General features: G+C 60.8%; 51 protein-coding genes and 2 tRNA genes (1 of these 53 only partly in view). 20 read left to right on the forward strand and 33 right to left on the reverse strand.

The features are described 5' to 3' along the window. Positions 1-590 carry the start of an IS21 family transposase gene (gene istA, locus ACWBU6_RS17945; RefSeq protein WP_452644063.1) on the reverse strand. Its footprint begins 922 nt before the window's first position, so 590 of the gene's 1512 nt are visible here — the first part of the coding sequence; its start codon is at positions 588-590; the stop codon falls past the left edge of the window. Positions 591-677: 87 nt separating this feature from the next. Here istA and ACWBU6_RS17950 point away from each other — a divergent pair, with 87 nt between their 5' ends. Then, positions 678-1490 (forward strand): HlyD family secretion protein, encoded by an 813-nt coding sequence (locus tag ACWBU6_RS17950; protein WP_452644768.1) that lies wholly within the window; start codon positions 678-680, stop codon positions 1488-1490. A 12-nt stretch (positions 1491-1502) separates the two neighbouring features. Next, positions 1503-3623 carry a peptidase domain-containing ABC transporter gene (locus ACWBU6_RS17955; protein WP_452644769.1) on the forward strand — a complete coding sequence of 707 codons (2121 nt, stop codon included), beginning with the start codon at positions 1503-1505 and terminating at the stop codon, positions 3621-3623. Between the two features lie 246 nt (positions 3624-3869). On the opposite strand, the gene ACWBU6_RS17960 is transcribed toward ACWBU6_RS17955, so the two are convergent. Further along, on the reverse strand, positions 3870-4808 hold the full coding sequence (locus ACWBU6_RS17960) for a fatty acid desaturase family protein (protein WP_452644770.1): 939 nt from the start codon (positions 4806-4808) through the stop codon (positions 3870-3872). Positions 4809-4925: 117 nt separating this feature from the next. Here ACWBU6_RS17960 and ACWBU6_RS17965 point away from each other — a divergent pair, with 117 nt between their 5' ends. The 4 genes from ACWBU6_RS17965 to ACWBU6_RS17980 all read left to right on the forward strand — a co-directional run bounded on the left by ACWBU6_RS17965 (position 4926) and on the right by ACWBU6_RS17980 (position 10315). Continuing rightward, complete coding sequence (locus tag ACWBU6_RS17965) at positions 4926-5828, forward strand: GlxA family transcriptional regulator (RefSeq protein ID WP_452644771.1); 903 nt, start codon at positions 4926-4928, stop codon at positions 5826-5828. 97 nt (positions 5829-5925) lie between these two features. Continuing rightward, entirely contained in the window at positions 5926-7890 is a 1965-nt protein-coding gene (locus ACWBU6_RS17970) for a TonB-dependent receptor plug domain-containing protein (protein WP_452644772.1), read from the forward strand. Further along, positions 7890-8429, forward strand: a complete 540-nt coding sequence (locus ACWBU6_RS17975; RefSeq protein WP_452644773.1) for a YfiR family protein — start codon at positions 7890-7892, stop codon at positions 8427-8429. The genes ACWBU6_RS17970 and ACWBU6_RS17975 overlap by 1 nt, the downstream gene beginning before the upstream one ends. Continuing rightward, positions 8426-10315, forward strand: coding sequence for a putative bifunctional diguanylate cyclase/phosphodiesterase (locus ACWBU6_RS17980; protein ID WP_452644774.1), 1890 nt, complete (start codon positions 8426-8428; stop codon positions 10313-10315). Before ACWBU6_RS17975 ends, ACWBU6_RS17980 begins: the two co-directional genes overlap by 4 nt. Positions 10316-10401: 86 nt before the next feature. On the opposite strand, the gene ACWBU6_RS17985 is transcribed toward ACWBU6_RS17980, so the two are convergent. The 10 genes from ACWBU6_RS17985 to ACWBU6_RS18030 all read right to left on the reverse strand — a co-directional run bounded on the left by ACWBU6_RS17985 (position 10402) and on the right by ACWBU6_RS18030 (position 21669). Beyond that, positions 10402-12036, reverse strand: a complete 1635-nt coding sequence (locus ACWBU6_RS17985; RefSeq protein ID WP_452644775.1) for a peptide chain release factor 3 — start codon at positions 12034-12036, stop codon at positions 10402-10404. 56 nt (positions 12037-12092) lie between these two features. Beyond that, positions 12093-12683: a hypothetical protein gene (locus ACWBU6_RS17990; RefSeq protein ID WP_452644776.1), complete on the reverse strand. Its 591-nt coding sequence runs from the start codon at positions 12681-12683 to the stop codon at positions 12093-12095. 10 nt (positions 12684-12693) lie between these two features. Continuing rightward, complete coding sequence (locus ACWBU6_RS17995) at positions 12694-16326, reverse strand: pilus assembly protein (RefSeq protein ID WP_452644777.1); 3633 nt, start codon at positions 16324-16326, stop codon at positions 12694-12696. A 15-nt stretch (positions 16327-16341) separates the two neighbouring features. Further along, positions 16342-16977: a pilus assembly PilX family protein gene (locus ACWBU6_RS18000; RefSeq protein WP_452644778.1), complete on the reverse strand. Its 636-nt coding sequence runs from the start codon at positions 16975-16977 to the stop codon at positions 16342-16344. A 3-nt stretch (positions 16978-16980) separates the two neighbouring features. Continuing rightward, complete coding sequence (locus ACWBU6_RS18005; protein WP_452644779.1) at positions 16981-18087, reverse strand: PilW family protein; 1107 nt, start codon at positions 18085-18087, stop codon at positions 16981-16983. Between the two features lie 18 nt (positions 18088-18105). Further along, entirely contained in the window at positions 18106-18495 is a 390-nt protein-coding gene (locus tag ACWBU6_RS18010) for a type IV pilus modification PilV family protein (protein WP_452644780.1), read from the reverse strand. Between the two features lie 10 nt (positions 18496-18505). Continuing rightward, positions 18506-19102: a GspH/FimT family pseudopilin gene (locus tag ACWBU6_RS18015; RefSeq protein WP_452644781.1), complete on the reverse strand. Its 597-nt coding sequence runs from the start codon at positions 19100-19102 to the stop codon at positions 18506-18508. Further along, entirely contained in the window at positions 19096-19554 is a 459-nt protein-coding gene (locus ACWBU6_RS18020) for a type IV pilin protein (protein ID WP_452644782.1), read from the reverse strand. The genes ACWBU6_RS18015 and ACWBU6_RS18020 overlap by 7 nt, the downstream gene beginning before the upstream one ends. 97 nt (positions 19555-19651) lie before the next feature. Beyond that, complete coding sequence (locus tag ACWBU6_RS18025) at positions 19652-20992, reverse strand: sensor histidine kinase (protein ID WP_452644783.1); 1341 nt, start codon at positions 20990-20992, stop codon at positions 19652-19654. Positions 20993-20997: 5 nt separating this feature from the next. Next, on the reverse strand, positions 20998-21669 hold the full coding sequence (locus tag ACWBU6_RS18030) for a response regulator transcription factor (RefSeq protein ID WP_452644784.1): 672 nt from the start codon (positions 21667-21669) through the stop codon (positions 20998-21000). A gap of 486 nt (positions 21670-22155) precedes the next feature. Here ACWBU6_RS18030 and ACWBU6_RS18035 point away from each other — a divergent pair, with 486 nt between their 5' ends. Continuing rightward, positions 22156-22965 carry a Crp/Fnr family transcriptional regulator gene (locus tag ACWBU6_RS18035; RefSeq protein WP_452644785.1) on the forward strand — a complete coding sequence of 270 codons (810 nt, stop codon included), beginning with the start codon at positions 22156-22158 and terminating at the stop codon, positions 22963-22965. Here the strand turns inward: ACWBU6_RS18035 and ACWBU6_RS18040 are convergent. The 12 genes from ACWBU6_RS18040 to ACWBU6_RS18095 all read right to left on the reverse strand — a co-directional run bounded on the left by ACWBU6_RS18040 (position 22862) and on the right by ACWBU6_RS18095 (position 33501). Then, positions 22862-24400, reverse strand: a complete 1539-nt coding sequence (locus tag ACWBU6_RS18040) for a CHASE3 domain-containing protein (protein ID WP_452644786.1) — start codon at positions 24398-24400, stop codon at positions 22862-22864. The genes ACWBU6_RS18035 and ACWBU6_RS18040 overlap by 104 nt on opposite strands. Before the next feature lie 81 nt (positions 24401-24481). Further along, positions 24482-25114 (reverse strand): response regulator, encoded by a 633-nt coding sequence (locus ACWBU6_RS18045; RefSeq protein ID WP_028101218.1) that lies wholly within the window; start codon positions 25112-25114, stop codon positions 24482-24484. A 154-nt stretch (positions 25115-25268) separates the two neighbouring features. Further along, positions 25269-25667: a MerR family transcriptional regulator gene (locus ACWBU6_RS18050; RefSeq protein ID WP_452644787.1), complete on the reverse strand. Its 399-nt coding sequence runs from the start codon at positions 25665-25667 to the stop codon at positions 25269-25271. A gap of 17 nt (positions 25668-25684) precedes the next feature. Beyond that, entirely contained in the window at positions 25685-26032 is a 348-nt protein-coding gene (locus ACWBU6_RS18055) for an integration host factor subunit alpha (protein ID WP_452649579.1), read from the reverse strand. Between the two features lie 137 nt (positions 26033-26169). Further along, positions 26170-28596, reverse strand: coding sequence for a phenylalanine--tRNA ligase subunit beta (pheT, locus tag ACWBU6_RS18060; RefSeq protein WP_452644788.1), 2427 nt, complete (start codon positions 28594-28596; stop codon positions 26170-26172). 122 nt (positions 28597-28718) lie between these two features. Next, positions 28719-29735, reverse strand: coding sequence for a phenylalanine--tRNA ligase subunit alpha (gene pheS, locus ACWBU6_RS18065; RefSeq protein WP_028101214.1), 1017 nt, complete (start codon positions 29733-29735; stop codon positions 28719-28721). 99 nt (positions 29736-29834) lie between these two features. After that, on the reverse strand, positions 29835-30194 hold the full coding sequence (gene rplT / locus ACWBU6_RS18070) for a 50S ribosomal protein L20 (protein WP_028101213.1): 360 nt from the start codon (positions 30192-30194) through the stop codon (positions 29835-29837). Positions 30195-30221: 27 nt separating this feature from the next. Continuing rightward, the gene (gene rpmI, locus ACWBU6_RS18075) at positions 30222-30419 is read right to left on the reverse strand and encodes a 50S ribosomal protein L35 (protein WP_056135342.1); all 198 of its coding nucleotides are present in this window, start codon (positions 30417-30419) and stop codon (positions 30222-30224) included. 232 nt (positions 30420-30651) lie between these two features. Continuing rightward, on the reverse strand, positions 30652-31188 hold the full coding sequence (infC, locus tag ACWBU6_RS18080) for a translation initiation factor IF-3 (protein ID WP_130312028.1): 537 nt from the start codon (positions 31186-31188) through the stop codon (positions 30652-30654). Positions 31189-31224: 36 nt separating this feature from the next. Then, a complete protein-coding gene (thrS, locus tag ACWBU6_RS18085) occupies positions 31225-33132 on the reverse strand; it encodes a threonine--tRNA ligase (RefSeq protein WP_452644789.1) in 1908 nt (635 codons plus the stop codon). A gap of 181 nt (positions 33133-33313) precedes the next feature. Further along, positions 33314-33390 (reverse strand) — tRNA-Val (locus tag ACWBU6_RS18090). A gap of 34 nt (positions 33391-33424) precedes the next feature. Continuing rightward, a tRNA-Val gene (locus ACWBU6_RS18095) sits at positions 33425-33501 on the reverse strand. An 80-nt stretch (positions 33502-33581) separates the two neighbouring features. Between ACWBU6_RS18095 and ACWBU6_RS18100 the strand changes: the two genes are divergently transcribed. Then, the gene (locus tag ACWBU6_RS18100) at positions 33582-34493 is read left to right on the forward strand and encodes a cation diffusion facilitator family transporter (protein ID WP_452644790.1); all 912 of its coding nucleotides are present in this window, start codon (positions 33582-33584) and stop codon (positions 34491-34493) included. 327 nt (positions 34494-34820) lie between these two features. On the opposite strand, the gene ACWBU6_RS18105 is transcribed toward ACWBU6_RS18100, so the two are convergent. The 3 genes from ACWBU6_RS18105 to ACWBU6_RS18115 are packed head-to-tail and all read right to left on the reverse strand — an operon-like array spanning position 34821 to position 38316. Further along, positions 34821-37070 carry a RelA/SpoT family protein gene (locus ACWBU6_RS18105; RefSeq protein WP_452644791.1) on the reverse strand — a complete coding sequence of 750 codons (2250 nt, stop codon included), beginning with the start codon at positions 37068-37070 and terminating at the stop codon, positions 34821-34823. Positions 37071-37080: 10 nt separating this feature from the next. After that, positions 37081-37431 (reverse strand): RidA family protein, encoded by a 351-nt coding sequence (locus ACWBU6_RS18110; RefSeq protein ID WP_452644792.1) that lies wholly within the window; start codon positions 37429-37431, stop codon positions 37081-37083. Positions 37432-37440: 9 nt separating this feature from the next. Beyond that, entirely contained in the window at positions 37441-38316 is an 876-nt protein-coding gene (locus ACWBU6_RS18115) for an alpha/beta fold hydrolase (RefSeq protein ID WP_452644793.1), read from the reverse strand. A gap of 72 nt (positions 38317-38388) precedes the next feature. Between ACWBU6_RS18115 and ACWBU6_RS18120 the strand changes: the two genes are divergently transcribed. Then, entirely contained in the window at positions 38389-39183 is a 795-nt protein-coding gene (locus ACWBU6_RS18120; protein WP_452644794.1) for a 3-hydroxybutyrate dehydrogenase, read from the forward strand. Here the strand turns inward: ACWBU6_RS18120 and ACWBU6_RS18125 are convergent, their stop codons facing one another. Next, entirely contained in the window at positions 39184-39720 is a 537-nt protein-coding gene (locus tag ACWBU6_RS18125) for a gamma carbonic anhydrase family protein (RefSeq protein WP_452644795.1), read from the reverse strand. A gap of 134 nt (positions 39721-39854) precedes the next feature. Between ACWBU6_RS18125 and ACWBU6_RS18130 the strand changes: the two genes are divergently transcribed. The 7 genes from ACWBU6_RS18130 (at position 39855) to ACWBU6_RS18160 (ending at position 47727) form a co-directional block, all read left to right on the forward strand. Continuing rightward, positions 39855-41171 carry a dicarboxylate/amino acid:cation symporter gene (locus ACWBU6_RS18130; protein WP_452644796.1) on the forward strand — a complete coding sequence of 439 codons (1317 nt, stop codon included), beginning with the start codon at positions 39855-39857 and terminating at the stop codon, positions 41169-41171. A gap of 164 nt (positions 41172-41335) precedes the next feature. Then, entirely contained in the window at positions 41336-41728 is a 393-nt protein-coding gene (locus ACWBU6_RS18135; RefSeq protein ID WP_452644797.1) for a type IV pilin protein, read from the forward strand. A 4-nt stretch (positions 41729-41732) separates the two neighbouring features. Next, entirely contained in the window at positions 41733-42182 is a 450-nt protein-coding gene (locus ACWBU6_RS18140) for a GspH/FimT family pseudopilin (RefSeq protein ID WP_452644798.1), read from the forward strand. Then, positions 42176-42748: a type IV pilus modification PilV family protein gene (locus ACWBU6_RS18145; protein ID WP_452644799.1), complete on the forward strand. Its 573-nt coding sequence runs from the start codon at positions 42176-42178 to the stop codon at positions 42746-42748. Before ACWBU6_RS18140 ends, ACWBU6_RS18145 begins: the two co-directional genes overlap by 7 nt. Positions 42749-42759: 11 nt before the next feature. After that, a complete protein-coding gene (locus tag ACWBU6_RS18150; protein WP_452644800.1) occupies positions 42760-43782 on the forward strand; it encodes a PilW family protein in 1023 nt (340 codons plus the stop codon). Continuing rightward, entirely contained in the window at positions 43782-44357 is a 576-nt protein-coding gene (locus ACWBU6_RS18155) for a hypothetical protein (protein WP_452644801.1), read from the forward strand. The genes ACWBU6_RS18150 and ACWBU6_RS18155 overlap by 1 nt, the downstream gene beginning before the upstream one ends. Positions 44358-44388: 31 nt before the next feature. Next, on the forward strand, positions 44389-47727 hold the full coding sequence (locus ACWBU6_RS18160) for a pilus assembly protein (RefSeq protein ID WP_452644802.1): 3339 nt from the start codon (positions 44389-44391) through the stop codon (positions 47725-47727). Positions 47728-47789: 62 nt separating this feature from the next. Here the strand turns inward: ACWBU6_RS18160 and ACWBU6_RS18165 are convergent, their stop codons facing one another. The 3 genes from ACWBU6_RS18165 to ACWBU6_RS18175 all read right to left on the reverse strand — a co-directional run bounded on the left by ACWBU6_RS18165 (position 47790) and on the right by ACWBU6_RS18175 (position 50541). Next, entirely contained in the window at positions 47790-48977 is a 1188-nt protein-coding gene (locus tag ACWBU6_RS18165; protein WP_452644803.1) for an IS4 family transposase, read from the reverse strand. Between the two features lie 208 nt (positions 48978-49185). Further along, a complete protein-coding gene (locus tag ACWBU6_RS18170) occupies positions 49186-49830 on the reverse strand; it encodes a CoA transferase subunit B (protein ID WP_452644804.1) in 645 nt (214 codons plus the stop codon). 12 nt (positions 49831-49842) lie between these two features. After that, on the reverse strand, positions 49843-50541 hold the full coding sequence (locus ACWBU6_RS18175; protein ID WP_452644805.1) for a CoA transferase subunit A: 699 nt from the start codon (positions 50539-50541) through the stop codon (positions 49843-49845). An 82-nt stretch (positions 50542-50623) separates the two neighbouring features. Between ACWBU6_RS18175 and ACWBU6_RS18180 the strand changes: the two genes are divergently transcribed. Then, on the forward strand, positions 50624-51169 hold the full coding sequence (locus ACWBU6_RS18180; protein WP_452644806.1) for a LuxR C-terminal-related transcriptional regulator: 546 nt from the start codon (positions 50624-50626) through the stop codon (positions 51167-51169). A gap of 55 nt (positions 51170-51224) precedes the next feature. On the opposite strand, the gene ACWBU6_RS18185 is transcribed toward ACWBU6_RS18180, so the two are convergent. After that, the gene (locus ACWBU6_RS18185; protein ID WP_090436401.1) at positions 51225-52001 is read right to left on the reverse strand and encodes an SDR family oxidoreductase; all 777 of its coding nucleotides are present in this window, start codon (positions 51999-52001) and stop codon (positions 51225-51227) included. Between the two features lie 211 nt (positions 52002-52212). Between ACWBU6_RS18185 and ACWBU6_RS18190 the strand changes: the two genes are divergently transcribed. The 3 genes from ACWBU6_RS18190 to ACWBU6_RS18200 all read left to right on the forward strand — a co-directional run bounded on the left by ACWBU6_RS18190 (position 52213) and on the right by ACWBU6_RS18200 (position 55915). Then, complete coding sequence (locus ACWBU6_RS18190; protein WP_452649580.1) at positions 52213-53829, forward strand: electron transfer flavoprotein-ubiquinone oxidoreductase; 1617 nt, start codon at positions 52213-52215, stop codon at positions 53827-53829. A 173-nt stretch (positions 53830-54002) separates the two neighbouring features. Next, complete coding sequence (locus tag ACWBU6_RS18195; protein WP_452644807.1) at positions 54003-54881, forward strand: flagellin N-terminal helical domain-containing protein; 879 nt, start codon at positions 54003-54005, stop codon at positions 54879-54881. A 74-nt stretch (positions 54882-54955) separates the two neighbouring features. Next, positions 54956-55915, forward strand: a complete 960-nt coding sequence (locus ACWBU6_RS18200) for a hypothetical protein (protein WP_452644808.1) — start codon at positions 54956-54958, stop codon at positions 55913-55915. On the opposite strand, the gene ACWBU6_RS18205 is transcribed toward ACWBU6_RS18200, so the two are convergent. Next, positions 55845-56813: a LysR family transcriptional regulator gene (locus ACWBU6_RS18205; protein ID WP_452644809.1), complete on the reverse strand. Its 969-nt coding sequence runs from the start codon at positions 56811-56813 to the stop codon at positions 55845-55847. The two genes, ACWBU6_RS18200 and ACWBU6_RS18205, sit on opposite strands and share 71 nt — an antisense overlap. Positions 56814-56845: the final 32 nt, after the last annotated feature.

Consider the following 56845-nt stretch of genomic DNA (forward strand, 5'->3'; position numbering starts at 1 on the left):
TTCATGTTGTCGTAGATGCCGCGCCGGGCCACGCCGCCCAGCGCTGTGAACGAGCGGGTGTGGGCGTCGAAGAGCATCTCGTGTCCCTGACTGGGGTAGGCCACCAGCCAGAAGGCGCGGCTGGCGCACAGCTTCATGTGCGACACCTGCAGACGCCGGTAGATGCCGCCGACCACCATGCCTTCCTCGCTCCAGTCGAACTGAAACGCTTCGCCCAGCTCGAAGCTGAGCGGGACGAAAGCCTCTGCCGCCTTGCCTTCGCGGCCACGCCATTCCCGGATGAAGTCGGTAACCCGGCTGTAACTGCCGACGTAGCCTTCGGCCCTGAGTTGGGCGAACAGCGCTTTCCCGGTACGCCGGTTCTGCTTGTTGCGGTGGGTGTCAGCTTTGAGCGCCTGCTCCAGTGTGGCGTGGAACTCGCTCAGCTTGGTGGGTGCCGATTCTCGCCGATAGCGCGGCGGTGGCGCGTCTTCCGGCTTGCGTAGCCATTTGCGCAGCGTGTTGCGGGACAGGCCCGTGCGCTTCGCGATCTCGTGCAGCGACAGCTTGTCGCGCAGGTACATCCGTCGAACTTTACCTAACATTTCCATGGTGATCACCTTATTATCTCCTGCCCAAAAAATAGGCGGGAGTAGTAGAACACCTGGGTCAATTTTCAGTCGGCATCAGCCCTCAAAGTGGGTCAATTTTCGGTCGGCGGCAACAAGCTAGACCACGAACTCTCTTTGCAGCGCGACAAAGTCAATCTCGCGCGTGATGTATCTGTTCGCGTTGCAGAACTTGCCAAGACCGGCAATATGTCGAAGATCGTTGCTGCCGACAAGGAGGCTGACTTGCTCGAACAGCAGGGCCGGCTTTCCTCACTCGAAGTGCAGCGCCAAGGCATGCTACGCGAAATGACTTCTCTTCATTATTCGCAAACCGACGGTGCTATTCAAAAGACCCGTGAAGTCTCCACAATCCAGCGCGAGATCGAAGACTTGAAACAGCAACTCGCTGAGAACGAAGCAAAGCGGCAAATCATCGTGCGGGCCCAGCTTGACGGCCGTGTAGCTGCATTGCTCGTGGAACGAGGCCAATCTGTCGTACCAAACCAGCGCATTGCAAGCATTCTGCCGAAGGATGGCAAGCTCGAAGCGGAGCTCTATATGCCGTCACGGAACATCGGGATGGTGACGCCAAATACCCGCGTCGTTGTGCGCTACGACTCTTTCCCATACCAGAAATTTGGCCAGTTCACGGGCCTAGTTCGCGATGTTTCGGAGACATCGATCAGCGCCTCCGACGTACCCCAAGCAAGTGTCGGCCAGGCAGGCTTGGAGAACTACTTCCGCGTCCGCGTCACGCTCGACGAACAGGAAGTTACCTTGCGTGACAAGCGCTATACGTTGAAGCCGGGGATGCAGCTCTCCGCAAGTGTTCTGCTTGAAGAGCGGACTATTTTCGAATGGATGTTCGAACCACTCTTCGGCATGGCCGCTCGTAACTAATTCAGCACAAACATGGTTTCCCTCAGCCTCAAACGCAAGGTTCCGGTCTATCTGCAAAACGAAGCGACGGAATGCGGGCTTTGCAGTATTGCGATGGTCGCCGACTACCTTGGGTATCGCACAGACCTGGCAAACCTGCGCCTACAATTCTCGATCTCCCGCAAAGGCGCGACCCTGGTAAGTCTGATTCGCATCGCGAAAGCTCTAAAGCTCGAACCCCGCGCAGTCAAGCTAGCCCTGCCTGCCGTTTCCAAGCTCTCCCTGCCCTGCGTAATTCATTGGGACATGGATCACTTCGTCGTCCTTACAGCGGTATCCCAACGAGAAGTCGTGGTCCACGACCCGGCTGTCGGTCGCCGCGAAATGACGATGGAGGAGTTCGGTAAGTATTTCACCGGCGTAGCGCTGGAGCTCAAAACAGCGAACGACTTCACGCCATCGGATCACCGAACCAAATTCACTATTCGCGGTTTGATGGGGACGATTACCGGTCTGAGGCGCGGACTGATGCAGGTATTGCTGCTCGCATTGGCACTGGAATGCATAGTGATCGCCCTTCCCTTTTTCCTCCAGTGGACCGTGGACCACGCTTTACCATCTGCGGACAAGGATCTGCTAACGACCCTGGCCTTGGGGTTTGGCTTGCTGGTGCTTATCCAAGGAACCATTCGCGCCGTGCGTAACTGGTTTCTGATCTCGCTGAGCACAGATCTGAATTTCCAATGGTACGGAAACGTTTTTGGCCACCTGATCAAGCTACCGCTCGAGTACTTCGAGAAACGGCACATCGGAAGTATCACCTCCAGCTTTGGTTCGATCAGCACAATTCAGCGCGCGCTGACATCCACGTTTATCCAGGCCATCGTTGATGGCGTTATGGTGCTCGGCACCTTAATGATGATGGTGATGTACAGCGGTCAGTTGGCGGCAATCGCATTCATCTCGGTCCTGCTTTACGGCACCCTACGATGGGGGCAGTTCAACCAGCTTCGCTCTGCCGCCGCAGAACAAATGGTTTTCGTCGCCAAGCAGACGACGCACTTCTACGAGACCCTGTCTGGCATCCAAAGCGTGCGCCTATTTGGCACAGGCGACCAGCGCCGTGCTAGCTGGACGAATCTTGTGGCCGAGCAGTTCAACGCGGAGCTTCGTATAAATCGCATCGGTGTGACTTACGAGTCTGCGCAGGTGGTTCTGTTCGGTATTGAGCGAGTGGTCGTGATTTGGCTGGCGGCCCGTGCGGTCATCGACAATTCGTTCTCTGTCGGTATGCTATTTGCGTTTATCGCTTACAAGGAACAGTTCTCCACGAGGATCTCGGCCTTGATTGACCGCCTCGTGGATTTCCGCATGCTGGGCCTGCACGGAGAACGTATTGCCGACATTGTACTTACTCCAACCGAAGATGAGGGCGAAGCGCCTCTCACTGAGATTAAGGTGAGCGATGCTCCGCCAACGATTGAGCTTCGCAACATCTCATTCCGATATGCGCCAACGGAGCCTTTCGTGTTCCAGAACGTCAACCTGACGATCGACGCAGGTGATTGCATCGCGATTACCGGCCCTTCGGGATGCGGAAAGACGACGTTGGTCAAGATCATACTCGGCTTGCTGGAACCTAGTTCCGGCGAAATTCTGGTGAATGGTGTGCCAATTAAGCGAATGGGCTTGGCAGGCTATCGCCAGATGATCGGCACCGTCATGCAGGAGGACCGCTTATTCTCGGGCTCTATTGCGGAGAACATCTGCTTCTTTGACAACGAGCCAGACATGGAGCGCATCAAACATTCTGCCGCACTTGCCGCGATCGACAAAGAAATCGAAGCGATGCCGATGGCTTACTACACAATCACCGGCTCCAGGGGCATCGGCATCAGTGGAGGACAACAGCAAAGGATCCTTTTGGCGCGAGCCCTCTACCGCAATCCACGCCTGTTGGTACTTGATGAAGCGACTAGTGAGCTTGATGTAGGCAATGAACGTACCGTCAATACCACCGTGCAGGAAATGGGCCTGACTCGAATCATTGTAGCGCACCGCCCAGACACCATCGCTATGGCAAATCGGATCGTAGTATTAGACCAGCACGGCGTGCATTCGACCGAAACCAACTTGCGCAGTGCAGTCGGATAGTCATTTCACAACGGAGAAGCTTGTCCAATGCCTACCGATGCATGGCTGAAAGCCACTGGAGCTCAGATCCGCTCGCTTGATCACAATATGCGCTTGTCGTTGCGCCAGATCAGAATTCAAGTGTAGGGCAAATGTCTGAGTCTAGAGTCCAAAACTTATTTGTGGCATCTTGCAATCGATCCGTCTGCCGCTCAATCAGTAGGCGCTGACTACCCCATGATCGAGAACCATCTAACCGGCTGATCTTCACCGCATATTGTCCAAGGCGCCAGGGGCGCCGCTAGTGCGGCGCACCGCGGCGTTTCCATTTGTGGCCATGCAACGGCGTATCACGGCCCAATACGATGGCGCGAGGCATTCGCTGCCTTCAAAGTAGCCCCGCTCACGCAGCAGCCTATGCAGCGCAGGCAGTTTGTAGCCTGGCACAGTCGCGGCCATGTGGTGCTCGACGTGATAATTGACGAAGTTGGGTGCAACCAGCAGGCGCGCGAGCGGGCCGGCAAGTGTCGTCGCCGTGTTGCGGCGCGGGTCGCGGTCCATGTAGTCGGGGACACCACCGTGCTCCCCCATCACGCGCAAGCGCAGAAGCAGAGGAAACACGAACAACTGTCCCAGCCACCAGCAGGCATAAACCTCGGGTACACCCAGCACCCACAAGGTGGCGAAGATCATTCCGTGCATGACAAACACGGGATACAAGTCTCCACGATCGGTAGGCTGGAACTGGTAGATGATCCCCTTCACGCCGTTCACTCCCGCGATGTCGCGTAGGAGTTTGCGCAAAAGGCTGGCCCGTGTTGCGGGATAGCCTGCGACGAAAACGAGATCGGGGTCGGCGCCAGTGCCAGCCGCACGGTGGTGCTCCAGGTGGCCGCGCCGGTAGGCCGCATAGGGCACATTTGGCAAGGCCCCAAAGACCCATTTCCCCATCCACTGATTCACGCTGCGCGAGGTGAAGAAGTTCTGGTGCGCGGCATCGTGCGTCAATATCGCGAATCCAAGCGCTCGGCCGGCGAGCAGCACGCTGGCCAGTACCCAGGCAACCGGGTGATGCCACATTGCGGGCAACGCAAAGCCGGCTGCCACCATCAAGACGTTGGCGATGACGACCCCAGTGGCGCGCCAATTATCTGCCGTGGTGAAAGCCCGGAGTTCCTGCTTGTCGATGTAGGAGAGGATATTCATGTGGCCATCCTAGCGCCGCGTGTCGCGCACTGTGATACATTATTCGCCATGCAGCATACCTTTTCAGCCACACCTACGAGCATCTATATCGACCACAATTGCTGGGCGGGGGGCGTGATGCTGATCCGCGAATTGCTTGCTGTGGCAGGCACTTTGAATGCCCGCGAACCTGACTTGCAGGCTGCGGCGATGTTCGACGTTGCGCTGGTTGGGCCGACGTTGCAGCCCGTGCGTTCCTTTACGGGGCCTGCGCTGCTGCCGGAACGTAGTTTGCGCAACGCGCGCCCGGCCGACGTATTGGTGCTGCCGTCTTTTTATGGCGACGCGCCTGCACACCCTGCCCTGTTGCGCTGGATCGTCAGGCATTACGAGGCTGGCGGTTGCATCCTGGCGTCAGCCACCGGTGTGCGTATTCTGGTGGAAACCGGACTTCTCGACGGACGCGATGCAACCTGCAACCTGGCCGACCGGCGCGCGATCGCGGCTACACGTCCTTCGGTGCGCCTGTCGCTGCACTCGCCCCTCGTCGTCGACGGCAGCTTGATCACGGCGGCCGGCATTACGCCCACCATCGATGCCTGCGCCCATTTGGTGAAGCGCTTCCACGGCGAGAAGGCTGCTTTGAAATTCGCCCGCTATGCAAATTCGGCGCGCCAGCTGGCTGACGTGGGCGTCGCCGGCGGGCACCAGGAGCATGGCGATGTCCGCATCCAGGCAGCGCAACGCTATATTGAACAGCATAGCTGCGCCGGCATCACGCCCGACGACGTGGCGCGCCACATCGCCATGAGCCAGCGCAACCTGGCGCGGCGCTTCAGCGCGGCGCTCGGTGTCACGCCGGTGCAGTACATTCTGCAATGCCGCATCGAGCAGGCCAAACGCATGTTGGCAAAACCGAACGTGAGTTTGCGGCGCGTTGCAGTTGAAACCGGTTTCAGCGATGAAGCTGTTTTCCGGCGTGCATTCAAGCAGGTGGCCGGCCAGGCGCCAGGCGCTTGGCGCACCTTGCTCAACAGCTAATGGTTGTTGTTTAAAAGTGCTGGCCCAGCCCGCAGGGCTGTACATTCCCGCAGGGCAATGCCACCATGTGAACACACGATAAAAACAAACCATCGGGATGAGAATCACAGCACTGCAAGGCCTCCGCTGCGGGCCGCTGGCAGTCTTGCTGCTCGCGGCGGCGAACGCTTGCGCGCAAGATGCCGACTTGACTACTTTGCCGCTTGAGCAATTGATGTCGATGGAGGTCTATAGCGCCTCGCGTTTCAAGCAACAGGCGACACAAGCTCCTTCGAATGTAACCGTCCTTACCTCGGCCGACATCCGCGCCTACGGTTGGCGCACGCTGGCCGACGCCTTGCGCAGCATTCGCGGCCTGTACACCAGCAATGACCGCAGCTACAGCTATCTTGGCGCGCGCGGCTTCCTGCGTTCGGGCGACCTGAATACGCGTTTCCTGCTGCAGATTGATGGTACGCGCATCAATGACCCAGTGTTCGACCAGGCGCAGCTCGGGGGCGAATTCCCGCTCGACCTCGACCTGGTGGATCGCATCGAATTTGTGCCGGGCCCGGGATCGTCGATTTATGGCGCCAATGCCTTTTTCGGCGTGATCAATGTGATCACACGCCGCGCATCGGAACTGGAAGGAACGCGCGGCACACTGGAAGCGGGCCAGGCCGGCACCCGCGGTGGCAGCGCAAGCTATGGCTGGCGCGATGGCGACGCCGAATTGCTGCTTTCGGCAAGCCGTGGCCTAAGTGATGGCCGCGACCTCTATTTCCCCGAGTTCGAGGACACTGCACAGGGCCTGGACTGGGAGCGCACTACCCGCCTGTTCGCACGCGGCCAGATCGGCGCGTTGTCGATGGCGCTGTTGCATGGCGCGCGCACCAAGGGCATGGCGACCGCTTCGTACGGGCAGCCGTTCAACGTTCCTGGCGGCCAGACGCTGGATCGCCTGCGCCTGGCAGAACTGGGCTACCGCAGCCAGTTATTGCCGCTGCACGGCGAACTGACGGGGCGCGTATACCACGGCGACTATCATTACCGGGGGCTCTTCGTGAACCAGGAGCCGTTCGGCTCGATCAACCTGGACCAGACCCGTGCCCGCTGGTGGGGAGCCGACGTCAACCTGTTCTTGCAGCTGACGGCGAAGCAAAAGGTGGTCATTGGAGCCGAATACCAGTACAACAGCAAACTGACGCTGCAGAACTACGATATCGACCCGCGCGTGGTCTACCTCGACGACGTAGCTTATGGCAAGCGCCTGGGCATCTACGCACAGGACGAGATCACGCTGGCCGAAGGCGTGCTGCTGAACGCCGGCCTGCGTTACGATCGGGAATCCAGCACTGGCGGGGTATTCAGCCCGCGCCTGGCGCTGATTGCCGAGGTGGCGCGGGAGACGACGCTGAAAGCCATTTACGGCAGCGCCTTCCGCGCTCCGAACAGCTATGAGCTGTTTTACGGTATTGATGGACAAGGCGGCCAGTTGGCCAATCCGAACCTTGGCCGCGAGAGGATTCGCAGCCACGAGCTGTCGCTGGTGCGCCAGCTCGGCCCGAACGCGCGTTTCACGCTGACCGGCTATGCGAACGAGGCTTCAGGCCTGATCACCGAAGTCGATGACGAGGAACTGGGACTGCCGATCTTCCGCAATATCGGCCGCAACCGCGCACGCGGACTTGAGATGGAGTATGAGCGCTCCTGGGGCAACGGTGCCAAATTGCGTGCCAGCTTGGCCCGGCAACGGGTTGCCAGCGCTGCCGGCGAAGTCAATTCACCGCGCTGGCTGGCAAAACTGAATGCGACCAGGCAGCTCTCCGGCGTTTGGCACGCGGGCATCGAAGGCCAGTATGTCAGCGCGCGCAGTCTGATTGGCGGTGGTGAAGCCAGTGGCTTCGTGCTGGCCAACCTGAACATCTTCTCGGTGGGCCTGACGCGCCACATCGACGCATCGCTCGGCGTACAAAACCTGTTCAACCGCCGCTATGCCGATCCCGTGTCGCTTGGATTCCTCCAGCGCTCGATGGAACAGGATGGACGCCGCGTGTACTTCAAACTGAAAGCGGCTTACTGATGATGCGCCGCCTTTTCGCCCTCCTGCTCCTGCTGCTGGTAGTGGCTGGGCAGGCACGCGCCCAACTCCCGCCTGGCGCGGACGAGGCGGAGCTGAAGGCGGCCATCCTGTACAATTTCGCGCTTTTTACCGAATGGCCGGCTGACACCCTGCCAGCCAGCGCGCCGCTGCGACTGTGCGTTTTCCAGGGCAACGCTCTACTGGCGGCACTGACCGGATTACAGGAAAAGCAGGTCAACGGACATCGCGTTCTGGTGCGCACGCTGCCGGCGGCGCCGGGCGGCGCACAGCTAGCGGCCTGCCACCTGCTGGTGCTGGACGCGCAGGACCGTGAGCGGTGGGCCCTGCTCAAAAATGACCTGGCGACCAGCAGCGTGCTGACGGTCGCGGATGACAGGATCATTGGCGCCAATGGCGCCATGATTTCTTTTGGTATCGATAATCGCCGCGTGGGCTTTGACGTTGACCTGGTGCCGGTGCGCCAGGCGCGCCTGACGCTCAGTTCCAAGTTGCTGCGGCTGGCAAGGAGTGTGCAATGAAGTCGCGCGCCAAAATCGCGCTGCTGCCGATCGGCAGCAAGGTAGTGCGTTCCACCATGCTGGCGGCGGGCGCCGCCCTGTGCCTGGCCGGCATGCTGATGGTGCTGTTCCAGTTCATGGCCCTGCGCAACACCCTGCTGCGCGACCTGCAGGTCCAGGCCCGCATCGTCGGCAACAACAGTACCGCCGCCCTGCTTTTCAGCGATGCTCGCGCTGCGGAGGAGATCCTCAACGGCCTGTCGGCGTCGCCCAGTGTGCAGAGCGCGAATATCATTCTTGGCAGTACGCCGCTGGCGCAATTCCGCCGCAACAACGCGCCGGTGCCGGAGTTGCCGGTCAGCGAGAGCGGCCAATCCCTGCACGAGTACGGCATGGATTATATCGAGGTGCAGGAGCCGATCACGGTCGACCACAAGCTAATCGGCAGCGTGTCGATCCGTGCCACCCTGCTACCGCTTTACCGCCGCTCGCTGGCCTTTGCTAGCTTTACCGCATTTGCGACACTGGGTTCCTTTGCCCTGGCCTGGTTGCTGGTGCGCCGCATGCGCGCAGCGGTGGCACAGGCGGAGCAGAACCTGCACGTGCTGGCGCATATCGATCCGGTGACCTGCCTGCCAAACCGTAATGCTTTCAACGACAGGCTGGCCCATGCACTGAAACGTGCGGACCGCCAGGAAACCAGCGTCAGCCTGCTGCTATTGGATCTCGACAACTTCAAGATCGTCAACGATACGCTGGGCCACGACATCGGCGACATGCTGCTGCGCCAGGTGGCCGAGCGCCTGGGGCAAACACTGCGCAGCACGGACGTTATCTGCCGCATCGGTGGCGATGAATTCGTCGTGATCGTTGAACCGGCCGAGGATGAAATTGAGCCGGACCAGGTGGCGCGCAAGATCCTGCGCGCGCTGGCCGATCCGTTCATGGTCGAGACCCACCAGCTCTTCGTCAGCGCAAGCATCGGCGTCAGCGTCTATCCGAAGGATGCGCCCGATGCGGCGGCCGTTGTGCGCTGCGCCGATATCGCGATGTACCATGCCAAGAACAAGGGCAAGAATGCCTATGAAGTCTTCCATGCCGAGATGGCGCACCGGGCCAGCAAGCGCCTGGCGCTGGAGGCGAACCTGCGCAAGGCATTGCAGAACAATGAGCTGTCCCTGCATTACCAGCCACAGATCGACGTGCGCACGGGGCGCATGTGCGGCATGGAGGTGCTGGTGCGCTGGCATTGCGAAGCTTTGGGCGGTATGGTCAGCCCGGCGGAGTTCATCCCGGTGGCGGAGGAAAGCGGCGTGATTGTGCCGCTTGGGCGTTGGGTACTGCAAATGGCGATCCGGCAAGCGGCGGCCTGGCGCAATGCGGGCCTGATGGAGGGTATCGAGCACGTGGCGGTAAATGTGTCGGCTTGCCAGACCAAGGATGTGCAGCTGATGTATGAGGTGCAGGCTTTGCTGATGGAGACCGGCCTGCCGCCCCGCTTGCTGGAACTGGAGATCACCGAAGGGGTGCTGATGGAGAATGTGAATGCCAATATCGCCTTGCTGCACAAGATACAGGCGGCAGGCATTCATTTGTCGATCGATGATTTCGGGACTGGCTATTCTTCAATGGCCTATCTGAAGCGCTTCCCGATCGACCAGCTCAAGATCGACCGCAGCTTCGTCAATGCCGTGCCGGGCGATGGCGCGGCAATCGCGAAGGCGATTATTGCGATGGCGCATTCGCTCAATATGTCGGTCGTGGCGGAAGGCGTGGAGACGGAGGAACAGGTGGCGTTCCTGTCGGACGCGGGGTGCGATGTGATGCAGGGATATTATTTTGCGCGGCCGGTGCCGGCGGACCAGCTGGAGGCATTGCTGCGGGAACGGCGCTTGTGGGCTGCCTAGAACCGGTAAACCGGTGTCAGACCTTCTGGGTCTGACACCTTCAGCGGGGTGTCCGACCCTGCGGGTCAGACACCGGGTTACCGGTTTTAATCCAGCTTGGTCGCGTGCTCGCGCGTCGCGTGGAAAGTCAGCTTCGGCCAACGCTCCTGCGTCAGGCGCAGGTTGACGCCCGAAGTAGCCAGGTAAGCCAGGTTGCCCGCCGCATCGTAAGCCACGTTATGGCCCAAAGCGGCCTCAAAGTCCGCCAGCGCCTTCTTGTCATCGCTCGATACCCAGCGCGCGGTACTGATCGACGTGCTCTCGAACACCGCATCTACGCCGTACTCATTCATCAGGCGCGACGCCACGACTTCGAACTGCAGCACGCCCACCGCGCCCAACACCACTTCACCGCCCTGCACCGGCTTGAACACCTGCACAGCGCCCTCCTCGCCCAGCTGCTGCAAGCCCTTCTGCAGCTGCTTGATCTTCAGCGGGTTACGGATACGCACCTGGCGGAAGAAGTCCGGCGCAAAGTATGGAATGCCGGTGAACTGCAGCATCTCGCCTTCCGAGAAGGAATCGCCGATCTGCATATTGCCGTGGTTCGGCAGGCCGATAATATCGCCCGCGTATGCTTCTTCCACCTGCTCGCGCGAAGACGCCATGAACGTCACCACGGAAGACACCTTCACCTCGCGGTTCAGGCGCAGGTGCTTGACCTTCATGCCGCGCTCGAAACGGCCGGAGCAAACGCGCAGGAAGGCGATGCGGTCACGGTGTGCAGGATCCATATTGGCCTGGATCTTGAACACGAAGCCGGAGAACTTCTCCTCGGTCGGCTGCACGGTACGCACCGTCGCATCGCGCGAACCGGGCGCAGGCGCCCAGTCCACCAGCGCGGACAGGATCTCGCGTACGCCAAAGTTGTTGATCGCGGAACCGAAGAACACCGGGGTCTGCTTGCCTGCCAGGAAATCTTCCAGGCTGAATGGATGAGAGGCGCCGTGCACCAGTTCCACCTCCATGCGCAGCTGGTCCATCTCGAGCGGGAACATCTCCTGCAGACGCGGGTTGTCGATACCCTTCACCACTTCGAAGGTCTGGTCAGCATTCTCTTCGCCGGCGCGGAACAGCAGGATCTCGTCGTTGATCAGGTGGTACACGCCGCGGAAGTTCTTGCCCATGCCGATCGGCCAGGTCACCGGCGCGCACTGGATCTTCAGCACCGACTCCACTTCATCGAGCAGCTCCAGCGGATCGCGGCATTCGCGGTCGAGCTTGTTCATGAAGGTCACGATCGGCGTATTGCGCATGCGGCAGACGTCGAGCAGCTTGATGGTCTGCGCTTCCACGCCCTTGGCCGCGTCGATCACCATCAGGCCCGAGTCGACCGCCGTCAGCACGCGGTAGGTGTCTTCCGAGAAGTCCTGGTGGCCCGGAGTATCGAGCAGGTTGATGGTGTGGTCGCGGAATTCGAACTGCATCACCGAGGAAGCCACGGAAATGCCGCGCTGCTTCTCGATTTCCATCCAGTCGGAGGTGGCGTGGCGGCCGCTCTTGCGGGCCTTGACGGTACCGGCCATCTGGATCGCGCCCGAGAACAGCAGCAGCTTCTCGGTCAGCGTGGTTTTACCCGCATCCGGGTGGGAAATAATGCCGAAAGTACGGCGGCGCGCGACTTCACGCGCGATCAGCGCGGGAGTCTTGCCGGAAGTTTGAGTTTGGATATCGTCGGACATGATGGCGGCCAGCGGTTGGCGCAGACGGAAAACCCGCTATTTTACCACCACTCCCCTCACATCCGGAGGGCATCGTCCAGCATGATTTGCATGGCCAGGTGGCCGCGTACGGCGATGCGGCCGATCCGTCCCGGCTGGAACCTGACGCCGGCAAAGGCAGCGCGCAGCAATTGCTCTTCTTCTTCGGACATGGGCGAATCGAGCGCAACGCGTTCCACCGCGCCTTCATCGCTGATCCAGACCTGCAGGTCCACGGTTTGCGGGGTGATGCCCGGCACCACTAGCAGCTTGCCCGCCACCAGGCCTTCGGCCGCTTCCGGTTGCTGCGTCATGGCGCTGGCACCGAAATAGTGCCGTTCGGCCGTTTCAGGGCCAGCGTCCCCGCCCGCCCCGGCTGCTGGCTTCAGCTGGGCAGCCGGCGCCGCCTGGGGCGCGGCCGGCGCTGCGGCAATGGACTGCGGCGCACTGTCCGGTGCTGCCGGCTGTGCCGCACTGACCAGGCGCACCATCATCGCTGGCCCCGGTGCAGCCGAGCGGCCGCCATCACTGGCGGTGCGGCTGGCCTGCCCAACCAGGAGCAGTGCCAGGCCCGCATGCACCAGGCCCGAGACCAGCAGCGCCAGCCAGGGCCGCGAACGGCTTTCCATCACTGTCCCATCAGTCCGAAATTTCGCGCCACAGCACGCGGACCTTGGCGGAATTCGGATCGTCCGCACCGACCCGCATTACCTGCGGCACGCCCATGCCGGTCGATGCGCCCACCGGATAGATCATCGGGGTGCCGCTCGGCAGCTTGACTACGCTGTTACCGACGATCGGGGACGTGTATTTCAGCGCGCCCGGCTCCTTCACCAGAACGTTGCCGCCGGTCCTGTAATCGAGCTGGTACAGCCAGCTATAACCGCCAGGCTGGCATGCCGACACCGACGGTACCGTGGACGCATAAATCAGCGTACCGAGGAACAATTGCGGCGACAAGGTGATTCGTTCGCCCGCATCCGGCAAGTCCAGGTACCAGCCCATCTTGCTGGACCACTCGACAGCGTTGCTGCTGATATTGCGCGTGGTGCCGCTGGTGGTCACTGTTTGCTTCACCAGCTGGCTATTGTCGGTCACGGTGGTGCTGCCATCGTCCTTGATACCGTAGATGGATTGGGTGTCAACATCATCCAGGTCGCTCTGGCCCAGGTAACGGCCGGTGCCGAAGAAGACTGCCAGCTTATCCTGGATCTGGCCGATGGCTGGCGCAACCATGATCGGCTTGCCAGGGAAGTTCACCAGCTTGCTGGCCGTGCCCTTCTCCAGGTCGAAGCGCCACATCACACCAGTCAGGTCGCCGCCGTAGGCGCCGACTGCGGTGTTATTGGTGTTGAAGTCGGGCGTCCTGACGTTGATGCGTCCCAGGCCGCTTGGGCTTGCGCTGGAGCCAACGCCGGTCGCAATGGTCTTCAGCAAGGTGCCGTTGGCCAGATCGAGGATGAAGACATAGCCGCCGCCGTCGCCGCCGGCATACTTCGTTCCCTCCGGCACGTTGTTATAGCCCGAGGGCAGCACGGCTACCCAGCGGCCATCGGCCATCTTGGTGATGAAGGCGGTACCGAAGCTGTAACCCATTTTCGGGTTGTTGTCTGCCGTGTAATTCCACAGCGGACGCGGATCGGCCGGGTCGGTGACGTCCAGCGCAAAGTAGCCGCGGCCGCCCTTGCCCATGGCGCCGATCAGCACGGTCCTCCAGTTGCCGTTGATCTTTGCATCGCTCATGGCCAGCGGACCGTCCAGGTAGTAGCGGTGCTGGCTGGAATAGTTGGCGTCGGCCAGGCGCCACATGTTCGGCAACACCATCGGCGGCACGTAGGCCCAGCGCTCCTGGCCGGTCTCGCCGTCAAAGGCATGCAGCATGCCATCATTGGACGAAGCGTACAGCGTTGGCTGGCGGTCCGCATTGCTGGATTTGAACTCGAGATAGCCATCGTCATCGAAGTTGAACGGTGGCGCCTTCACATAGATCGGCTGGGCATGGACGATATCGCCCAGCGCTTTCTCACGATCGCGGTACAGGCGCTCGTAGGCACCGTATTTCAGGTCGCGTTCCTGGTCTTCATTGCGGTCTTGCCCGCGCAGATAGTTCACCAGCGAGGTAGAAGTGGCGGCGCTCTTCTGTGTGCTGGACCATTCGCTAGCCTGGCTCAGTTTGCTGGTGTCGAACAGTGCAAGCTGGGTGGCCGTCAGCCCGCCTTTGCCAGTGGAGAACAGGGTGCGGTTGGTACCGTCGGCCGTGTAGATCACGCGCGTGTCGCTATCGCCCGTGGTCGCGATCTTGTTGCGCAGCAGCGGCTCGGCCTGCCACAAAGGCGTCTTCGACACTTCGCCGGTCGACAGGTTGATGGAATAGCCGGCCACGTCGCCGTCCCACTTCACCGTGCGGTAAGTCGCCACATAGATGAAATTATCACCTGCGGTAGGCTGCAGGGCGCTGGTTGCCGCCGCCGCGCCATTGCCGGTCACGCTGTCGATGCTGCGCAGCGCACGGCGCAAGCCGCCCTCCAGCGCCGCCGGGTCGCGGGTGCTGAAGTAGGTGCCGCGGCCGTTGACGGCAGCGTGCCACAAGTCGTCAATCGTCTCTGGCGCATTACCGCTTGGAGCCGGCCATTTGGTGACGCCCTGCTTGATATTGAAGTAGTCACCAGAAGTGCTGGTCTTGTAGTTTGGATCGTAGGTCAGCGTGCCATCGACCCCGAGGCCGATGGTGAAGGTGGTCATGTGCTGGTGCTGGGCCACGTCGTCCACGTCCGCGTTCGCGCCCGAAGGCGCAACGTTATCGGTGCACACATCGCCCGAAGAGCAGGACGTGCGCAGGTCGGTGTGGTAGTAGTAGTACGCCACGTCCGCCAGCGTATTGGACGTTTTCAGGGCATCCCTCGAGGGCAAGGTCACGCCCGTGGCGCCATCGGCATCGCCCACGCCGCTGTAGTTATCGTTCCAGTAACCGTCCGTTGCCAGGATGGTGAAATTCTTCTGGCAGGAGTATTGCACCGGATCCTTGTAGGTCGTGCTGGTGCCCCTGTACATCTTGCCCAGCGAATCAAGCGAGTTGCGCAGCGGGGTGCCGCCGAGCGGATCGAAGCCATACAAGTTGGTGTAGAACGACTCCTTCTGGGTTTTGTCGAAGTTCTCGATATTGAGCGCGATCGGGTTGTTAATCGTGGTCAGGCCGACGCGTGCATGCAAATAGGCCGAGTCGTCCGGGTCGCTGGCAACCGGCGTGCCGCGCACGTCCTGGAATGCCTGCCCAATCGCGCTCTTGGTCATCTGGGTACGGGTACGGTACCAGGCGAACCAGGTTGCGAAGTTCGACATTTCTTCTGCATACGTGCAGCTTGTGCCGGCGCAATCGGTGCGGCCCGGGGCTTTGGCCGGGAACACCGTGGTCGGCTTGATGTCGACGCGCGACCAGTTGTAGTAGCGCACATATTTGTAGGTGCCGGTTTTCTTGGCCTGGCAAGTCCCCGCCTTGCCGAAATTCTGGTTCGGCGCGTTGTCGGCGGTCTTGCACCACTCAACGCTCACGTTGTAGTAATAAGGGGCGCCGTCCGCGGCATACAGGTGCCGGAAGGTGCCGTTCGGGTATGAATAGCTGCCGTTTTCCACTTCCGGCTTGCAATCGGCGCTGGGCGGCACATCGTTGGAGTCCCTGCACCACATGCGCTCCGGATAGCCTGTCACCAGGTTCACCACGGCAGTTTTCGACAGGCGCGGGCAGTTACCTCCCGACACCACTCCTTTGCAGGGGTTGGTGCTCGGCGGCTCGGCGCTGGTCTCATCGATCGCCTGCACCCCGTAGCCATCGCTGGCAACGGCGTTCCACGGCGCGACATAGGAAGTCTTGCCCTTATGGTCGGGCAGCAGCGTACCGTCCGCCTTGGTCGGCCACATATATCGGATTGCCGGGTTGTAGTACAGGCCGTTAAAGGCGCTGGCAAAGAAGGGCGCGTCGCCGGGTTCGCACACAACCAGGGTGTTGCTGCTGTTGGGGCCGCGGCACATGGTGCCGAAGTTGCCGAGCGATGTGTAGCGCACATAATCGGGCATATAGCTCCACGCCATACTGCCGGAATTGTCGAGGTCCAACATGATGTTGGGCAAGATTGGGGCGGTCGACGCGTTGGCCAGCGGGATATCGGCCAGTTCGGTCGGGGCGGCAGCCGCCGGTTGCATGGCGATCGCCAGGCTCAGCCCGAGCGACGCGAGCAAGGCACGCAGGCCCGGCTGTGGGACATTGGTCCAGTCCATATGAATTCTCCTGCGTTAGATTGAGACCACAGCCTGAACGTAGCTGGTGGTATTCCTCGGCCCGGTCACCCGTGCCGTAATACGGTAGAAAGCGCGCGTTGCGGAACTGTCGAAGCTTGGCGGCCGGTAGCCTTCCATCGCGCCCTGTGAACCTTCATCCTGGCCCTTCCTGAAAACCTGCTGGGTGGAGCAGGTGCGGGCATCGAGCGGGCCGGCGTTATCGCACATGCGATGGATTACATACGCCACTTCGTTGCCGGCCGCATCAGCCTTGAGCTTGGTTACAGCATCGCCATCAGTCCAGTTGAGGTCGTCATCCGCGGTCGGCTCCGGGGTGCGCTTGTTGCCAGTCAGGTCGAGTGCATCCTGGCGCGTGGCGTAGTAGCCACTGCCCGGCATGTCCTGGTTCAGGGCTCCGGTCGGTGCGGTCTGCATCAGCCAGGCGATCGCTGCTTCCACGCCGGCATCGCCGCTGGCGGTAGCGCTTTGCTTAAAGGCCAGGTTGCCGGCAATAACGGACGAGGTGTCGACCGAACGCAGCAGTGCAATGCCTGCCAGCGTCATCGCCACCAGCACAATCAGGGTGACGGGCAGGATCACGCCCTGCTCCCATGCCTGCCGGGCGGCGCCGGCTCGTTTGCTGTGATTCATGTCTTATCCCCAAATGACGTTGCGCAATGGCACAATGGTCTCGAATACTTTGTAGCGGTAGCACTTCCAGTCAGCCGGATAGGCGGTGGTCTTGAACGTTGCCCAGCTCGACCATTTGGCCACCGCGGCATCCGTCGTGGTGGCGCATTCCTGCTTGGGTGCCGGCTTCTCGTACTGCACGCTGCGCGCCACCAGGGCCACGCGCACCGCCTTGACCCGCTGGAAGTCAGCCGGCGCCGGGTTGGCCCAGGCGCCTGTCGCCGGCTGCCAGGAGCTGACCGATGCCTGGCCCGCCAGCGCAATGCCGTATTCCAGCTGCATATCGATGATCTCGGGCGCCACGACTTCATTGACGATGGCAGGCGTGGCTGAATTGTCCGAGCGCAGCAACTGCTGCAGGTTATTGACGGCATAAGCGCGCTGATACAGCGCGCCGGCCGGCGGCGCCGAGAAGCAGGACAGTTGCGCCGGCTTGGTATAGGCTGGCCAGTTGTTGGCCATCTGGTAGTTGGCCGGTGGATTGAAGTGGCCGCTGGCGCCAGGGTTGTGCTGGATTTTCAGCGCCTGGTCCTGGATCTGGGTGGCCTGCATCAGGGTGCACCTGCCGGCTTGCTGCACCAGGATCAGGTCACCCTCGCGGCAGCCGGCCGTGTTGCCGACGTTCAGCTCAGACGACGGCTGCGGCATATTGCTGCGCAGTTCCGTATTGGACGGGTAGCGGAACGAGCCTTCCATGGGGTTGGCAAAATACTGCACCAGGATGCTGTCGGGCTTGTCGCCGCCGTCGGTGATGACGGCCGACGCCAGGGAAAAGCCATCGATCGCGCCTTCCTTCCCTCCGCAGCTCAAGTCGCCATCGCAATAGGAATAGGTCTTGCTGCAATTGGCGAACATCGAGTTGGCCATGCCCCAGCCGGCCATCTTGGTATCGCGCTCGATCATGGACAGGGCGATGGCACCGGTGCTCTGCGCATCGGCGCCGCCGGTCGAGGTACGCTTCTGCCCTTCCATCTGGCTGAACACCTGCATCACGACCACCATGGCCAGCATGCCGACGCCCAGGCCCACCATGATCTCGACCAGGCCGAAACCGTTTTGCTTGTCGTGCATTGGAATATTCCTTTTCTTCTAGCCAGCGATGAACTGCACGCTGGTCTGTGAGTGAACCTTGCTTTCGCCCGGCACTTGCCAGGTGACGGTCACCGTGACCGTTACGCCGGCGGCCGGGGTCCAGGGGCCTGGCACGACGATGGTGAGCTTGCCGTTCGGCAGGGAGCTGACAGGCGAGTCCTTGACCGCATGCTGCTGGATGCGCTCGCGGTCGGCCCACATCGCACCGAGCGACTGGCTGACCACGTTGGCGGCATCGATGCGGTATTTGGCATCGCTCACCTGGCGTACCGAAGCCGACTGCAGGCCGACGATGGCCAGCACGCCGAAGGCGAAGATCACGATCGCCACCAGGGCTTCCACCAGCACGATGCCGCCCTGCTGGCGCAATGTACGTTGAGATTGCATATTGTTCTCCTTAGCTGCAGCCGCGCGGATCGGTGGCGAAGGCCATCTTCGGATCGCACATGCGGATCTGGCCGCCGGTGCCGATTACCACGACATAGCGGCGGGCCTCGCCGCTGGCGGTGCTGGTCACGTCGGCCCGGGTAAACAAGGCGCCGGCTGGCGGGGTGTACACGCGGCCCATCGCATCGAAGTTGACCTCGGCCGGCAGTTCGCCGACGTCCGAGATCTGCGCGCTGAAATACCCGGCCGGCGCTGGCACAGGCAGCGGCGTGGCGCTGACCGTGACTTTTGCCAGGGTGCCGGATTCCTCCGCCGGACGGGTCTGGATGGTCGCCGGACAGGTGGCGGTCACGGTCGGGCAACCGACCGTCCAGCTCACCTGGCCGTCCTTGTCGGTCAGCATGAAGCGTACGATCGTGTTACGCCGCACCGCTTCGGCACGCGCCGTCTGCAAGCCGTTCAGGATCGATTCTGCCGCAGTGCGCACTTGCGTGTCGCGGATCCATCCGCTGAACGCCGGTATCCCCATGGCCAGCATGCCGGCCAGGATGGCAATGCCGATCATCAGCTCGATCAGGGTGACGCCCTGTTGGCGGCGCGCTAGCATGCGCCCCCCTTCTTGCGCACCCAGCAAGTCACCGGCGAGCCCTCCGATGCCGTCCCCCACCCGCTCGGCAGTGCGACAGTCTTCTTGTTGTTCGACTCGTCGATCGTGAAGCTGAAGCCGGCGACCGTCCCCTTACCCTCGGCCTTGACGGTGTAAGTGGTGGCCGTCAGGGTCGGGCAGGTGTAGGTAAAGTCATCGGCCGGCGGCAGCGCGGCGATGGTGCCGTCGGCGCAAGCGCCAATATAGGTGCGGTTATCCTGGAAGTACTGTTCCAGCTTGGCCCGCATGGCAGCCAGGTTATTGGTCGCTTGCGGCAGGCGGCCACTTTTCACGTAATCGCTGTAGGCAGGAATCGCCACTGCGGAAAGAATGGCAACAATTGCAATTGTCACCATCACTTCAATCAGCGTCATGCCCGCCTGGCGGGGTGCGACGGCCTTTTGCTGGTCCATGTGTTTGCTCCAGGGCTGGTATTTGATAATGCAAGTCTAGACAAGCAAGCTTGCATTTCCCTGAGGAAAACCTGACAAATACCTGACAGCAGCAGATTTATAGAGGGAAATAGACGGAAAACAGGGCACCCCGGCCGCTGGCAGGAGTGTCGATGGCAACGCTGGCGCCATGGCTTGTGGCGATATCGCGCACGATGGCCAGGCCAATGCCGCTGCCGTTGGTCTTTTCATCGAGCCGCTGGAAGCGCTGGAAAACGGCAGCGCGCTTGGCCTGGGGGATGCCGGGGCCGGAGTCTTCCACCGTCAGCATGCCGCCGCCCAGATGCGGGAAGCAGCTCACCGTCACCGTGCCCTTGGGCGGGGTGTAGCGGATGGCATTGTCGACCAGGTTGTCGACCAGGTCGCGCAGCAGGAAGCGGTCGCCCGTCACCTTGGTCGGCTGCAAGTCGAAGCCCAGGTCGATATCCTTGCGCAGCGCCTGCTCGACGAAATTCTGGATCGATTCTTCCAGCAACTGATCAAGCGACAGGCGCTCCATGCGCGTCTTGCGCAGCGGTCCCGGTTCGGCGCGCGCCAGCGCCAGCAGCTGGTTGACCTGGCGGATCATGCGCTCGGTCGCCGCCTGCATCATGGCCAGAGACGACGCGGCGGCAGGGCTGCGCTCCTGCGCCGCCAGCAGCTCGATCTGGGTCCGCATGCCGGCCAGTGGCGTACGCAACTGGTGCGCCACATTGGCCAGGAAGTCTTGCTGGGCTTGGCCGCCTTCACGCACGCGCTCCAGCAAACCATTGAAGGAATGCACCATCGGCATGATTTCCGGCGGCACGTCGGCCGCCGGGATCGGCGACACGTCCTCCGCGCTGCGCGCCTGGATGCCGGCCCTGACCCGGTGCAATGGCGACAGGCCATTGGTCACTGAAAACCATACCAGACCGACCGAGGCCAGGGTGAACACGGCCGCCAGCGGCAGCATGGCGCGCACGATGGCCGTGCGCGCCTGGCCGCGCTTGCGCAGCGTCTTGGCCACCGCCACGATGCCTTGCTGCTGGCCGGTCATCACCGGCAGCGCCACCATACGCACGGGGTTGTTCTGCACGAGCCCGTCCACCGCAGGGCCGCCGGCGCGCGCCGGCAGGACCGGCAATACGGCATCGCCCGCCACCAGGCGGCCCTGACTGTCGCGCACCGAAAAATATACCCGGTCAAACTCGTCCTCGCGCAGGGCGCGTTCGGCAGCGGGCGGCAAGTCGAGCACCAGGCGCCCTTCGCTTTCGCTGATGCGCGCCGCCAGCATGGCTGCCGCATCGCCCAGCGCCTGGTCGAAGGCAATCTGGGCCGGGATCCAGGCCAGCGCATAACTCAGCGCCACACCGGCCAGGTTCAGCAGGAGAACCGGGCCGATCAGCCACTTGAGCAGGCGCAGGCGGACGCTATCCAAGAGCGCTATCCGTTGGCCGCTTCCAGCATATAGCCGAAGCCGCGGATGGTGCGGATGCTGATGCCGGCATCGGCTGTCTTTTGCCGGATGCGCGAAATATACACCTCCACCGCGTTCGGCGTGACGTCTTCGCCCCACGGCAGGATGGCATCGATGATCTGCTGCTTGCTGACCACCCGTGCGCTATGCTGCAGCAGGTATTCCAGCACCGCCCATTCGCGCACCGACAGATCGATCACGTTATCGCGCACGCGGGCGCGCTTGGCGCCGAGGTCCAGCACCAGCGCCCCCATCTGCAGCACACTTGGTTTGGGCGCGTGGCGCCTTGCCAGCGCCCGCAGGCGCGCTACCAGTTCCGGCGTGGCAAACGGTTTGACCAGGTAATCGTCGGCGCCCAGTTCCAGGCCGCGCACGCGGTCTTCCACCGCATCGCGCGCCGTCAGCAACAAAACCGGCAGCTGGCTGCCGCGCGCGCGCAGGCGGCGCACCACTTCGAAGCCGTCCAGGCCCGGCAAGCCGATATCGAGCACCAGCACATCGACCGGACCCGGACGCTGCAGCATGGCATCGGCTTCGCTGCCGTTCTGCAGCAGCTCCACTTTCATGCCATGGCCGGACAACACCCGAAGCACGCCATCGGCCAACACTGCGTCGTCTTCTACCAGGATTACGTGCATGGAGAGTTGAATAAGTTGATTACCGCGCATTATGCCTCGATTCATTACGAGGTAACAATTGCCTTGCATCATTATCGCCCCGCAGGAATCCCAGTTACCCAGCCGAAGCCGGCCAGCGCAGCGAGATTGCCCGCATCAATGGCGCCTTGCACCGTATCGACGACACGATCTGCAAGCCGTGGAAAGCGCCAGCGGTGTCCATGCGGAAACTGCCGCCCTCCATTGGAAAAAATGGGGACGTACCCCATTTTTTCCGGCGGCTGAAAAATGGGGTACGTCCCCAATTTTCAACAGTGCGCCGGCTAAAATTACAATGTTGTAGGACTAGCCTGACAAGCTGCCATGTTGCCAGCCTACATGACGGAGGTAACAGGTCTTATGTTCATCTCTCACATAGAAAATTAAAGTATTACCAACGCGATCGGCAAGCAGCATCCCTAAGAATGCCGACTGCAATACCGTGTACTTTAGTTCTGTGAGGATAAAATGAACAACACTCAACTTAGCGTCTCTGCCAAGAACTCGCTGTCGCAAGCAATGCCTATTGGTTCGTCGGAGTTCAAAGTTGCGTCCCGGCCGGTTGTCAGCTACAGCGGCGCCCAGCAAAATGAACTGCTGGCAGCCCTCCCTCGTGAAGCTCTGGAGTCCCTGTTTGAACACCTGGAACTGGTCCAGCTTCCTTTCGGCAAGGAACTGTTCGAGTTCGGCAGCAAGCTGGAATACGTCTACTTCCCGACCACCGCCATCCTGTCCCTGCTGTATGTCATGGAAGATGGCGCGACCACCGAGATCGCCGTGGTCGGCCATGAGGGCGTGGTGGGCGTGTCGATGTTTGCCGGTGAGCGCGCCATGAGCACCGCCGTGGTGCAAAGCGCCGGTTACGGTTATCGCCTGAAGGCGCAAGCCCTGCGCGACGCCTTCAACCAGGGTGGCGCCCTGCCCCAGCTGCTGATGCGCTACAACGCCGCGCTGTTCGCCCAGATGGCCCAGAACGCTGTCGGCGGCCGCCACAGCTCGATCGAGCAGAAATTGTGCCGTTGGCTGCTGGACCGCCTGGACCGCTCCGCCAGCAATGAATTGAAGGTGACCCAGGAAATGATTTCGATCATGCTGGGCGTGCGCCGCGAATCGATCACCGCTGCCGCCGGCAAGCTGCAGGAGGACGGCATGATCACCTACCGCCGCGGCAACATCACTGTGATTGATCGTGAAGGTCTGGAACGTTATGCGGGCGAGTGCTATAAGGTGGCGAAGGTGGAATATGATCGCCTGCTCGCTGATGTAGCTTGCTGCTAGGCTGCAGCAGCCCCGGGGGCAAGCCGCCCGCGGGGCGCTTGCCCCGGCCCTTCAGGGGAATATAAACCTCGATGCAGGTTCCCCGGTCACCCCGCCCACGGCGGATATTCAATACCCCACCCAGCAGCAAAGCCCGCTCCCGCATCCCCAGCAAGCCGTGCGACATTGGCTTGGCCAGCGTCGGGGCGGCAATCCCGATACCGTCGTCAATAATGCGCAGTACCAGCATGTCGTCGCGCTGCAGCTTGAGCGAGACGCTGACATGGCTCGCCTTGGCATATTTGCGGATATTGGTCAGCGATTCCTGTACGATACGGAACAGCGCAATCGACAGGCTGCTGTCGCCGGCCTTGGCTACGGCATCGATATCGGGACCGATTTCGGTCTCGCATGGAATATTGGCCATGCGCGTGAAGTCTTCACAATAGCTGTCAATGGCCGCACACAGGCCAAGGTTGTCCAGCAGGCTTGGGCGCAAATCTTCAATGATGCGGCGCTTCAGCTCCACCGTGTCGACCAGGGTACCGCGCGCCCGGCGCAACTGGGCCGCCAGCTCCGGATTGGTCTTTTGCAGCTGGTGCGCGACCGCTGCGATGTCCATGCTGATCGAGGTCAGGTTGGCCCCCATCTCATCGTGCAGCTCGCGCGACAGGCGCATCTTTTCTTCTTCGCTGATCGAGATCAGGTGGCGCGACAGTACGGACAGTTGCTCGGTACGCTGCTGCACCATCGATTCCAGGCTTTCATTCGAAAGCTGCAAGGCATGCTCGACCGCCGCCCGGTGCACGAAGCTGCGCCGTACCAGCTGGTAGAACATCACCAGCACCACGATGGCGATGGCATTGATGCCGGCCCCCATCACCACGGCCTTCTGGTATTCCTGGTAGAAGCTGGCGGCGCGCGCCGACATGGCTTCGCCCTGCTCGCGCACCATAATCACCACCTGCAGGCGGATTTCATCCATGCCGCTGCGCTCATCGCTGACCTTGGCAATATTGACGATATCGTCCAGTCCGCCATGTTTATAGACTTCAATCGCCTGGGTCAGGGTGGCGATGCGCTTGCGCACCAGGGCCTGCAGCTGCTGCAGGTTCTTCAACTGGATCGGGTTATTGGCGAGCAGCTTCTCCAGTTCGCGGAACTGTTGTTCGGATTCCGTGACCACCGAGCGCGTCGGGCCCAGGTAGGTTTCCTTGCCGGAGATGAAATAGCCGCGCGCGCTGCTGTCGGCGTCGAGCACCAGTACATTGAGGTATTGCAGGCGTTCGGCCACGCGCGAACTGAGCGCCAGTTGTTCATTGGCGCCCTTTAATGACTGCAGGTTATGAAACAGGCTGAAACCGTTGACGATAAGGATCAGCGCGCAGGTGACGCACAGTAGCGTTTTATAGAGCGGCAGCCGGTGCCGCGGCGCTGGTTCGATGGTGAAGTACATTTTCCCCATTATAGACCCGCAGCAAGATGCTGCCGCACGGAAAGCTAATTGTGCAGCACCGCAAAAGTGTAACCAGACGTATCAATCCAGCAAATTGTTCTTCATTGCGTAGTACGTCAAGTCGCTATTTGACTGCAGGCCCATCTTCTCCATAATGCGCGTGCGATACGTACTCACGGTCTTGATGCTCAGCGAAAGCGCCGTGCCGATATCGGACACGGTAGCACCGCGCGCCAGGCGCAGGAATACCTGGAATTCGCGGTCCGACAGCTCCGTATGCAGGGCGGTATTCGGGTCGCGGTCGAAGCTTTGCGCCAGCAGTTCGCCCACTTGCGAGCTGACATAGCGGCGGCCCTGGTGCACGGTGCGCACGGCGTTGATCAGTTCTTCCGCCTCGCATTCCTTGTTCAGGTACCCGTTGGCGCCCATCTTGAACAGGTTGAGCGCGTATTGCTGGGCCGGATAGCCGGACAGGATCAGCACCGGCAAGTCCGGCTGGCCCTGGCGGATGGTACGCAGAGTATCGATACCGCTCTGGTCCGGCATGGCGATGTCAAGCAACAGCACGTCGCACACTTCCTTGCGTGCGATGTCAAGCGCTTCGCGCCCGGTGCTCCCTTCAGCGACTACGCTGAACTCGTCCGACGACGAAAAGATTTGCTTGAAACCCGCCCGTACAATCTGGTGGTCGTCACAGATGGCTACGCGAATCATTGTCTTCCCTCTTGAATTCCTAGCTTGGGAACGGAGCCAGCGTCTGCAATATCACTAGCAAAATCATAACGTTAATATTGTAGCACCAATGGTTTAACAGTTTAGCCGAGTCTAACCGAAAAAAAGGACGCCTAAGCGCCCTTGCTACAGCTGCTTACAACTTTAGTAGCTCGAGGATGCTTTGCAATTCGCTGCGCAGCATCTCACGGTCTAGCGGCGGCGCTTCGTGTGCCATGCCCGGAGCTTCATCATACTCGCCTTGTGCCGATTCGGCAGCGCGGCTATCGAGCTTATTGCGCGCGCCGGAAATCGTAAAGCCCTGCTCGTACAGCAGCTCGCGGATACGGCGGATCAACAGCACTTCATGATGCTGGTAGTAGCGGCGGTTGCCGCGCCGTTTGACCGGTTTCAGCTGGGTGAATTCCTGTTCCCAATAGCGCAGCACGTGCGGCTTGACGCCGCATAGTTCACTGACTTCGCCGATGGTGAAATAGCGTTTCGCCGGAATTGGCGGCAACACTACCAGGTCTGCCTTGCCAGTACGGTCGTTCATTCACGCACCTGTGATGCTCAGGATGCGCGCGCCGTACCGGCGCTATCTTCGACCATGCCTTTCAGCTTTTGGCTGGCGTGGAAAGTCACGACACGGCGTGCCGTGATCGGGATTTCCTCGCCGGTTTTCGGGTTGCGGCCCGGACGCTGCGGTTTGTCGCGCAACTGGAAATTGCCGAAACCGGACAGTTTTACCGCTTCGCCCCGTTCCAGCGCGTTGCGGATCTCGTCAAAGAAGGTTTCGACCATGTCCTTGGCCTCGCGCTTGTTCAGGCCTACCTGTTCGAACAGAAGTTCGGCCAGTTCTGCCTTGGTCAGCGTAGGCAAATCTTTTTCAGCTTCCTGGCGTACCTTGGCGCTCTGCATTGCGCTGTGCAGTTCAGCGTCCAATGCGGATTCAAGTACGGCGGAATCGACGTCGTTGTTGTTAATTTTGCTGCCCTGCCTTTTAAAGTACATGAGTCCGGCAGTGCCGGACTCGCTGGTATTACTGGAATGTTAAATCAAGCCCGCAGTTTTGCGCCGTGTGCCAGGACAACATGGGCGGTCAGGGTCTTCATCAGCTCGTCCACTACATCATCCTGCAGGGTGTTTTGAGTATCTTGCAAGCTAAAGCGGAAAGCAAGCGATTTTTCGTCGCTTTCCAAGCCTTGGCCGCGATATTCATCAAACAAAACAATGGCTTGCACAATGCGCCCTTGAGCATGCGCCGCTACTGCGCCATGGAAGGCGTCGAGCAGGTCCTGCACCGGAACGGCCTGCTGCACCACCAGGGCAACGTCGCGCGTGGTGCCTGGGAACTTGGAAATCTCTTCATATTCTGGCACGTCGCGTTGCTGTAACGCAACGGCGTCGACTTCGAACAGCACCGGCGCCTTCGGCAAGTCGTACTTTTGCAGCCAGCGCGGATGCAGTTCGCCGATGAAACCGATCACCTTGCCGTCCAGTTCCACCGACGCGGCGCGGCCCGGGTGCAGGGCCGGGTGGGCCAGCTTGGCGAAGCGCAGCTGGCGCGGCGCGAACAGGGCTTCCAGGTCGGCCTTGACGTCGAAGAAGTCAACGTCACGGGCTTTCTGCCCCCACTGCTCGTCGGCTACCGGGCCATAGGCCATGGCGGCCACGCGTTGCGGCTGGTCGTAGCCGGCCACGGTCAACGGGCCGTCCTGCACCGAAGCGTCGCGCTTGAAGATGGCGCCAACTTCGAACAGGCGCACGCGCGGCTGCTTGCGGTTGACGTTGTAGCGCACATTGGCCACCAGGCTGCCGATCAGCGACGAGCGCATGACCGACATCTGCGAGGCGATCGGGTTTTGCAGCTTGATCGGGCTGTCGTTGCCATTGAAGTCCAGTTCCCATTGCGCTTCCACGAAGCTCATGTTGACCACTTCCTGGTAACCCAGGTCGGCCAGCTGGTGGCGCACGGCGAAGATCGAACGGGTATTTTCCGGTGCGATCAGCATCTCGGCTGCGGCCACCGGCGGCAGGGTCGGGATGTTTTCAAAGCCGTACACGCGGGCCACTTCTTCGATCAGGTCTTCTTCGATCTCGATATCGAAGCGGTAGGACGGCGCGGTGACGCTGAATACGCCGTCTGCCAGCGTGAATTCCAGGCCCAGGCGCTTGAAGATGTCGGCGACCATATCGTCGTTCAGCGCAACGCCGATCACCTTGGCTGCACGTGCGGTGCGCATCTGTACCGGCGCACGCTGCGGCAGGTTGACGACCTGGTCGTCGATGGCAGCGACTTTGGTGTCCGGCGTACCGCAGATTTCCACCAGCAGCGCGGTAATGCGCTCAAGGTGCTCAGGGATCGAGGCGAAGTCCACCCCGCGCTCGAAGCGGTGCGCGGCGTCGGTCGAAAAGTTGTACTTGCGGGCGCGCCCCTGGATGGCGTTCGGCCACCAGAACGCAGCTTCCAGGTAGATGTTGGTGGTGTCGTCCGACACGGCGGTAGCGTCGCCGCCCATGATGCCGGCCAGCGATTCCAGTTCCTTGTCATCGGCGATCACGCCAACCCATTCATCGACTTCGATGGTGTTGCCGTTCAGGAGCTTGATCTGCTCGCCCTTCCTGCCCCAGCGGACATCCAGCGAACCGTGGATCTTGTCCAGGTCGAACACGTGGGAAGGACGGCCCATTTCCAGCATCACGTAGTTGGAAATGTCCACCAGTGCCGATACGGGGCGCTGGCCGCTGCGCTCCAGGCGCTGCTTCATCCAGGCCGGCGTTTCGGCTTTCGCGTTCAGGCCGCGGATCACGCGGCCGGCGAAACGGCCGCACAGGTCAGGTGCACTCACCTTCACTGCCAGCTTTTCGTCCAGCGTGACCGGCACGATGCGGTTCTGCGGCAGGTTCAGTTGCGAACCGGTCAGCGCAGCGACTTCACGCGCCACGCCCAGCACCGACAGGCAGTCCGCCTTGTTCGGGGTCAGCTTGATGGTGAATTTCAGGTCGTTCAGCGCGAAGTAGTCGCGGATGTTCTGGCCGATCGGCGCGTCGTCCGGCAGCTCGATCAGGCCGCCGTGGTCTTCCGACAACTTCAGTTCGCGCGCGGAGCACAGCATGCCTTGCGACTCGACGCCGCGCAGCTGGCCAACCTTGATTTCGAATGGCTTGCCGTCGGCGCCTGGAGGCAGGACGGCGCCTGCCATGGCGCACGCCACTTTCAGGCCCGGGCGCACGTTTGGCGCGCCGCAGACGATGTTCAGCAGCGTGCCGGTACCCACGTCGACCTGGCAGACGTTCAGGCGGTCGGCGTTCGGGTGCTTGGCGGTTTCGCGCACATGGCCTACCACCACGTTGGTGAACGGCGGCGCTACTGGGTCGATGTCTTCCACTTCGAGGCCGGACATGGTCAGCATGTGTGCCAGTTCGTCCGAAGTCATCTTCGGATCGACCATTGTGCGCAGCCAGTTTTCAGAGAATTGCATAGTCAGCTTTCGTATCTTTTAGAACCGGTAAACCGGTGTCAGACCCGCAGGGTCTGACACCAATCCGCGGCTGTTGCGTCACCGGTGTCTGACCCTGCGGGTCAGACACCGCCTTACCGGTTTTAGTTGAACTGTTTCAGGAAGCGCAAATCGCCTTCATAGAACAGGCGCAGGTCATTGACGCCATAGCGCAGCATGGTCAGGCGCTCAAGGCCGGAGCCGAACGCGAAGCCGATGTACTTCTCCGGATCGAGACCGAAATTGCGCACCACATTCGGATGCACCTGGCCCGAGCCGGAAACTTCCAGCCAGCGGCCTTTCAGCGGACCGCTGCCGAATGCAATATCGATCTCAGCCGACGGTTCAGTGAACGGGAAATACGAAGGACGGAACCGCACTTGCAGGTCGTCCGTCTCAAAGAAAGCCTTGACGAAATTCAGGTACACGCCCTTCAAGTCAGCGAAGGAAATGTCTTCCGCGATCCACAGGCCTTCAACCTGGTGGAACATCGGCGAGTGGGTCGCATCGGAGTCGACACGGTAGGTGCGGCCCGGCGCGATCACCTTGATCGGCGGCTTGTTGTTGCGGGCATAGCGCACCTGCATCGGCGAGGTGTGGGTCCGCAGCAGCAGCGGCTTGCCGGTGCTGTCGTTGCCTTCAACGTAGAAGGTGTCCTGCATCGAACGCGCCGGGTGGTTCTCGGGCGAATTCAGTGCGGTGAAGTTGGTCCAGTCGGTTTCGATCTCAGGGCCGGCAGCGACGTCGAAACCGATCGAGCGGAAGATCTCTTCCACGCGCTCCCAGGTGCGCATCACAGGGTGGATGCCGCCCTTGGAGCGGCCACGGCCCGGGAGCGACACGTCGATCGCTTCAGCATTCAGGCGCAGCTGCAGTTGCGCTTCCGCCAGCGCGTCACGGCGCGCCGTCAGCGCGGTCTCGATCTGCACCTTGGCGGCGTTAATCAGGGCGCCCTGCGCCTTTTTCTCTTCAGGGTCCAGCTTGCCCAGGCCCTTCATCATTTCGGTGATCTGGCCAGTCTTGCCAAGGTACTTGGCTTTGGCGTTTTCAAGTGCGGCAGCGTCTACGGCGGCGAGGAAGTCAGCCTGCGCGGAGACGACGAGTTGTTCGAGCGAGTTCATCCGACTTTTTTCCTGTGTTGGAAATTAAAAACGGGACATAGCTAAGCCATGTCCCGCTTCTTATGAGCGCCGCCCGGAGGCAGCGCGCATCACTGGCAATTAAGCAGCGATCTTGGCTTTGACGACGTTGACAATCGCTGCAAATGCAGGCTTGTCCATCACAGCCATATCAGCCAGGACCTTACGGTCCAGTTCAATAGCAGCCTTCTTCAGGCCGTTCATGAACACGCTGTAGGTTACGCCGTGTTCGCGGGCAGCCGCGTTGATACGGGTGATCCACAGGGCGCGGAAGACGCGCTTCTTGTTACGACGGTCGCGGTATGCGTACTGGCCAGCACGCATCACTGCTTGCTTGGCAATACGGAATACTTTGCTGCGACGACCGCGGTAACCCTTGGCCAGGTTCAGTACTTTCTTATGACGGGCACGCGCGGTAACCCCACGTTTTACTCGAGGCATAGTAGCTCCTTAAATAATGTTGTGAGATTAAGCGGATGGCATCATGCGGTAGACGCTCTGAACGTCGGACGCATTGATGTTACGGGTGCCACGCAGTTGACGCTTGTTTTTGGTGGTCTTCTTGGTCAGGATGTGACGCTTGAACGCCATGCCCGACTTAACGGTGCCACCTGGGCGCACGCGAAAACGCTTTTTCGCGGAGCTCTTGGTTTTCATTTTTGGCATGTGAATGCTCCAATAATGACCGGATTGTAGGTGGCAGCAACACTACTGCACTTTTGGTGCCTACTCTCACGGGAACCCGGGAGTATAGCACAGCTTTTCTTAAAACCGGTAGTTTGGTGTCTGACCCGCAGGGTCAGACACCAAAATGCAAACGCCGCTGACCTCACCTGAAGCCAACGGCGCTCGCTATGACGGTGTCTGACCCTGCGGGTCAGACACCGGTTTACCGGTTTTACTTCTTCTTCTTCGGCGCCAGCACCATGATCATCTGGCGACCTTCCATCTTAGGGAACTGCTCGACCTGGCCATGCGGCTCCAGGTCAGCCTTCAGACGCTCCAGCATACGCATGCCGATGTCCTGGTGGGCCATTTCACGCCCGCGGAAACGCAGGGTGATCTTGGTCTTGTCACCGTCTTCCAGGAACTTGATCAGGTTGCGCAGCTTGATGTTGTAGTCGCCATCATCGGTACCCGGGCGGAATTTGACTTCCTTCACCGAGATCACCTTCTGCTTCAACTTGGCTTCGTGCGCCTTCTTCTGTTCCGAATACTTGAACTTACCGTAATCCATCAGTCGGCAGACCGGAGGATTCGCGTTCGGCGCGATCTCGACCAGGTCGACATCGGCCTCTTCCGCCAGGCGGAAGGCTTCGGCCAGGCTTACGATGCCCAGCGGTTCGTTGTCCACGCCCGACAGACGCATTTCGGGATGGGTGATCTCGCCATTGATGCGATGGGACTTGTCAGTAGCTATTGTAGTTTCCTTCAATGTTAATTTAGTGGGCCGGTTGCGGGGCTCCCCGCATTAGGCTTTGGTATCGACGTCGTTCTGAAGTCGCTCCACCAGGGCTTCGATCGACATAACGCCCAGATCGACATTGCCCCGCGCACGCACGGCCACGGTGTTGGCATCCCGTTCTTTGTCGCCCACCACGAGGATGAAAGGCACTTTTTGGACGGAATGTTCGCGGATTTTATACGTAATCTTCTCGTTGCGCAAATCAGCAGCAACGCGGAAGCCCAGCTTGCGCAGCCTGGATTCAAGCGCCTTGCAGTAATCCGCCTGGGCGTCGCTGATGTTCAGAATCGATACTTGCTGAGGAGCAAGCCACATCGGCAGCGCGCCCGCGTAGTTCTCGATCAGGATGCCGATGAAGCGCTCGAGCGAGCCGACGATTGCACGGTGCAGCATGACCGGGGTCTTGCGGGTGTTGTCATCCGCGACATATTCCGCACCCAGGCGGCCCGGCATGAAGAAGTCGACCTGCATGGTGCCGACCTGCCATGGGCGGCCCAGCGAATCCTTCAGGTGGTACTCGATCTTGGGACCATAGAATGCACCCTCGCCCGGCAGCTCCGTCCAGGTCACGCCGCAGGCGCGCAGGCCGGAGCGCAGCGCTTCTTCCGCCTTATCCCACACCTCGTCGTCCCCGATACGGTTATCCGGACGCAGCGCCAGCTTGACATCGATGTTCTCGAAGTGGAAATCTTTATAGACTTCCATCGCCTGCTGGTGGAATGCCACCACTTCCGGCTCGATCTGCTCATTGGTGCAGAAGATGTGACCATCATCCTGGGTGAAGCCGCGCACGCGCATGATGCCGTGCAATGCGCCGGATGGCTCATTGCGGTGGCACTGGCCGAACTCACCGTAGCGCAGCGGCAGATCGCGGTAGGAACGCAGGTCGCTGTTGAAGATCTGTACGTGGCCCGGGCAGTTCATTGGCTTCAGCGCGTAGGAACGGTTTTCGGACTCGGTCACGAACATGTTCTCGCGGTAGTTTTCCCAGTGGCCGGTCTTGCCCCACAGCGAAGCGTCCAGGATCTGCGGCGCCTTCACTTCCTGGTAGCCATTTTCCTGGTACTTGCGGCGCATGTACTGCTCCACCTGCTGCCAGATGGTCCAACCTTTCGGGTGCCAGAACACCAGCCCTGGCGCCTCGTCCTGGAAATGGAAGAAGTCCAGCTGCTTGCCCAGCTTGCGGTGGTCGCGCTTTTCCGCCTCTTCGAGCTGGAACAGGTACTGCTCCTGGTCTTCCTTCTTGGTCCAGGCGGTTCCGTAGACACGCTGCAGCATTTCGTTCTTGCTGTCGCCGCGCCAGTAGGCGCCGGCCAGCTTCATCAGCTTGAAGACTTTCAGTTTGCCGGTCGACGGCACGTGAGGGCCGCGGCACAAGTCGGTAAAGTTACCTTCGGTGTACAGAGACACGTCTTCATTGGACGGGATCGAAGCGATGATCTCGGCCTTGTAGTGTTCATTGACCGACTTGAAGTAGGCGACGGCTTCGTCGCGCGGCAGAACCTTGCGGGTCACCTGCTCGTCTTTCTTCGCCAGCTCGGCCATTTTCTTCTCGATCGCCACCAGGTCGTCCGGGGTAAATGGGCGCTTGTACGAGAAGTCGTAGTAGAAGCCGTTTTCGATCACCGGGCCGATGGTCACTTGCGCATCAGGGAAGAGTTCTTTGACAGCGTAAGCCAGCAAGTGAGCGGTCGAATGGCGAATGACGTCCAGGCCTTCCGGATCCTTGTCGGTCACGATGGCGACATCGGAGTCCTTCTCGATCAGGAAGGAAGTGTCGACGACCTTGCCATCAACCTTGCCGGCCAGGGCTGCCTTACCCAGGCTGGTGCTGATGTTGGACGCAAGCTGTGCCACGGTCAGCGGGGCATCGAATTGACGGACGGAACCGTCGGGCAGTCGGACTGAAACCATTATGGATCTCCGGAAGAAAAAGGTAATGCTGGAAAAAATGGACGAAAAAAAACGCGGGCTAGCCGCGTTTTTCTTCAATTGAACAAGCAAAAGAAAGCCGATCGACTAGCGTCACTCACCAACCTTGATGGTAGTTCGCGGTGTCATAACCGGTGTGCCTTTCTCGCTCTTACAAAATGTCTGGTGGGCGGTGAGGAATTCGAATCCCCGACCCCTTGGATGTCGACCAAGTATTCTAACCAGCTGAACTAACCGCCCGTGTCTTTTGCAATGGTACTACATAAAAATGTTCTGGTGGGCGGTGAGGAATTCGAATCCCCGACCCCTTGGATGTCGACCAAGTATTCTAACCAGCTGAACTAACCGCCCGAGAGCCAGCATTATAGAGAGCACTTCCCCCTGTGACAAGTGTTTTCCGAAGAAAACATTGCTGATATATTCAGGACACCATGCAAAACCACGATTCAACCCATCTTCACGCCCATCTGGACGGCGACGCGCAGCACGCACACTTCAATGAACACCGCAGCCAGGCTGCCCTCGCAGCCGCGCTGGCCCTGACTTTGGGCTTCGCAGTGGTCGAAGTCGGGGCCGGATTTTTGGCCAATTCGCTCGCCCTGATTTCCGATGCCGGCCATATGGTGACTGACGCCGCCGCACTCGGGCTGGCACTGCTGGCGCAACTGATCGCCAAGCGCCGCCCTTCCGCCCGCTACTCCTTCGGTTTTGGCCGCGCCGAGGCGCTGGCCGCATTCGTGAACGGGCTGGCAATGCTATTGGTGGTTGGCTGGATTGCGTTTGAGGCGGTGCAGCGCTTTGCATCGCCGGTGCCTGTGCAAGGCGGCACAGTGCTGGTCGTTGCGGGTATCGGCCTGGCAGTCAATTTGCTGGTCGCGTGGAGCCTTTCGCGCGACAAGGAAAGCCTGAACACCCGCGCGGCACTGGTGCATGTGCTGGGCGATTTGCTCGGTTCAGTCGCTGCACTCATCGCCGGCGGCGTGATCATGGCCACCGGCTGGATGCAGATCGACCCGCTCCTCTCATTGCTTGTTTCGCTGCTGATCTTGAAATCCACTGCCGGCGTCCTGCGCGAGTCATTCCACCACCTGATGGAGGGCGTGCCCGACAACGCCGACTATGCAAAGATCGGCGCCGATCTGGCTGCGGTGCCGGGCGTGGTCTCGGTACACGATCTACATGTGTGGGAAATGTCACCCGGCCAACCGGCACTGATCGGCCACCTAGAGATTAACGACCTGCAGGCATGGCCGCAAATCCTGCAACAGGTAAAAGCCATGCTGTTACTGACACACAAAATCGATCACATCACCCTACAGGCCGAGGCGACACAACAATCATGATCCTGGTTATCGCCATTATTCTGGTTCCGCTGTGCCTGAATATATTCGCGACCTTGCTGATTCGGCGCGATCAGTATTCCGAAAAGACGCAAAAACTGGCGCAATAGCTCTTCGTTTGGCTAGTCCCCATCATCGGGGCAGTAACAGTTTGGGGTGTGCTCCGAAATCATGAAAAGGCATCGGGAAATTACCGCGATGCTCGAGGTCTAAGTGACGACTATACCGGCATGGGAAATCCCTTGCGGCCCATTGCGCTAGCATCTGGCGCCAACACGCCAGACTTTGGCACGGCTTGGGGCACCGGCGCCCCACGGGAGGGCTGCTCCCTCAGGCGCGACGGGCTTCGAGGATGCCGCTGACTTCGCAGATGGCGGCCAATGCTTTTTGCAACTGGCTGGTAGCGCCAATTTCGACCGTAAATGTCATGCGCGCCTGGCCTTTGGCGGATTGGGTATTGACGCCGGTGACGTTGATTTTCTCGCGCGAGAAGATCTCGGAAATGTCGCGCAATAAACCCTGGCGGTCGGTGGCCAATACGAACAAATCAACCGGGAATACCGTATCCGAGCGGGCAGCGCCCCATGCCGTCACGATTACGCGCTCCGGCGCCTTGGCGCGCATTTCAGCGAAGTTCTTGCACGAGGCGCGGTGAATTGAAACACCTTTGCCGCGCGTGACAAAACCTACAATTGGATCAGGCGGCGCCGGTTTGCAGCATTTGGCCAGTTGCGTCATCAGGCCATCGGTGCCGACCACCAATACCCCCGATTTAGCACCGGATTCCACGCTTGAATTGCGGCTCTTATTAACTGCCACCTGGTCGGTCGAATCTTCTTCGGCCTCGGCCGGGTCGCGCAAGGCTGCCTCAACGTGGCGCAGCGAGAACTCATCCTTACCTACGGCAAGGAACAGGTCATCCACTTTGCCAAAGCCCAGCTTCTGCGCCAGCGCTTCCAGGTTGACGGCAGTCTTGCCTTCGCGCTGCAGCGATTTCTCGACCAGGGAGCGACCGTTGGCGACCGTTTCCTGCACGTCGATGGCATGGAACCAGGCGCGCACCTTGGTGCGGGTACGGTTCGAGACTGTGTAGCCGGGGCTCAGCCAGTCGCGTGACGGTCCGGCCGTGCCAGGCGCCCCCTTGGCAGTGATGATTTCGCAAGTTTGACCGCTTTTCAACGCTGTATTCAGCGGCACCATCTGGCCGTCGACGCGCGCGCCGCGGCAGCGGTGGCCGACATCGCTGTGCAAGTGATAGGCAAAGTCGATCGGTGTGGCGCCGACCGGCAGCTCGATCACGCGCGCCTGCGGCGTCAGCACGAAGATGCGGTCGTCCAGTGTGGTGGATTTGAGTTTTTCCACCCACTCGCGCTGCTGGTCCTCATTGTTGACCACGGCATCGGCCACCTCGGTCTTCCAGGCCAGCAGTTGGCGCAGCCAGGCGATCTTTTCGTCGTACTGCTGCCCTTTGAAGTTGGAGCCGCCCTCCTCCTTGTAGCGCCAGTGGGCCGCCACACCGTATTCGGCGAAGTTGTGCATTTCCTGGGTGCGGATCTGCACTTCGAGGGGACGGCCATCGTCCGCGGTCACCACGGTGTGCAGCGACTGGTAGCCGTTCGGCTTGGGGCGGGAAATATAATCGTCGAATTCTTTCGGGATCGGGGTCCAGATATTGTGGACCACGCCGAGCACCGTATAGCAGGTCTTCACGTCCTCCACGATCACGCGGAAGGCGCGCACGTCGTACAGCTCCGAGAAGTCCAGGTCCTTGCCCTTCATCTTGTTCCAGATGGAATAGATGTGCTTGGGCCGGCCAAACACTTCGGCCTTGATGCCGGCCGAGGCCAGCTCGGACTGCAGGCGCGCAATGGAAGACGTGACGAAGCTCTCGCGCGCCATGCGCTTCTCTTCCAGCATCTTCGCAATGCGCTTATAGGTTTCCGGCTCGATGAAGCGGAACGACAGGTCTTCCAGCTCCCACTTGATCTGCCAGATGCCGAGGCGGTTGGCCAGCGGCGCGTAAAGGTCCAGGGTCTCGCGTCCATAGGCGCGCGTCACATCGTCGAAGCGCTTGATGTCGGAGAAGTAGCGCAAGGTGGTGCAGCAGGAAGCCAGCCGCACCAGCACCACGCGCATATCGGTGGCCATTGCCAGCAGCATCTTGCGCAGCGACTCGACCTGGGCGACTGCCTGCTGCGCTGCGGTCTTGGTGCGGGCCGCACTGCCGGAGGAGGCCAGCGTCAGTTCGCGCAGGCGGATCAGCTGGCGCACGCCGGCCACCAGGTCGTTGACTTCCTTGCCGTAGCGCGGCTCGATGGAAGGGGCGGTATCGGCGTCGAGCAGGGTCAGCTCGAACATCAGTGCCGCGATGCGGGTTTCCGCATCGGTGCGCAGGATGGCCAGTGTGCTGGCCACCCCGACGGCAAACTCCAGGGCGTCTTGCCCGTGACCGGTAATACGTCCGCTATACGCCTGGCTGGCGTGGTCGAGCGCAGCCAGCACGCGCGCCCCATCGTCGACGGACAAGCCTTGTACCAGCGCGTCCGTCGTTGCGCTATTAAGAGCCGCGATTGAAACCATTACTAAGCTTTCACAGACCTTGTGCGGCCGTCACCACGATTTCCAGCAGCCATTCGGGACGGGCGAGTTGCGCCACGACGGTTGCGCGCGGAGGGGTGTTGCCTTCGACGACCCAGGCGTCCCACACCTCGTTCATGCCGGGGAAATTGGCCAGGTCGGTGATGTAGATTTGCGCCATCAGGATGCGCGACTTGTCGCTGCCTGCTTCGGCCAGCAGCTTGTCGATCTGGGCCAGTACGTCTTTGGTCTGGGCCTGGATGTCGCCGCCGACTGCGGGAACCATGCCTGCCAGGTAGATGGTGCCATTGTGCACTGCCATTTCGGACAGGCGCTTACCAACGTGAAAACGATTGATTTCCATATTGCCTTCTTAGTGGTTCAACAAAAAATCTTTGGCGATCGCGATCTGGTCCTCGTGCAGGAAGGTCGGCGCATGGCCAACGTTCGGAATCTCCACCAGCATGGCTTTCGGCCCGCGCTGGGTCATGGCCTCCGCCGTTTCGCGCGACAGCAGGTCCGAATTGGCGCCGCGCACCAGCAAGGTCGGGCAGCGGATCGCATCGTAGGCTGCCCACAGCATGGCCTCGTCGGCCTTGGCGGATTCGGGTGTCACCGACTGGAACGGCAGGGCCAGCCCCATGTCATAGTGGCGCACCCACGAGCCGTCCTTGTCCTGGACCAGCACATCGGCGGCCAGCTTGTGCCACTCCGCATCGGTGTGTTCGCCGAAGGTGGCCGACACCATTTTCACGAATTCGGCGCCGGCCTTGAAGGTCGGGAAACGCACGTCCTGTGCGATGTAGTCGCCGATGCGCTGGATCGCCACCGGATCGAGGGTGGGGCCGATATCGTTCAATACCAGCTTGCTGACGGGACTATCGGGCAGCGAGGCCAGGCCCATGCCGATCAGGCCACCCATCGAGGTGCCGAACCAGCTGAGTGTTTCGCCATTGGCCAGCACGCGCGCCAGCAGGGTCACCATATCGCTGACATACTGGGGAAGGCGGTACAGTTGCGGATTCACCAGGCTGCCGGAACGGCCGCGGCCCACCACGTCGGGGCAAACCACACGGTAGTCTTTGCACAATGACTGTGCAAGATTGTCGAAATCGTCAGAAACACGGGTCACGCCGTGCACGCAAACCAGCACGTTTGGGTTGTCCTGCTCGCCCCATTCCTTGTATGCCATCTGGTGCAGGCCAGACATGGAGAAACACTGAACGGATTTGATTTTCGCTTCTGTCATTCGGTCCTCGCTCCCCGTACTATTGGTTTTTGCGCTACATTCTACATTGGCTAACTAATTATAGGGGACCAAATGGTCAGCACGACTTTGCGCGGCAAAACTGCGCTCGTTACCGGCTCCACTTCCGGCATCGGCCTGGGCATCGCGCGCAGCCTGGCAGCGGAGGGCGCCAACATCGTCTTGAACGGCTTTGGCGATGCAGGTGAAATCGCCCGGCTGCAGCAATCGCTGGCCGCCGAATACGGCGTGCAGGCCGGCTACCACGGCGCCGACATGAGCAAGCCGGCCGATATCGAAGCCATGATGGCCTATGCCGCCGAAAAATTCGGCGGCGTCGACGTGCTGGTGAATAACGCCGGCATCCAGCATGTGGCCAATGTCGAGGACTTCCCGGCCGAGCGCTGGGACGCGATCATTGCCATCAACCTCACTTCCGCTTTCCACACTACCCGCCTGGCACTGCCGCAAATGAAGGCGCGCAACTGGGGCCGCATCATCAACCTGGCCTCGGTGCACGGACTGGTGGCTTCTGCCGGCAAGTCGGCCTATGTGGCGGCCAAGCACGGCCTGGTGGGCTTTACCAAGGCCACCGCACTGGAAACCGCACGGACCGGCATCACCTGCAACGCGATCTGCCCGGGCTGGGTCCTGACGCCACTGGTGCAGAAGCAGGTCGACGCCCGTGCCGAAAAAGAAGGCTTGTCGAACGAAGCGGCCAAGGCCGCACTGCTGGCGGAAAAACAGCCGTCGGGCGAATTCGTCACGCCGGAAGAGCTGGGGGCGATGGCAGTCTTCCTGTGCTCGGACGCGGCAAAGCAGATGCGCGGCGTCGCCTGGAATATGGATGGCGGCTGGGTCGCCCAGTAATCAGGCCTGCTGCGCCAGGTAGTTGTTCTTCAGGCGCATATAGTGCTCGGCCGAGTACCTGAAATGCGCTATCTCCTGTTCGGTCAGCTCGCGGATGCGCATCGCGGGCCGGCCGACGTACAAACCGCCGCTTTTCAGCACCTTGCCGGGGGCCACCAGGCTGCCCGCCCCCACCATCACATGCGGTTCGATCACCACGTCGTCCATGACGATGGCGCCCATGCCGACCAGGCATTCGTTGCCGATGGTACAGCCATGCAGCAGTACCGAATGGGCGATCGTGACGTGCTTGCCGATGGTTAGCGCCGCGCCTTCCGGTTTGGCTGCCGAGCGGTGCGACACATGGCACATGGCGAAGTCCTGCACGTTGCTGCCCTCGCCGACCGTAATGCGGTTGACGTCGCCGCGCAGCACGGCGTTGCACCAGATTGAAGCATCGCGCCCGATGCTGACATCGCCGATGATTTGCGCGGACGGGTGGGCAAACACGCCGTCGGCGAGCTGCGGGAAGGTGTCGAGGTAGGGTTGCAAGGTCATGGCGCGATTATAGGGCTTGCGCCAGCGCGGCACGCATCCGATTGTGGTTTTCCACAATGGGGATAGACACAATAGCGGCAAGGCAACACGTTTGCCATGATGGGCATATTCGGAGACAACGAGGCCCTCTCATCATGGAAAAGAAACCCTTCTATAAAATCCTGTACGTACAGGTCCTGTTCGCCATTTTCTGCGGCGTCTTGCTCGGCATCTACCTGCCGACCGACGCGGTAGCCATGAAACCGCTGGGCGACGGCTTCATCAAGCTGATCAAAATGATCATTGCCCCGGTCATCTTCTGTACCGTGGTGAGCGGTATCGCCGGCATGCAGGACGTGAAGAAGATCGGCCGCGTCGGCGGAAAAGCCCTGGTCTATTTCGAGATCGTTTCCACCTTCGCCCTGGTCCTTGGCCTGGCAGTAGCCAACTTCGTGCAGCCAGGCGCCGGCTTCAACGCCGACCCGCACACGCTGGACACCAAGTCCATCGCCCAATATACGGAAAAGACCAAGTCGCTGACCACCACCGACTTCCTGCTGAACATCATCCCCAACACCGTGTTCGACGCCTTTGCCAAGGGCGACATCCTGCAAGTGCTGCTGGTTGCCATCCTGTTCGGCTTCGCCCTGTCGCTGCTGGGTGAACGCGGCCGTCCAGTCACCAAGCTGATCGACGAGGTATCGCACGCCTTCTTCGGCATGGTCAACATCATCATGAAGGCCGCCCCGATCGGCGCTTTCGGCGCCATGGCCTTTACCATTGGTAAATACGGTATCGCTTCCCTGCTGCCGCTGGCAAAGCTGATGGGTTCGTTCTACCTGACCTGCTTCCTGTTCGTGTTCATCGTGCTGGGCTTGATCGCCAAATACACCGGCTTCTCGATCTCGCGCTTCATCTCCTACATCAAGGAAGAGCTGCTGATCGTGCTGGGCACCTCGTCCTCGGAAAGCGCCCTGCCATCCCTGATGCGCAAGCTGGAACGCCTGGGCGCCTCCAAGCCAGTGGTTGGCCTGGTGGTACCGACCGGCTACTCCTTCAACCTGGACGGCACCAATATCTACATGACCATGGCCGCCCTCTTCGTTGCCCAGGCCACCAACACCGACCTGACGCTGTGGCAGCAGTTGACCATTCTCGGCGTTGCCATGCTGACCTCGAAAGGCGCGTCCGGCATCACCGGCGCCGGCTTCATCACCCTGGCAGCAACCCTGGCCGTGGTGCCAAGCATCCCGGTGGCCGGCATGGCCCTGATTCTCGGCATCGACCGCTTCATGAGCGAATGCCGCGCCCTGACCAACTTCGTCGGCAATGGCGTGGCAACCCTGGTGGTGGCCAAGTGGGAAGGTGAACTGGACATGGATACCCTGAAACGCGAGCTGGCCAACCCTACCCCGCTGAATACACCGGCCCAGGCTGCCCCAGCCCAAGCCCTGGCAGCAACCGCCGAGTAAGTTCCCCTCCCCTTACCACTAAGACAGGCCTCATGCAATCATGCATGGGGCCTGTCTTTTTTTGTGGTTAGAATGTAACGAAGAGTATTCGGTTGAATGTTGACTTACGGAAACACGCCTCCTAGAATAAACTCACTAATAATGCATACAGAACGGACGCCAGGATGAGACACCCCAGCCACCGTGGTTTTACCCTGATTGAAGTGATGATTGCCGTCGCTATTGTCGGTATCCTTGCTGCAGTCGCCATACCCAACTACACGCGCTACGTGGTCCGCGGCAACCGGGCAGCTGCGCAGCAGCACCTGATTGACCTGGCCCAGCGCGAACAGCAGTTCCTGGCCGATGCGCGCGTCTACAAAGACTCGGTAAGCGGCCTGAACATGCAAACGCCCGCTGCCGTCTCCAAGTTCTATACCATCGCCATCCAGACGGATAACGGCCCGCCGCCAAAATTCAAGATCATTGCCACCCCGGTCGCGGGCACCGGCCAGGTTGACGATGGCGAAATCAGCATCGACCAGGCCGGCGCCAAACTGCCAGCCGATAAGTGGTGATGCCATGAAGCGCCAAGACGGCTTCGGCCTTGTGGAAATGATGGCAGTGGTCGCTGTGATTGCCATCCTGGCAGGGGTCGGCATGCCGGCCATGCAGGATTTCATCACCAACCAGCGTGTGAAGAGCACTTCGAGCGACCTGTTCACCAGCATCCTGCGTGCGCGCAGCGAGGCCATCAAGCGCAACCGGGACGTGACCATCACCCCCAGCACCAGCTGGAGCACGGGTTGGAGCATTCCAAGCCCGAATGCCGGCGAACCTGCCCTGGCCAGTTTTACCACGCGCTCTTCGATCACGGTCGCCGGCCCGGCAGGCGGCTTGACGTTCACCGCTGCCGGCCGCGTCAAAGGCGATGCCAGCCCACAGTTTTCCATTACGTCGTCCACCGGCAAAGCCAGCTGCATCAAGATTGACCTGGGCGGCCGCCCGAACGTACAACCCAAATCATGCTGACACCAACCATGCGCCGCCAACACGGCATAACGATGATTGAAGTCCTGGTCACGATCGTGATCCTGGCCTTCGGCTTGCTGGGCATTGCAGTATTCCAGTCCAAAGCCAGCGTCGGCTCGATCGAATCGTACCAGCGCGCCCAGGCTGTCATCTTGCTGGACGACATGACCGCCCGCGTGCAAGGCAACCCGCAGAATAGCACCGCCTACCAGTCCAGCAGCATCGGCACCGGCGACGCACAGCCAGCCGATTGCAGCGCCGTTGGCGCCGGCGCCGCGCGCGATCTCTGCGAATGGAGCAATTTGCTGAAAGGCGCTGCGGAAAGCGATAGCAGTACCAAGGTCGGCGCCATGATCGGTGCGCGCGGCTGCATTACCCTGCTGCAGGCCGCCGACCCGTCCCCCGGCGTTTGCAAACCGGGCATCGTCCAGGTCGCGGTTGCCTGGCAAGGTCTGCACGCCACCCAGGCTCCATCCCTGGACTGCGGCAAGAATCAATTCGGCGACGAAACCTATCGCCGCCTGATTGCCGCCCAGGTCCTGATTCCTCAACTCGAATGCAAATGAGGAGCCCATCCATGCATATTTACCGCCGTCGCGAGCAAGGCTTTACCGTAGTTGAGCTGATGGTGGCTGTCGCCATCGGCCTGTTGATGCTCGCCGGCTTGTCGACCCTGTTCACCAGCAATAGCGCCGCCCAGATGGAAATCGAGCGCGCCAACCGCCAAGTGGAAAACGGACGCTATGCCATGCAACTGATGACCGGCGACCTGCGCAACGCCGGCTATTATTCCGAGTACGACCCGATCGAACTGGCCATCCCGGCCATACTGCCCGATCCATGCGCCACGGACCTGGCCACCATCCGCGGTGCCATCGCCTTTGCCGTGCAGGGCTATGACAACAGCAATACGCTTGGCTGCCTGTCCGACGTCAAGGCCGGTACCGACGCGGTGGTGGTACGCCATACCCACACTTGCGTGGTGGGCGCGGCCGATTGCGAAGATGCCGCTGCCGGCGGGCCCTTCTTCCAGGCCTCAAGCTGCGCCAACCAGTACGAGCTCGGTTCCAATGACAAGACCAAGCATTACCAGGTCTCCGCGATCGACACCGGCTTCACGCTGCACAAGTACAACTGCACCGAGGTCAATAACAGCGGCACCCCGGCCGATGTGCGCCGGCTGCTGACCCATATCTACTTCGTCGCCAACAACAGCCTGGCCGGGGACGGCATCCCTACCCTCAAGCGCGCCGAAGTGGTGAGCAAGAACGGCGTCATGTCGGTGCAGATCGTGCCGCTGGCCGAAGGGATCGAAAACATGCAGCTCGAATACGGCCTTGACGGTGACGAGGATGGCGTGGCCGAATCCTTCAGCACCAAGATCAGCGACGCCGACTGGGGCAAGGTGGTATCGGTCAAGCTGCACCTGCTGGCGCGCACCCTGAGCCCATCGCTCGGCCATACCGACACCAAGACCTATGTGCTGGGTGCCGGCGAAGATGGCAAGCCCAACGTCATCAGCGCCGCCAACGATAAATACAAACGCCACGTTTTCACTTCACTGATTGGCTTGCCTAACGTGGCCGGAAGGAAATCCTGATGAAACACCCCGCACTCCACCGGCAAAGCGGCATGACCCTGGTCGTGGCACTGGTCATGCTTGTGCTGATCACCTTGCTGGCGATGACAACGTTCAACCTGGGCAAGTCGAGTATCCAGGTAGTCAACAATATGCAAAACCGCGATGAAGGCATTGCCGCCAGCCGCAGCGTGCTCGACGAGGCAATGTCCAGCACCCGCTTCTTCGACACGCCAACCGATGCGCTGAACCAGCCTTGCCTGAACAGCAACCATCGCTGCTTCGACCTCAATGGCGACAGCGTGATCGATATCGTCACCGCCTTGAGCACGCCCAAATGCGTCAAGGTGCGCACCATCAAGGCCATCGAACTCGACATCACAGGCAGTGAGGAAGACCGCGGCTGCAGCCTGGGTACGCCAGGAGACTTCGGCATTGTCGGCGGCCAGGCCCAGCGCGGCAATTCGATGTGTGCCGATACCACGTGGGAGATGACCGCCACCAGCCAGGACCAGCAGGTCCAATCCGAAGTCGTCATGGTGCAAGGCGTCGCGATGCGCGTCCCGACCGACAACGCGGATACCACATGTAAATAATATTTAGCCCGCTTCTTATTGAGAGCCAGCCATGCAAAAAAAGCTATTACTCACCGCGGCCGCCAGCCTCGGTGCATGCGCCACCCTCCTGTCGTTCCCTGCTGGCGCTGACGACATCGATATCTTTACCGGCGCCTCGGCCGGTACCTCGATCAATCCACGCATCCTGATCGTACTGGACAATACGTCCAACTGGTCGCGCCAGTCGCAGAAATGGCCAGGCGGACTGAGCCAGGGTCAATCGGAGGTGCGCGCCATCAAGAGCGCGATTTCCACCCTGGACGAAAAGGTCAACGTCGGCCTGTTCGAATTTGTCACCGACGGCACCGCCAACGACAATGGCGGCTTCGTGCGCTACCAGGTGCAGCCGATGACGCCGTCGGCCAAGGGGGCTTTCGGTACCCGCCTCGACACGATCGACACCAACATTACCAGCCCGATCGAGAAACGCAATTCGGGCACGATGTACGGCAACCTGATGTATGACGTGTACAACTACCTCGGCGGCCTGCCTGGCTATTCCGCCGCGCAAGGCGTCACGCCAAGTTCGATTGCCGACCCCAACGGCTATATCGCCAAGTGGGCACCGTTCAAGTCGCCCCTGTCGGACGACGCCAGCTGCGCCAAGACCATTGTCATCTTCGTCACCAATCCGGACCAGAGCGGCCCGACCAAGGACGACGCCGCCAACACCAGCCGCTTGCAGAGCCTGGGCGGCAACACCAAACAGCTCGGCCTGCCGAACTTCTCGACCCAGACCGTCAAGAGCATCACCAATATCGGCCAGACCTCGGTCTGCTACTCGAGCCAGACCGCGGCCGCCGCCGAGCTGAATATGGCGCCATGGCCCACCACTTGCAGCAACTACACCGACGGCTGCCAGATCGGTTCGGCACTGAACAACGGCAGCAAGGTTTGTCCGGTCGGCACCTCGTCGTTCGCAATCAACGGCGTCAACAGTACCGTGACCAATGTGCCGACGGGCGGCGAAACCACCGACGGCAATCCCTGGAACGCCGACGAGTGGGCACGCTTCATGCACGACAAGGGCGTACCAATCCCGGCCAGCAGCATGAAGTCCAAGGTCACGTTCTACACCATCGACGTGTATAACGCCCAGCAAAACATCGAGCATACCAAGCTGATGCTGAGCATGGCCAAGGCCGGCGGCGGCAAGTATTTCGCCGCCAAGAGCCAGCAAGCCATCCTTGATGCGTTGAACCAGATCCTGGGCGAAGTGCTGGCCGTGAACTCGACCTTTGCATCGACTTCCCTGCCGGTGAACTCCACCAACCGTTCGCAGAACCAGAACCAGGTCTTCATCGGCATGTTCCGTCCCGACCCGGATGCCAAGCCGCGCTGGTTCGGCAACCTGAAGCGCTACCAATTGGTGCTGGACGGCTCCGACGTCAAGCTGGGCGATGCCAACGGCCAGTTGGCGGTCAACGACAACACCGGCTTTATCACCGACTGCGCGCAAAGCTTCTGGACCGTCGACAAAGGCCCCTACTGGGACAAGCTCGGCATCAACCCCGACCCGGCAAGCGGCTGCCGCACCCTGGCGAAAGGCGTATCGCCCTATTCCGATGCGCCGGACGGTCCATCGGTTGAAAAAGGCGCGATGGCGCAAATGCTTCGCAACGGTAACGATCCAGCGAAGACCGGCAACCCGACCTACGCCGTCAACCGCACGCTATACACCCGCGTCGCGGGCGGCACTTCCCTGGTGCCTTTCGACACCACCAATAGCGGCCTGTCGAGCGACCTGGTCAACTTCATCAAGGGCGCCGACGTCACGCAGGAACGCGGGCCGGACAATCCGAACACCACCACCCGGCCGTCGATCCATGGCGACGTGATCCACTCGCGCCCACTGCCGCTGGCCTACGACGAGAACAATGTGTTCGTGTTCTACGGCTCCAATGATGGCTTCTTCCGCGCCGTGGATGCCAGCAACGGCAAGGAACGCTGGGCCTTTATTGCCCCTGAATTCTTCAGCCGCCTGGGGCGCCTGAAGGACCAGACCCCGCTGGTGAACTACCCGAACGTGGCAGGTCCCGGCGATGTCTCGGCCATCGGCAGCCCGAAGGACTATTTCTTTGACGGTTCCACCGGCGTATTCCAGAACCAGCCGATCGATGCCAGCGAGGCCAAGAAGATCTGGATCTACCCGACCATGCGCCGCGGCGGCCGCATGGTGTACGGCCTGGACGTCACCGACATCGACAATCCGCGCCTGATGTGGTCGGCCGGTTGCCCGAACCTCACTGACGACAATGGCTGCACCACCGGCTTTGACGGCATTGGCCAGACCTGGTCGGTTCCAGGTGTCGCCTTCGTCAAGGGTTATTCGGCCACCCGTCCCCTGATCATGATGGGCGGCGGCTACGACAACTGTGAAGATGCCAACACCGGTGCACCGACCTGCATTGCCGGCAAAGGCGGCTACGTCTACATCATGGACGCGGAAACCGGCTCCCTGCTGGCCAGCTTCAAGACCAAACGCAGCGTGGTGGGCGATATCTCCATGGTCGATATCGACAACGACGGCATGCCGGACTACGCCTACGCGGCCGATATGGGCGGCAACATCTACCGCATCGACTTCATCGACGGGCCGACCACCAAGGGCGCCCTGGCCGCCAGCAACTGGCGCATGTACCGCGTGGCCTACACCAATGAAGCCAGCAGCCCGCGCAAGTTCATGTTCGGCCCGGCACTGCTGTACACCAAAGGCTTCGTCTATATCGCCCTGGGCAGCGGCGACCGCGAGCACCCGCTGTCCTGGCAGTACCCATACGATTCGACCGCCAACCGCTTCTACGTCGCGCTGGACAACCTTGCCACCAAGCCGGCAACCGACGACGCCGGCCTGAATATGGACACCAGCCTGACCAACAGCACCTCGCCCACCGACTGCAATGCGCCAAACGTGCTGCCGAATGGCAGCAGCCGCGGCTGGTTCATGGGATTGCAAAAGGGTGAGCAGGTCGTGACCTCCTCCCTGATCGTCGGCGGCACCGTGATGTTCAGTACCAACCGCCCGATCGTCGGCAATGCAGCCAGCTGCTCCACCGCGCTGGGCGAGGCACGCGGCTACGTGGTCAACCTGTTCAACGCTTCCGGCGCGATCGGCACCGACAGCTTCTGCGGCGGCAACCGCTCCTCCGCCTTCGCCGGCGGCGGCTTGCCGCCTTCGCCGGTCATGGCCAGCGGCGTGGAAGTTCGCGGCGAGCCAGGCACCCCGTCGCGCCGCGTATCGGTGGTGATCGGCTCCGGCTACACCCCGTCGGCGATCAACTCCGCCGCGGTCAAGCCGAAGATCAGCTCAGTTCGCAAACGTAAATACACTTACGTTAAGGGACAGTAAGAAACCAGAGGACGCCACGACGCCCCCCTTTGAAAGTCGGGGTCAGCTCCTGACCCTTCCCCTCATATTTTGCAGACACGCACCATCGATATCAGTTCGATAAGTGCGTGTTTGATATCTGTCAGATGGATCGAAGGCGGTTGGGCCTCATTAATCCAATGCATCGCCAATGACAGGATTGACAGAGTGCTGGCAGCCTTCGCGCGACTGCCGTAAGCGACACTGAAACCTGTTTTGCGAGCGGCGAGTCCGATAAGCCAGAGTGCGTAGGTGAGCAATGTCCCCAGCAAGAGCAAAATAGCCAAGCGCCGCAATGTGTGGGTCTGACTAAGGCGTAATCCCATTCCCCACTGCGCGTTCTTGAGGTCGCGGAAGGTTTGTTCGATCTGCATGCGGCCAGCGTAAATGTTGGCGATTTGCTCGGCATTGAGTGAGGCGAGCTTGGGTGAAACGGCGAGCAACCATGGCTCGCGTTGTCCCCGACTATTCTTCTTGCTGTGGCAGCTGCGTGCCGGCTTGCCTATCTTGGTCAATCGGCGCCGCCCCTTTGGGTGGCGTTTCAGCAGCACAAGCCGGCACAGGACAGGATTAGCGCGCGTGTAAAAGTATTGGCCCAGGTCGCGCGCATGGGCGCTGGCCTGTGCATAGAGCGTCTTGCAGCCAACCCAGCCAGGACTGTCGTGCCAGCGCACCATGTCGCGATTGCGGATCCTCCCCACCCAGGCAAATCCGAGCTGGTTTAACAGCTTGAACCAACTGGCGCGAAAGCCGGCATCGGTGATGATGATGGCCCGGCTGCCCGGTGGAAGTATGCTGCGCAACGATTGTAGAAAGTGTTGATGCACAATCGGTGAGCCAAGCTTGGCGCAGGGGTGGGTTTCCTCATAAAGGGTGAACGCACGCCCTTTGACGATGGCTGCTGCCCGTAGCAACTGAATGCTGCTATCGTCTCGTACCGCCGACCAGTCCACAGCAATCTGCACACCAGGCTGGCGGATCACACGGCGAGCCAGCGCACGGTACACGGCATGCTTTTCCTGCGCCAGATGGGGGTTACTCAACAGCCGATCACAGCATTTGATGCGATGGCGCAACTGCGTCGCCGAAGCCAGCTTCTTCCCCATGCGCACCAGACTTAGGCCACCATGCAACGCCGCTGTCGCCACCTTGGCCAAGCATGTCCGCCGCTTGGCATGCATGTTCGGACATTCCTGATCCAATAACCCCTGTATGATTGCATGTGCATGCATGGCTTATTCCTTTCCCTCGCAGTTTGGACGCTACGAATGAAAGGGGTGACACAGCCATGCATGCGCCGTTTTTGGGATTGAAAGTTAACAGCTTCCTTCAACGTTTACAACAAAAATATGAGGGGAAGGGTCAGGGTCAGCTCCGGCAATCGGACATTTGGCGCAGCCAAATGTCCGATTGCCGGAGCTGACCCCGACTTTCTTTATGCTAGGCGAACGACAGTTCGACGCCGGAGGCGGCGGCGATTTCTTCGCGGCTTACGCCGGGGGCCAGCTCGGTCACCTTGATGCCGGTCGGGGTCACTTCCATCACGCCCAGGTCGGTGATGATCATGTCCACCACGCCGACGCCGGTGAGCGGCAGGTCGCATTTCTTCAGCAGCTTGTGCGACGTCGAGCCGTCCTTGGCAGTGGCGACGTGCTCCATCAGCACCACTACTTTCTTGACGCCGGCCACCAGGTCCATCGCGCCGCCCATGCCTTTCACCATTTTGCCCGGGATCATCCAGTTGGCCAGGTCGCCCTTTTCCGATACCTGCATCGCGCCCAGGATCGCCAGGTTGATCTTGCCGCCGCGGATCATGGCGAACGAGTCGGCGGAGCTGAAGTATGCGGCGCCCGGCAGTGCCGTCACGGTTTGCTTGCCGGCGTTGATCAGGTCAGCGTCCACTTCCGCTTCGGTCGGGAACGGTCCAATTCCCAGCAGGCCGTTTTCCGACTGCAGGAATACTTCGATATTTTGCGGCACATAGTTGGCCACCAGAGTCGGCAAGCCGATGCCCAGGTTCACATAGAAGCCGTCCTGCAGCTCTTTCGCCGCGCGCGCGGCCATTTCATCACGAGTCCATGCCATGTTGTCTTCTCCTTAGTTGGCACGCACGGTGCGCTGTTCAATGCGTTTTTCCGGGGTGGCGTTCAGCACGATGCGATGTACGTAGATGCCCGGCAGGTGCACGGCGTCCGGATCGATGGCGCCGACTTCCACAATTTCTTCCACTTCCACCACGCAGACCTTACCGGCAGCGGCCACGTTCGGGTTGAAGTTGCGCGAGGTCTTGCGGAAGACCAGGTTGCCCGAATTGTCGGCCTTCCAGGCCTTGACCAGGGAAACGTCGGCCACCAGCGAGCGTTCCATCACGTATTGCTCGCCGTCGAATTCGCGGATCTCCTTACCGTCAGCGACGATGGTGCCGACGCCGGTCTTGGTGAAGAAAGCCGGAATGCCTGCGCCGCCGGCGCGCAGCTTTTCAGCCAGCGTGCCTTGCGGGGTGAATTCCAGTTCCAGCTCGCCGGCCAGGAACTGGCGGGCGAATTCCTTGTTCTCGCCCACGTAGGAGGAGATCATTTTCCTGATCTGGCGGGTTTCCAGCAACTGGCCCAGGCCAAAGCCGTCCACGCCGGCGTTGTTGGAAATCGCGGTCAGGCCGGTGGCGCCGCTGTCGCGCAGGGCTGCGATCAGCGCTTCCGGGATGCCGCACAGGCCGAAACCGCCGACCGCAATGGTTTGGCCGTCGGCCACGATGCCGGCCAGGGCGGCCTTGGCATCCGGATAAATCTTGTTCATTATGTCTCCTTGTTCAAATGGCCAGAGGGCGATTGAGGATAGAATACGCGCGGCCAAACTTCAATACCGTAGAAATACCGCAATGCCGATCAATTACGAGTCCATCTTTAAATTCGCCCCGGTCGGCATGTGCGTGTCCGACAACCGCGTGATCCAGGCCGGCAACGATGCGCTGGCCGCCATGTTCGGCTACGGCGCGGGTGCGTTGGATGGGCAGTCGTTCCAGGTCTTGTACCCGACCCAGGATGAATACCAGCGAACCGGGGACCGCATCATCCCGATCATGAATGCCAGAGGGCGCTATTCGGATGAACGCATTATGCGCCGCGCCAATGGGGAATTGTTCTGGTGCCATGTGACCGGGCGGGCACTGGATGCGGCTCAGCCGCTGGGTGCAGGTATCTGGACGTTTGAGGATGTATCGGAACAGCGGCCGGTGTCGGCTGCCCTTACCCCGCGCGAGCGGGAAATTGCGGCGTTGCTGGTGGAGGGCAAGACCAGCAAGATGATTGCGCGCGATGCGGGGCTGTCGCCACGGACGGTGGAGATGCATCGGGCCAGCTTGATGCGCAAGTTTGGGGCGGCGACCGCAGCGGAGCTGGTGCATAAACTGGCTGGGGCGCGCTGAAGACCGGCAAACCCGGGGCTGACCCACAGGGTCAGACCCGCCTGCATAGCGGCAACTAGCCGGCCATCATCCCATCATCGGCAGAGATGATGGCGCCGTTGATGAAGTGCGCCTCATCGCCGGCCAGGAGCAGCAACAAGCCATCCAGGTCTTCCGGCTTGCCGGCCCGCTTGCGTGGCAGCATGTCGATCAGGCGCTTGCCCTGGTCGCTGGCGAAGTAATCCTCGTTGATCTCGGTCTCGATGTAACCCGGGCAGATGGCATTGGTGTTGATGCCGTATTTGCCCCACTCCACCGCCATCGCCTTGGTCATCTGCACCACGCCGGCCTTGCTCATGCAATACACGCCAATCTGCGGCAGCACCCGCAAGCCGGCCACCGAAGCGATATTGATGATCCGGTGCTGCTTGCGCGGATCGCCCTTGGCGCGCGCGATCATGCGCTTGGCCGTTTCCTGCGCCACGAAAAAGGCCCCGCGCAGGTTGCAGTCCATGACGAAGTCATAATCTTCCGGCGACACGTCAAGCAAGCGTTGCGTCATTGATACACCGGAATTATTGACCAGGATATCGATCGGGCCGGCCTCGGTTTCGGCATGGGCGATGGCGGACTTGATGCTGGCGTAATCGGTCACGTCGAGGGTGACCACATGGGCGGCGCCGCCATCGGCTTCGATCTCGGCTCGCAGTTCCTTCAGGCGTTCGATGCGGCGCGAAGCCAGCACCACCTGGCAACCTGCCTTGGCCAGCACCTTGGCGAAACGGGCGCCGAGACCGCTGGAGGCGCCCGTGATCAGGGCGATTTTGCCCTCAAAATTTACTTCGATCCCCACCGGCTACTCCTTATGATTCCGTTCCGACATGATGACACAAAAAACCTCCTTATTAGATTGCCACGTCTAATATTAGCCCTCACAATGGCGCCACCGTTGCAATACCAAGGAAAAAAGAGCACACTCGTTCTATTTCCAGCACCGAATTTTCCATCATTCTTATAAAAACACTATGAGCAACCTTGTAGAACAGTACGGCCCGCGCGAGGCAATGGAGTACGACGTTGTGATCGTTGGCGGCGGCCCTGCTGGCCTGTCGGCAGCGATCAAGATCAAGCAGCTGAACCCGGACACTTCCGTGGTCGTGCTGGAAAAAGGCGGCGAACTCGGCGCCCATATCCTGTCCGGCGCGGTGATGGACCCGAAAGCCCTTACCGAGTTGATCCCCAACTGGAAAGAGCTGGGCGCGCCGCTGAACACCGCCGTCACCGAAGACCGCGTGCTGTTCCTGACCGAGACCAAGGCGTTCAAGACCCCGAACTTCATGCTGCCGAAGTGTTTCGAGAACCACGGCAACTACGTCATTTCGCTGGGCAATGTCGTGCGCTGGCTGGGCCAGCAGGCGGAAGCCCTGGGCGTGGAAATCTTCCCTGGCTTCACCGGCGCCGAAATCCTGTACAACGACGACGGTTCAGTCAAGGGTGTGGCCACCGGCAATATGGGCGTCAAGCGCGATGGCGAGCCTGGCCCCGACTTCCAGCTCGGCATGGAATTGCATGGCAAGTACACCCTGTTCGCCGAAGGTGCGCGTGGCCACCTGGGCAAGCAGTTGATGGCCAAGTATGACCTGAACAAGGGCAAGGACCCGCAGTCCTACGGCATCGGCATCAAGGAGCTGTGGGAAATCGATCCGGCCAAGCACAAGCCCGGCCTGGTGATCCACACCACCGGCTGGCCGCTCGATACCAAGACCTACGGCGGCTCCTTCCTGTATCACCTGGAGAATAACCAGGTCGTGGTCGGCTACGTGGTGGGTCTGGATTACGAGAACCCATACCTGTCGCCGTACGAAGAATTCCAGCGCTACAAGACCCACCCGGAAATCCGTACCTTCTTTGAAGGCGCCAAGCGCATTTCCTACGGTGCGCGCGCGATTACCGCCGGCGGCCTGCAATCGCTGCCGAAGCTGGTGTTCCCGGGCGGCGCGCTGATCGGCTGCGACGCCGGCTTCCTGAACATGAGCCGCATCAAAGGCTCGCATGCGGCAATCAAGTCCGGCATGCTGGCCGCCGAAGCCGTGGTGGCAGCGCTGGGCGCCGGCCGCTCGGCCGACGAGCTGGCTGCGTACCCGACCGCCTTCGAACAGTCCTGGCTGCACGAGGAACTGCATGTGGCGCGTAACGTCAAGCCTTGGCTGAAAAAGGGCCTGTACCTCGGCTCGATCATGACCGGCATCGACCAGATCGTGTTCCGCGGCAAGGCGCCGTGGACCCTGCACCACTCGACCCCGGACCACGCCTGCCTGCGTCCTGCTTCGGACTTTAGCCCGATCAACTATCCCAAGCCGGACGGCAAGCTGACCTTCGACCGCCTGTCGTCGGTGTTCATCTCGAATACCAACCACGCGGAAGACCAGCCTATCCACCTGACGCTGAAAGACAACTCGGTGCCGGTGAGCGTCAACCTTGCCAAGTTTGCAGGTCCGGAATCGCGCTATTGCCCGGCCGGCGTCTATGAATTCGTCAAGACCGACGAAGGCCAGGACCGCCTGCAGATCAATGCGCAGAATTGCGTGCATTGCAAGACCTGCGATATCAAGGATCCGACCCAGAACATCGTCTGGATCACGCCAGAGGGCGGCGGCGGTCCGAACTATCCCAATATGTAAGATCCAAGGGGGCTGCGGCCCCCTTTTTCATGGTCACCCTGGCAAGGCGCAAAAAAAAATCAAAAAAATTTCCACTCGGCACTTAATGCTCCCGGCCCCACGGTCGTCTTGTACTTCTGAGAGCGCAGAAAAAGACCCGCTGCTCGATTCGAACCAACCACCCAGGAGTTATCATGCTGAGCCTTCACACCAACGCAGCGGCCCTGTCCGCACAGAACTCGATCACCCGCACTCAGAATTCCCTGTCGACTTCGATGACCCGCCTGAGCACCGGCTTCCGCATCAACTCGGCAATGGACGACGCAGCAGGCCTGCAGATTGCAACCCGCCTGAAGACCCAGACCTCGGGCATGAGCGTTGCAATGCGCAACACCCAGAACTCGATCTCCCTGATGCAAACCGCTGAAGGCGCCCTGGACGAGACCACCAACATCCTGAACCGCATGAAAGACCTGGCAACCCAGGCTGCCGACGGTTCCTCGACCGCTGCCGACAAGACTGCAATGCAGGCTGAATTCGACACCCTGACCGACGAACTGTCGAACGTGATCGCCAACACCAAGTTCGGCGGCACCGCACTGTTCAACAGCGTTGGCGGTACCCTGCAAGCTGCGATCACCTTCCAGATCGGTGCTGACTCGACCGAAACCATGACCGCTGACTTCAACACCGAACTGGACGCTGCCACCACCGCAATCGACACCGCTTCGACCCGCTTTGTGACTACCGGCGCTCCTGCTGCTGGCCCAGGCACCGAACTGACCGCCGTCGGTGGCCCAACCACCGCGATCGCGAACCTGACCGCCGCAATCGACTCCGTTGGCGCGCTGCGTTCCAAGCTGGGTGCAATCTCGAACCGTCTGGACCACGTCTACAACAACTTGGCCAACATCTCGACCAACACCAAGAACGCATCCGGCCGCATCATGGACGTTGACTTCGCTTCCGAATCCGCGAAGATGACCTCCTCGCAGATGCTGCTGCAAGCTGGCACCGCAATGCTGAAGCAGTCCAACAGCCAGTCCTCCCTGGTCCTGTCCCTGCTGCAGTAATTCCGCAGGTGGCCTGAAAAAGCCAACCGTGCGCGGTTGGCTTTTTTTATATCGCCGTATTACTATCAGTTTGTATGGCAATCGATCGCGTCACTCCTTCCAATCCGGGCCTGAGCATTCACGACCGCCAGGTACGGGAAAATCCCGGCCAGGCCCATGCCCAGCCGGTTCCGCCGGTTGCCCAGCCGCCGGGCGACGCGCCCGAGTTCGCGCTGCAAAGCGGCCTGCCCGCCTCCGTTGGCGCGCTGATCGAGGCAATGGAAGGTGCGCAGCATAACCAGCTGATGCGCAGCACTGCTGCCGCTGGCGCAACCATGGGCGCCCTGCTGTCGCAGGAAGCGCTGTCGATGCAGCCCAACCAGTTGTTTCCCTTGCGCCAGATGGTCTGGCATACCCCCGATACCAATTTGCTGGCCGCCTCATGGCAAGTGATGGTGCGCACTTATGGCGAACAGCGCGCGGCCCTGCAGCAGCAGAACGAAGGCCGCCATGTGCCATCCAGCCTGTTCATGGCCGACCCGCCGCCCCCCGTGCTGCGCGATGGGCGTCCTTATCCGGGACTGGTGTCCGAACTCGATGCCTGGCGTTTCGCCGTCTACGCCTGGGGCGCCGAGAAGTTAACGCTGCGTGTGGTGGCGCGCGATCCAGGCCAGGACGAAGGGATGCCGGAGCAGCGCCGCCGCCGGCCGCGCGTGGCCCTGCGCCTGGAGATGAACTTGCCCGACATTGGCAAGGTGGTGGTGCAGATGGAGCCGTCCGAGCTTGGCGTGGTGCTGGAAATCGGCGCCGCCAGCAACGAAGCGATGCAGCAGATGCGCGGACTGTTGCCGCGCATCGCTACCATCGTCGGCCAATGCGGCCTGCAGATCGTGCGTGCGCGCCTGATGCGCGAACTGACGCCGGTCAACCATTTCGACAACGATCCGTCGCGCACGCAGGTCGCGCTGCTGACCGCCGCGCTGTTCAAGGCGATGGCGGAAGTTGCCGTGTTCCTGTCGCAGCCGCGCTTGCCGGAACAAGCGCTGTCGGCCTAGTCCAGTATCCCGGCTGCGCATAGACTTCCTTCAACTCGTCGATGAAGAAGCGTATCTTCGCCGGCAAATGCCTTTGCTGCAGGTAAACGGCCATGATGTCGTAATCGGGCAGTGCAAAATCGTCCAGCACCGTAATCAGGCTGCCTTCCGCAAGCTGCGCCTGGATCTCCCAGGTTGAGCGCCACGCCAGTCCCAGGCTTTCGCACGCCCAGCGGTGCAGCAATTCACCATCATTGCAATCGAGGTTACCCTGCACCCTGACCGTCACGGGCTTGCCGCCTTGCTGGAAGTACCAGCCGCGCTGCTGGCCGCCCTGCAGGTTGAAGGCCAGGCAGTTGTGCTGCGCCAGGTCGTCCAGCGTGCGCGGAATACCGTGCCGCGCGAAGTAATCCGGTGTGCCGCATACAACACGGCGGTTTTTCGCCAGCCGCACCGCCACGAAGCTGGGGTCGATCACACCGCCGATGCGGATGCCCAGGTCATAGCCTTCGCGCACCAGGTCGATCACCTGGTCGGTCAGGTTGAAGGATATCTGCACGTCTGGATTGGCGGCTAAAAACGCCGGCGCGTGCGGTGCAACATGCTGGCGTCCAAACGAGGCCGGAGCCGACACGATCAGGTGCCCGGTGGCCTTGTGCCGCCCCTCCGAAATATTGCGCTCGGCGATATCCAGGCCAGAGAGCAGCTTGCGGCAATCCTCAAGGAAGACATTGCCCTGTTCCGTCAGCGTGAGGTGGCGCGTTGTGCGGTGCATCAGTTTTACGCCCAGGCGCCTTTCCAGCGCGTCGATCCGGCGCCCCAGCATCACCGGCGTGATGCTCTGTTCCAGCGCGGCGCGCGCCAGGCTGCCTTTCTCGACCACGGCCACGAAGGCCTCGATTTGCTTCAGTTTGTCCATGGCTCCGATTATTCCATACCCAGAGTATCGAA

This window comes from Pseudoduganella sp. HUAS MS19 (assembly GCF_053615455.1).

Coding starts and splice junctions, on each gene's coding strand:
- ACWBU6_RS18105 (WP_452644791.1), bottom strand. CDS start 37,070: ATGGTTTCAATCGCGGCTCTTAATAGCGCAACGACGGACGCGCTGGTA.
- pheT (WP_452644788.1), bottom strand. CDS start 28,596: ATGCAATTCTCTGAAAACTGGCTGCGCACAATGGTCGATCCGAAGATG.
- ACWBU6_RS18050 (WP_452644787.1), bottom strand. CDS start 25,667: ATGAACGACCGTACTGGCAAGGCAGACCTGGTAGTGTTGCCGCCAATT.
- ACWBU6_RS18165 (WP_452644803.1), bottom strand. CDS start 48,977: ATGCATGCACATGCAATCATACAGGGGTTATTGGATCAGGAATGTCCG.
- ACWBU6_RS18130 (WP_452644796.1), top strand. CDS start 39,855: ATGGAAAAGAAACCCTTCTATAAAATCCTGTACGTACAGGTCCTGTTC.
- ACWBU6_RS17955 (WP_452644769.1), top strand. CDS start 1,503: ATGGTTTCCCTCAGCCTCAAACGCAAGGTTCCGGTCTATCTGCAAAAC.
- ACWBU6_RS18120 (WP_452644794.1), top strand. CDS start 38,389: ATGGTCAGCACGACTTTGCGCGGCAAAACTGCGCTCGTTACCGGCTCC.
- ACWBU6_RS18000 (WP_452644778.1), bottom strand. CDS start 16,977: ATGAATCACAGCAAACGAGCCGGCGCCGCCCGGCAGGCATGGGAGCAG.
- ACWBU6_RS18195 (WP_452644807.1), top strand. CDS start 54,003: ATGCTGAGCCTTCACACCAACGCAGCGGCCCTGTCCGCACAGAACTCG.
- ACWBU6_RS17965 (WP_452644771.1), top strand. CDS start 4,926: ATGCTGATCCGCGAATTGCTTGCTGTGGCAGGCACTTTGAATGCCCGC.
- ACWBU6_RS18030 (WP_452644784.1), bottom strand. CDS start 21,669: ATGCACGTAATCCTGGTAGAAGACGACGCAGTGTTGGCCGATGGCGTG.
- ACWBU6_RS17975 (WP_452644773.1), top strand. CDS start 7,890: ATGATGCGCCGCCTTTTCGCCCTCCTGCTCCTGCTGCTGGTAGTGGCT.
- rplT (WP_028101213.1), bottom strand. CDS start 30,194: ATGCCTCGAGTAAAACGTGGGGTTACCGCGCGTGCCCGTCATAAGAAA.
- ACWBU6_RS18045 (WP_028101218.1), bottom strand. CDS start 25,114: ATGATTCGCGTAGCCATCTGTGACGACCACCAGATTGTACGGGCGGGT.
- ACWBU6_RS17960 (WP_452644770.1), bottom strand. CDS start 4,808: ATGAATATCCTCTCCTACATCGACAAGCAGGAACTCCGGGCTTTCACC.
- rpmI (WP_056135342.1), bottom strand. CDS start 30,419: ATGCCAAAAATGAAAACCAAGAGCTCCGCGAAAAAGCGTTTTCGCGTG.
- ACWBU6_RS17995 (WP_452644777.1), bottom strand. CDS start 16,326: ATGGACTGGACCAATGTCCCACAGCCGGGCCTGCGTGCCTTGCTCGCG.
- ACWBU6_RS18135 (WP_452644797.1), top strand. CDS start 41,336: ATGAGACACCCCAGCCACCGTGGTTTTACCCTGATTGAAGTGATGATT.
- ACWBU6_RS18055 (WP_452649579.1), bottom strand. CDS start 26,032: ATGCAGAGCGCCAAGGTACGCCAGGAAGCTGAAAAAGATTTGCCTACG.
- ACWBU6_RS18180 (WP_452644806.1), top strand. CDS start 50,624: ATGCCGATCAATTACGAGTCCATCTTTAAATTCGCCCCGGTCGGCATG.
- ACWBU6_RS18175 (WP_452644805.1), bottom strand. CDS start 50,541: ATGAACAAGATTTATCCGGATGCCAAGGCCGCCCTGGCCGGCATCGTG.
- ACWBU6_RS18010 (WP_452644780.1), bottom strand. CDS start 18,495: ATGCAATCTCAACGTACATTGCGCCAGCAGGGCGGCATCGTGCTGGTG.
- pheS (WP_028101214.1), bottom strand. CDS start 29,735: ATGAACTCGCTCGAACAACTCGTCGTCTCCGCGCAGGCTGACTTCCTC.
- ACWBU6_RS17985 (WP_452644775.1), bottom strand. CDS start 12,036: ATGTCCGACGATATCCAAACTCAAACTTCCGGCAAGACTCCCGCGCTG.
- ACWBU6_RS18110 (WP_452644792.1), bottom strand. CDS start 37,431: ATGGAAATCAATCGTTTTCACGTTGGTAAGCGCCTGTCCGAAATGGCA.
- ACWBU6_RS18005 (WP_452644779.1), bottom strand. CDS start 18,087: ATGCACGACAAGCAAAACGGTTTCGGCCTGGTCGAGATCATGGTGGGC.
- ACWBU6_RS18155 (WP_452644801.1), top strand. CDS start 43,782: ATGAAACACCCCGCACTCCACCGGCAAAGCGGCATGACCCTGGTCGTG.
- ACWBU6_RS17990 (WP_452644776.1), bottom strand. CDS start 12,683: ATGGAAAGCCGTTCGCGGCCCTGGCTGGCGCTGCTGGTCTCGGGCCTG.
- ACWBU6_RS17980 (WP_452644774.1), top strand. CDS start 8,426: ATGAAGTCGCGCGCCAAAATCGCGCTGCTGCCGATCGGCAGCAAGGTA.
- ACWBU6_RS18035 (WP_452644785.1), top strand. CDS start 22,156: ATGAACAACACTCAACTTAGCGTCTCTGCCAAGAACTCGCTGTCGCAA.
- ACWBU6_RS18040 (WP_452644786.1), bottom strand. CDS start 24,400: ATGTACTTCACCATCGAACCAGCGCCGCGGCACCGGCTGCCGCTCTAT.
- ACWBU6_RS18190 (WP_452649580.1), top strand. CDS start 52,213: ATGGAGTACGACGTTGTGATCGTTGGCGGCGGCCCTGCTGGCCTGTCG.
- ACWBU6_RS18160 (WP_452644802.1), top strand. CDS start 44,389: ATGCAAAAAAAGCTATTACTCACCGCGGCCGCCAGCCTCGGTGCATGC.
- ACWBU6_RS18020 (WP_452644782.1), bottom strand. CDS start 19,554: ATGGACCAGCAAAAGGCCGTCGCACCCCGCCAGGCGGGCATGACGCTG.
- ACWBU6_RS18125 (WP_452644795.1), bottom strand. CDS start 39,720: ATGACCTTGCAACCCTACCTCGACACCTTCCCGCAGCTCGCCGACGGC.
- ACWBU6_RS18140 (WP_452644798.1), top strand. CDS start 41,733: ATGAAGCGCCAAGACGGCTTCGGCCTTGTGGAAATGATGGCAGTGGTC.
- ACWBU6_RS18115 (WP_452644793.1), bottom strand. CDS start 38,316: ATGACAGAAGCGAAAATCAAATCCGTTCAGTGTTTCTCCATGTCTGGC.
- ACWBU6_RS18015 (WP_452644781.1), bottom strand. CDS start 19,102: ATGCTAGCGCGCCGCCAACAGGGCGTCACCCTGATCGAGCTGATGATC.
- ACWBU6_RS18170 (WP_452644804.1), bottom strand. CDS start 49,830: ATGGCATGGACTCGTGATGAAATGGCCGCGCGCGCGGCGAAAGAGCTG.
- ACWBU6_RS18145 (WP_452644799.1), top strand. CDS start 42,176: ATGCTGACACCAACCATGCGCCGCCAACACGGCATAACGATGATTGAA.
- ACWBU6_RS18205 (WP_452644809.1), bottom strand. CDS start 56,813: ATGGACAAACTGAAGCAAATCGAGGCCTTCGTGGCCGTGGTCGAGAAA.
- thrS (WP_452644789.1), bottom strand. CDS start 33,132: ATGGTTTCAGTCCGACTGCCCGACGGTTCCGTCCGTCAATTCGATGCC.
- ACWBU6_RS18150 (WP_452644800.1), top strand. CDS start 42,760: ATGCATATTTACCGCCGTCGCGAGCAAGGCTTTACCGTAGTTGAGCTG.
- ACWBU6_RS17970 (WP_452644772.1), top strand. CDS start 5,926: ATGAGAATCACAGCACTGCAAGGCCTCCGCTGCGGGCCGCTGGCAGTC.
- ACWBU6_RS18200 (WP_452644808.1), top strand. CDS start 54,956: ATGGCAATCGATCGCGTCACTCCTTCCAATCCGGGCCTGAGCATTCAC.
- ACWBU6_RS18100 (WP_452644790.1), top strand. CDS start 33,582: ATGCAAAACCACGATTCAACCCATCTTCACGCCCATCTGGACGGCGAC.